The organism is Dyella nitratireducens, from assembly GCF_014642835.1.
GTDB lineage: Bacteria > Pseudomonadota > Gammaproteobacteria > Xanthomonadales > Rhodanobacteraceae > Dyella_B > Dyella_B nitratireducens.
On sequence record NZ_BMJA01000001.1, the window covers coordinates 1,765,953 to 1,822,367 of the forward strand.

Here is a 56,415-nt window from a genome sequence, read left to right on the forward strand (position 1 = left end):
TGTCGCAGGTAGACACCGATGGGGGAACCGTCACGATACATAACACCGTCTATAACAGAGACAATGATGTATCGCTTGATCAAATAGATTTCATGACCTACCCGGGTGGGTCAATCCCTTCGGGTGGGCCATAATGGTGGCATTCCTGTCCGGATGTGCAGGCATGGCATGAGGCAATGAGGAATACGGAGAGACCTGACATCCCTTCATGATATCGCTGCATTTCAAACGGGTTGCTTGCCGTTCGCAAGCAACCCGCTTTCGTTTCGATGCCAATGCACAACGTTCTCGCGCCGTATGAATTCGATGGACTTGCTTGAATCCTGCCAAGCCAATGTCATCGGAAAGCATCCGCGCCGCTCCAGAAACAAAATCTATTCAATGATTTTTCCGTCAGCGACGGCACAACGCAGATACATTGAGCAGACAGCAAGCTTCTGTAGGTTCGAATGTAAACCCTGATATCGCCAGTTACTAAGCGCCTCGTTTGTAGCTCGTAGGGTGGGGTGCAAACCCCAGCATCGTGCACCATCAAGCGTGGCAACGTTGGAGTTTGCACCCCAACCTACGTAAGCACGGCGAACGTGCAGATACGACATAAAGTTTCCCCTGAAACTTTTATCCCTTGACCTCATGCAATAGTTTCATTAGGCAACTGTTGACAGCCGCTGCAGCGCACAACTATCGTCGGTTCCATGTCGCCCGCCTACACACCAGCACGCATCGATATCGCACCGGTCAACACCGGTCGGATGGGTGTTGCAGCGACAACGATCATCGCCACGATTATTACCACTACTACCGGAACCGGAACGACCGGGTCTGGGGTGGTGTCTGTGCGCGAATAGTCTTCACACGCAAACGGTCCCGCCCTCGACGAGGCGGGCCGGCACTCCCGACCGCCAGCGAGCTAGGGGCCTCTACCGGAGGCCGTCATGGAAAGCTGTGCATCACTCATCGCTGAACATCCCCACCGTCTGCCTCCGCTGCAGGCTGCCGTGTCGCGACGACGAACGCTGGCCGTCGGCCTGGTCGGCCCCGGGCGCGTCGGCGGCGTATTGCTTGCCCAGTTGCGCGCGGCGCAAGAGCGCCTGCTGCGCGAAGCAGGACTGGAACTGAAACTGTGCGGCGTCGCCGCCAGCCGCCGCATGTGGCTGGATTGCGACGATCCGGAACTCAATGCACAGCACGATGCACAGACCTGGCGCCCCACCGATCTCGACCAATTCGCCGCGCACGTTCGCGGCGAAGATGGCCGCCACGCGATGCTGATCGACTGCAGCGCAAGCGACACGGTGGCTTCGCAATATCCCTACTGGCTCGCTTCGGGCATGCACGTGGTAACGCCGAACAAACTGGCCAGCAGCGGCCCGCTCTCGCGTTGGCAGGCAATCCGCGCTGCGAGCCAGCATGGTGGACGCTTCCGCTATGAGGCAACCGTATGCGCCGGCTTGCCGGTGGTGCAAACGCTGCGCGATCTGCTCGACACCGGCGATCAGTTGCTCTCCGTGGAAGGCATGTTCTCCGGCACGCTGGCATGGCTCTGCTGCCACTACGACGGTAAACGTCCGTTCTCCGCGCTGGTGCGCGAAGCGCATGCGCTGGGTTATACGGAGCCCGATCCGCGTGACGATCTGTCCGGCATGGACGTGGCGCGCAAGCTGGTGATCCTGGCGCGCGAAGCCGGCTGGCCGATGTCCCTGCATGACGTGGCGGTGGAAAGCCTGGTACCAGAGGAGCTGGCCGAGCTGCCGCTGGAAGAATTCATGGCACGCCTGGACGAACTCAACGCACCGATGGCCGTACGCCTGGCCGGAGCCCACGCTTGCCAGGGTGTGCTGCGCCATGTCGCCAGCCTCGACCGCAACGGCCGCGCCCAGGTCGGCCTGCAGGCACTGCCCTCCTCGCATCCGTTCGCGCACACGCGGCTTACGGATAACATCGTGCAATTCCGCACACAGCGTTACCGCGATAATCCGCTGCTGGTGCAAGGTCCCGGTGCCGGTCCCGAAGTGACGGCGGCCGGGATCTTCGCCGATCTGCTGCGCATCGCCGAATCGCTGGAGGTGCGCGCATGAACGCTCCTCTTGCCATGAAGCCCCCGATGTCCGCGCAACGCCTGCAAGCCGCCTCCGCTACCGCCTTTGCCAGCGTCGGCAACGTGGGCGTGGGTTTCGACATTCTTGGTCACTGCATCACGGGCGCAAGCGATCGTGTTGATGTGCGACGGATGGATGCACCCGCTGTGCGCGTGGCCGTTATTGATGGCTGCGTGGACGTGCTGCCGATGGATGCCGCGCAGAACACAGCCGGTGCCGCCCTGATGGCTTTGCGCAAAGCACTGGGCTTGCAGCACGGCTTCGAGATCTCGTTGCACAAAGGCATCGCGCTAGGTTCCGGCATGGGCGGCTCGGCCGCTTCGTGCGTAGCGGCGCTGGTGGCGGCGAATGCACTGCTGGAACGGCCGCTCTCGCGCGAATCGCTGTACGAGTTTGCGGTGGAGGGCGAGGCCGTAGCCAGTGGCGGACGCCATGGCGACAACGTCGGCCCAATGCTGCTGGGCGGCCTGGTGCTGGCCACGCGCGAACGCCTGGTACGCGTGCCCGTGCCGCCGAGCTGGCACTGCGCGCTGGTGCATCCGCATGCGGTGCTGGAAACACGCAAGGCTCGTGCCGCGCTGGCCGGCGACTACGCGCTGGGTGAATTCGTGGCGCAGTCGGCCAATCTTGCCTTGGTGCTTGCCGGTTGCTTCCGCAGCGATGCGGAACTGGTGCGTGAAGGTCTGAAAGATGTATTGGTGGAACCACGCCGCGCATCGCTGATCCCGAATTTCGCGCGCGTAAAGCAGGCGGCACTGGACCACAAAGCCCTGGGCGCCAGTATCTCCGGCGCCGGTCCCAGCGTGTTCGGCTGGTTCGAACATCGCGCGCAAGCCGAAGCCGCGGCCGAAGCCATGCGCAGCGCCTTTGCGGAGGTAGGGTTGGATAGTGACAGCTTCATCTCGCCGGTAGATGGCCCCGCCGCTACCCTTGTTCCTTCGGTTGACACAGGTGAGCATGCATGAGTGCAGCGTTGCGTTATCTCAGTACGCGCGGTGCGAGCCCGGCCGCAACGTTGAGCCAGGCGATTGCGGCGGGACTGGCGCCGGATGGCGGCTTGTATGTACCGGATCACTTGCCGACGCTGCGTGTCGAAGACTTCAAAGCCGACGGGAGTCTTGCCGAAACAGCCGCGACCTTGCTCGCGCCCTTTTTCGCCGGTGATGCACTGGCGGCCGAATTGCCAGCCATTTGCAACGAAGCACTGACATTCCCAACACCATTGCGGCCGCTGCCCCAGCATCCAAACACATCCGTGCTCGAGCTGTTCCATGGACCGACCGCCGCGTTCAAGGATGTCGGCGCCCGTTTTCTCGCCGCCTGCCTGCGTCGCGTGCGTGGCGATAGCACGACACCATTGACGATACTGGTGGCGACGTCCGGCGACACCGGTGCTGCGGTCGGTGCCGCATTTCATCGACAGCCGGGGATCGAAGTAGTGATTCTTTACCCCGATGGCCGCGTCTCGCCGCGCCAGGCGCATCAGCTCGGCTGTTTTGGCGACAACGTACAAGCACTGCGCGTGCAAGGGCGTTTCGACGATTGCCAGCGCATGGTGAAAGCCGCGTTGAACGATGCCGCGCTGCAGGCACAATCGCCGCTGTCTTCCGCCAACAGCATCAGCCTTGGCCGTCTGCTGCCGCAGATGAGCTACTACGCACATGCCGCATTGGCGTGGTGGCAGAAGCATCGCGAACCGCTGAATCTCGTCGTGCCCACCGGCAACCTGGGCAATGCACTGGCGGCCGTGTGGGTGCGTGCGATGGGTTTGCCGCTGGGGCAGATTCGCCTCGCTTGCAACGCCAACGAAACGCTGCCGGATTTCTTTGCCGGCCATGACTACACGCCACGCCAGGCCGTCGCGACGCTGGCCAATGCGATGGACGTGGGTGCACCCAGCAATTTCGAGCGTCTGCTCTGGACCTATCCGGACGCGAATGAACTGCGCCATGCATTTGAAGCGCAAAGCGTGGACGATCGCACCATCACCGCAACCATTTCCTTGCACGCACACGAGCATGGCGAAGTGTTCTGCCCACACACCGCTACGGCGATGCACGTGCTGGATCAACGGCGCGCTGCCGGTGACAACGCACCGTGGGCAGTCGTGGCGACCGCACACCCTGCGAAGTTCGAAAGCGTGGTTGAGCCCTTGGTCGGCAAGCCGGTGGAAGTGCCGCCTGCGTTGGCGGCGATGCTGCAGCGACCGGCGGCGGCGGAGCCTATGGTCGCGGGAGATGGCGTGTTGCGGGAGTGGTTGTTGAACAGGGTGGCTCAGTACGTGGCGTTGCCATCCTGAAGGCAAGCCTCAGTTTGTAGGTTGGGGTGCAAACCCCAACATTGCGATCCAGGAAGGCGTAGCCATGTTGGGGTTTGCACCCCAACCTACGTGCGATAGCGTTCCAAAGCATCGCCAAGCATTTCTTTCAGCGGCGCAAGGTGAGGCGCGTACTTCGTCCACTGATCGAGGCCATCGCGGAAGATCGGCTGGCGTACCTGCTCGGAACTGGCCGTGCGCACACTGCGCTCGGTCTTATGGAACGCCAGACAACCCATCTCGAATGGCAGACCGCAGAAATCGAGAATGCGGCGTACGCTGCCTTCCAAGTCATCGACCACGTCTTCGTGATGGATACGCAATACACGGCCCGGCAAAGCGTCATCCCAGTGTTGCATCAGGTCGAGATAAGTACGGTAGTAACGCGCGATATCCTCGACGCTGTAGGTGAACTCCTGACCGGCAGCAAAAAGCTGCTTGAGATTGCTGAAGCAGCAAGCCATGGGTTCGCGGCGCGCATCGATGATTTTCGCGTTCGGCAGCATCAAGTGGATCAGGCCAAGATGCCGGAAGTTGTTCGGCATCTTGTCGATGAAGTAAGGCTTGCCGCTGCGATAGATGCGGGTGTCATGCAGGTACTTCTCACCGAGTTTGCGGAAATCCTCGGGCTGCATCTCGGCAAGCACCCCTGGATAGCGCGGATCATCCAGATTCGGATCACGCCCCTGCAGATCGAGCACGATGCGGGGGATATCGGCCAGTTCCTGCGTACCCTCGACATGCGAGTGCGAGGCGAGAATCTGCTCGATCAGGGTCGAACCCGCACGCGGCAGGCCGACGATGAATATCGGATCGGAACTCGGATCACCCGCACTTGCGCGGCTTGCCAGAAACTCCCCGGTGCACACCTCGATCTGCCTGCGCGTATTGGTTTCGATGATCTCCGGGCGATAGCGGCTTTCGGAACGCTTGAGCGCGTTGCCTTGTTCGTAATGGCGCCACGATTCGGCGTAATCACCACGATCTTCCAGCGCCTTGCCTAGCGCGAAGCACAGATGGTAGCGGTCAGCCAGCGGCGTATCGCGCGAGGCTTCTTCGTCACGCATGCGCGCGATTTCATCGTCGGAGAAACGGTAGGTCTTGAGGTTCGCCAAACTCCAGTACGCGTCACCAAAGTTGGAACGCGCCGTGGTGGCCGCACGATACGCGTCGATCGCCTCGGCCTGCTTGCCTTGCGTCTTCAGCGAATGAGCCAACGACAGGTGCAGGTCAGCTGCACCAGGCATGTCGCGCAAAAGTTCCCGATAGAGCGTGATCGCGCGCTCGTGTTCACCCAGGCCGACGCTCGCACTGGCGTAAAGCGTGCGATAGTCGAGATGGTTGGGCTCGATAGCCAGCAGCTTTTCGATCTCTTCGCAGGCGCGCTGATACAAATGTCGTTCGAACAGTACGCATGCATAGTCATAGCGTGCCGTTCGGTAATCCGGAGCGATCTTCAATACCGCTTCGAGCAGAATCTCAGCGTCATCGAGCACATCGCGCGCCAGGCCGATGCGTGCAAGCAGGCGCATGGCTTCGACATCGTTGCCCACACGCAGCAGATAGGGACGAATGACGTTTTCCGCCGGTTCCAGATCACCATCCGAGAACAGGCCGGTGGCGTGGACAACGTCGGGCGCCAGCCGCTTGAGTGTGGCGACATGCGCCGCTGCCGTCGCGGCATGGGCCGTGTCGCCGACCATGCGATACAGGCCTTCGAGCATGTGCCAGCTCGCCGGCAAGGCGGGATTGATGTTGACGGCACGCAACAAGGCATCGATCGCGCGCGGCGCATCGCGCATCGCTACATAGCAGAGGCCCCGCTCTTCATGCAGGCGGCTGAAATGGGGATAGCCCTGTTCCAGTTGCGCCAATGTCGCCAGGGCAGCATCGATCTGGGCAAGGTAGCGCTGGTTCTTGGCGATCAGGTGGAGCACATCACGATGATCCGGCGCATCGGCGGCCAACGCCTGGGCAGCCTGCAGCGCCTGCGCATGCTGACCCTGCTGCTGCAGTTCGCGTATGCGTTGGATGCCCTGCTCCACCGATGTTTCGATCGCCGTGGCGTTCATGCGTAAACCTTAAAAAAAGAGGGTGGGCTTGCGCCCACCCAATTCTACTTGCAGTTGCGGAGTAAACAGATCAGAACTTGAAACCAACCTTCACGCCCAGTACGCGCGGGCGAATCGGCACTTCCGACTCGATGAACTGCGCCGAGGAGGTGAACACGCTGGCATGGTTGTTGGTCAGGTTGGTGCCGTAGAGCGACACGTTCCAGTTGTCCTTGGCCACACCGATCGATGCGTCGACGGTGGTGTAGCCGCCCTGCAGGTAACGCAGTTCCACGGTGGTGATGTCGGTCACGCCCGCGCCGTTCGGATAGGTCGCCGGCTGGTTGTACATCGAACCGGTGCGGTTGAAGCCGGCTTGCGCGAATGCCTTGAAACCGCCGCCGAACGTCCAGTCATAACGCAAGCGCATGTTGTACTGCGAACGGGGCGAGAAGGCCGGCACACTACCGACGTTGCCGAATGGATTGGCGAATGGCGTGTTGTCGCCAACGGCTCCGGTTTCGATGATGCACGAGTTGTACCCGGGTGATCCTGGAATATTGTTGACCAGGCACGGCGAGTTGGTCTGCTTGGCATGGTTGAGCGAACCGGAGCCCATGATGGTCAGGCCGTCGGTAATGCGACCCGTGAATTGCACTTCCAGGCCATCCACCTTGTAGTTCGGACCATTGACCGCGAAGGTGGTGTTACCCAGCACCAGCGGGTTGAAGAACTGCATCTGCACATTGTCCCAGCGCATGTCGTACGCGGAGGCGTTGAACAGCAAGCGGTCATCGAAGAATGTGGATTTGAAGCCGATTTCGTTGTTGGTCAGCGTGTCGGGCGCGTAGCTGATCGGCTTCTGGTACTGTGCCTCACCATCGAGCTTTGCCACTCCCGACGTCGTGCGGTTGAAGCCGCCCGGACGGAAGCCCTGCGAGAAGGTGTAGTACACCATCATATTCGGCGTGATGTTCCACTGCACGTTCGCGCGGCTCTTAAAGCCGTGATACGTCTTGTGGTAGTTCATCACCGTGTCGTTGCCCACGTAGGTGCCGTTGGGAACGTCGACCTGGGCGGCCGTGGTGTAGAACTCCGTACCGGTCTGCCATTCGGAATAATGGTAATAACGCGTGCCACCGGTGACGGTCAGCACATCCGGGATGATGTCATACGACATCGAGCCGAACGCCGCCTCCTGCTTGTAGCCGCGCTGCGCGTTTTCGCCGAAGGCCGTGCCAGCGGGAAGCGTGACACCCGGCGAAGACTCCGCGACGGCCACGCAGGGGTTGCCGCCGGCGAGGGCGGTGGCGAGGTTTTGCGGCGTACAGGAAGGAATGGTGAGGTAGTTGAACCGCATGTGGTCGTCGATGTTGAAGTCTTCATAGTACAGACCACCGATGACCCGGAAGCGACCGTCTTCGGGCGTGCTCAGCCGCAACTCGTGGCTCTGGTGCGAGCTGCTAACCGTGTCGTTCCAATAACCGTTTGGCGAATAGCAGATCGGCTTGCCGGCGCTGGACAGACCTGCCGAGGTGCCGGTGCATTGGTAATACATGCCGCCCGCGCTGCGCGAGTAGTTGGTGTAGTCCTGCTGCTCGCTGATGCGGCGATTGGTATAACCGCCGGTGTACACCAGCGAGAGGTCGCCGATCTGGCCGTTCAAGGTCCAGGCCGTGTTGGTGAAATGGTCATTATTCCAGGCGGGCACGAAGGTGGTGATCTGATCGGTGCCAAGTCTCTGGCCGTCCGCGCCGATCGGATAGGTCGAGGCCTGACCTTTGGCATCCTGGTTCTGGTAACTCTCGGCGATCAGGAAGTTCCAGTCGTCGTTGAACTTATACAGTGCGGACAGGCGTGCACCCTGGGTGTCGACCGGATTCCAGTTGTTCTGTGCCACGGAATAGTTGTTGGCCACCGAGGTGCCACCGGCGGCGATATAGGGAGCCATGGCACCGCCACCGTCGGTCGGCTGGCGCGTGAACGTGCTTGGCACGTTGTCAATGTAACCGCCCTGATGATCGTTGTAGATCACGCCGCGTACCGCGAACGTACCAGGAATGATCGGCAGGTTCAGCACCGCGTTGGCCGAATTGTTCGGAGCGCCGCCGTCGGTTACGCCGGTGCTGGCTTCGGCGCTACCGCCGAACCGGGTGAGATTCGGTTGATTGGTGATGTAACGCACGGCACCGGCTTCGGCGCCACCGCCGAACAGGGTGCCCTGCGGGCCTTCGAGCACTTCGACGCGGTCCATGTCGACCATGTAGATGTCGAGATTGCGCGCCGGGAATTGCATGGATTGGTCGTCCAGATAGACGGCCACGTTCGGGAACGGTGCGATGGTCGCGCTGGACTGGTTACCGAGGAAGCCGGTACTCAGGCCGCGCATGTAGATGTTGCCCTGGCCAGGGCCGTTCGCGGCAAAGGTTACATTGGGCAGATATTTGATCAGGTCGTCGAACGACGTGGCGTTCAGCTGCTGCAACGTATTGCCGCTGAATGCCTGAATCGTGATCGGCACGTCCTGCATGTCTTGAGCCATATGCTGCGCAGTGACGGTTACGACGCCGAGCATGGCTGCCTGGGCCGACGTTGTCTTGTTCGGCTGGCTGGTGGTGGCCGGCTGGGTGGCTGTAGCCGGTTGCTCGGTCGGAGCAGGCGGAGTCGTGCCGTCGGCATAGGACACACGACTCACCGCGAGCGCGGCCAGCACCGCGCAGGTGATTGGATTGATCTTCAAGGTGGTATCCCCCAAGGGTGTTATAGCCGGAAGGCGCCGGCACAAAGGCCTGATACTGCAGCTAAGCAAAGGCTAAAGAACGGCGATGAAACGCTTATGACGTGGTCTAGCCAAGTTCGCTGGCTGTCTATGTCTTTTGCTTACCCTAACGAGTAAAACGGACCGGCACGTGGCCATGTACGCAGGCATCATGCATTGCAGTGTGCGCATGAAATTGCGGTCGATGACACGTAGGTTGGGGTGCAAACCCCAACATTGGGATGCACGTGCGCAGGAAGATGTTGGGGTTTGCACCCCAACCTACGCACTACATCGAATAAAACGATTAGAACGCGCGCTCCCCGCGCACCCACACATGGCGCACGATGGGCAGATCATCCACGGCGCGCATGCGCACCACGTCTGCGCGCATGCCGGCTTTCAACGAGCCGCGATCACCAAAGCCAAGCGCTTTCGCAGGATTACGACTTACCGTCGCCATCGCCTTGTGCATCGACCAACCAGCCTTGGTGTGCAGCATGAACGCGCCGTGCAGCAAGCTGGCCGGCACATAATCGGATGACAGCATGTCCAGGCGATTGGTGCGCGCCAGGTCCAGTGCCGCGACATTGCCCGAGTGCGAACCGCCGCGAACGACATTCGGCGCGCCCATGACCGTGGTGAGCCCACGCGTATGCGCCGCATCGGCAGCTTCTTGCGTGGTGGGGAATTCCGAAATCGTCACACCGATACGATGCGCGTGCTCCACCTGTTGCGTGTCCGTATCGTCGTGGCTGGCCAGCACCATGTTGCGGCCCTGGATCATGTTCAACACGATGTTTTCGTGTTTTGCGCTGTAGTGCGCCTGCTGCTCGGTACGCCGCTTTACGACGTCGGCGAATTCGTCTTCCGTCCAGCTCATGTGATTCTTGCTGTAGTACTTGCGGTATTGCCCCAGATCGCGGTATTGGCGTTGGCCCGGCGTGTGATCCATCAGCGACACCAGGCGCACGCTGCCGTGATTCATCAACGGCTCCAGCGCTTCGATCAGGCGCGGGTAGGCCAGCTCGCAGCGCAAGTGAATCCAGTGGTCCGCGCGTAGGGCGCCGGTTGCCTGGCCTTCCAGAATCGCATCGTAGGTGCTGCGCAAGGTTTCGATGCGCACGCTTTCTTCTTCCAGATCGCCCACTGACAACGCATCGAACACCGTCGTAATGCCTGCCGCCGCCACCTGTGCATCATGCGTCAACACAGCGGGAATCGACGGCCAGATCACGCCAGCACGCGGCATGAGGTGCTTTTCAAGATTGTCGGTGTGCAGCTCGACCAGGCCGGGGATGATGTAATCGCCTTCGCAATCGATCGCACCTGGTGCCTGGGTCGAACCGTCTTCCACCAGGCGGATGATGCCATTGCGGGCGATAAGGGTGCCGTGAATCACGCTGTCGTCGAGCACGATGCGGGCATTGGTCAAAACGAGATCGTTCATGGTCATCTCAACGCAGATAGGCAGCAATAACGGATTGATGGGCGTTGTGCATCAGGCGGCTTCGAGCGCTTGCATCGGGAACAGGCGGGTAGCGACGCGATCGCGCATGTCCTCGTCGTGGAAGATGCCGAGCACGGCGGAACCGGCACTGCGCGCTTCGGCCAACAGTTCCGCGACGACGGCGCGGTTATCGGCATCGAGCGATGCGGTCGGCTCGTCCAGCAGCAGAATCGGGCGCGGCACGATCAAGCCACGTGCAATGTTCACGCGCTGCTGTTCGCCGCCGGAAAACGTGCTGGGCGGAAGCTGCCACAAGCGTTCGGGCACATTCAGGCGGTCCAGCAGATACGCAGCCCGGCGCCGCGCTTGCTGGATATCGACGCCAAGCGCCACCAGTGGCTCGGCAACGATATCCAATGCAGGCACGCGCGGAATCACGCGCAGAAACTGGCTTACGTAACCCAGCGTATGGCGGCGAACCTCCAGCACCTGATGCGGCGTGGCCTTGGCCAGATCGAGCCAGCGATCCTGGTGCCGTACATGCACGGCGCCGAGACTGGGGCGATAGTTGGCATAGATCACGCGCAGCAAGGTGCTCTTGCCCGCGCCCGACGGACCGGACAACACCACGCATTCGCCGGCATGCAACTGCAGGTCGAGCCCACGCAGCACATTCAGGCGCGCGCCCTGCTGCTGGTGCAATTCAAACGACTTGCTAAGGTCGCGCAGTTCTAGCATCAAGGCGGCAGTCATGTCGTCAGTACCGAAGAAACGAGCAATTGCGTGTACGGATGTTGTGGATCGTCGAGTATTTGGTCGGTAAGGCCCGTTTCGACGACACGGCCGCCCTGCATCACCATCGTGCGCGCAGCGAGCAAGCGTGCCACGGCCAAGTCATGCGTCACCATCACGGCCGCCAGCCCCAGCTCGTTCACCAGTCGCCGCAACAGATCGAGAATGCGCGCCTGCACCGACACGTCCAGGCCGGCCGTGGGCTCGTCCATGAACACAAGGCGCGGTTGCGTGACGAGCGTGCGCGCAATTTGCAGACGCTGCTGCATGCCGCCGGAGAAACTGGTGGGCGCATCGTCGATGCGTGACGGATCGATCTCCACGCGTTCGAGCCAACTGCTTGCCATGTTGCGCAGCTGACTGTAGTGGCGCATGCCAAGCGCCATCAGTCGCTCGGCGACGTTGGCACCTGCGCTGACATTCAAGCGCAGGCCGTCACGCGGATTCTGGGTGACGAAGCCCCATTCCTCGCGCGCCAGGCGGCGGCGATCTGCTTCGCTCAACGCACCAAGCTCGAGCCATTCGCCGTCACGCTGGCGGTAACGCACGCTGCCGGCAGTGGGGGTGAGCTGTGCGGCCACGGCGTTGAGCAGGGTCGATTTACCCGAGCCCGATTCGCCGACGATGCACAGCAGCTCGCCCGGATGCAGGTCGAAGCTCACCGCCTCGCAACCGATGCGTGGACCGTAGTGAAGACTCAAGTCGCGGACTTGCAACAGCGCACTCATGCTTGTGCCTCCACGCGACGACCGCTGCAGTAGTCGGTATCGGAGCAAACGAACATGCGCGTACCGCGATCGTCCACGACCACCTCGTCGAGATAGCTGTCGCCCGATCCACATAATTCACACTGGTGTTCCCAGCGCTGAATCTCGAACGGATGGTCGTCGAAAGCCAGGCTTTCCACACGCGTGTACGGCGGAATGGCATAAAGGCGTTTCTCGCGTCCCGCACCGAACAGCATCAGTGCGGGCGAGCGATCGAGCTTGGGGTTGTCGAACTTGGGGATCGGCGACGGCGACGTGAGAAAGCGCCCATCGACCAGTACCGGGTAGTCATAGCTGGTGGCAATGTGCCCGTACTGGGCGATGTCTTCGTACAACGTCACATGCATCAATCCGTAATCGGCCAGGGCGTGCAACGTGCGCGTCTCGGCTTCGCGGGGTTCCAGGGTGCGCAGCGGTTCGGGTTCGGGTACCTGAAAAATCAGGATCTGATCTTCGCGTAGCGATGTTTCAGGAATGCGGTGACGCGTCTGGATCAGTGTGGCGTCGGCGGTGTGTTCGGTGGTGGCGACGCCGGCCACGCGCGAGAAAAAGCGGCGGATATTGACGGCATTGGTGGTGTCGTCCGCACCTTGGTCGATCACTTTCAGAACGTCGTCAGGTCCGAGCAAGGCAGCCGTGACCTGAATGCCGCCGGTGCCCCAGCCATAGGGCAGCGGCATTTCACGGCTGCCGAACGGGACCTGGTAACCAGGAATCGCCACGGCTTTGAGCAGCGCACGGCGCAACATGCGCTTGGTGTCTTCATCGAGGAAGGCGAAGTTGTAGCGCGGTGTCATGCCTGTGCGCCTCCCGCGATGCTGCGCGGCGTCTCGTCGGTATCGGCCGTTTGCTGTGCGGCCAGCGTACGCAACAGCGACAGCTCCGCCTGGAAATCCACGTAGTGCGGCAATTTCAGATGCTGCACGAAACCGGAGGCTTCCACGCTGTCCGAATGCGACAGCACGAATTCCTGGTTCTGCGCGGGGGCATGGCTCGATTCAGCCAATTCATCACAGCGCAAGGCGCGATCGACCAGGGCCATGGACATCGCCTTGCGCTCGCCCTCGCCCATGCTCAAGCCATAGCCACGCGTAAATTGCGGTGGCGTGCCGTTGCCGCCATGGAATTGATTGATCATCTGGCACTCGGTCAGCGTGATCGAGCCGATTTCGATGGGGAAACCAAGCTCGTCGGGACATATCACGACATCCACCTCGCCCATGCGGATTTCACCCGCGAACGGATGGTTTTCCGCGTAGCCGCGCTGCGTGGAGTAGGCCATGCCGAGCAGGAAACCTTCGTCGCCGCGCGCAAGATTCTGCAAACGCGTGGCGCGATCGGCGGGAAAGGTCAGCGGTTCGCGCGTGAGATCGATTGGCTCCGGATCGCTGCCGGGCTCGATGCGTTCGATCAGCGCTTCCGCATCGAGCAGATCAAGCACGCGCGGCATGCAGGCAGGCAACGGTGCATCGGCAGGCGTCACCGGTGTCACGGATACGGCGTCGAATTCGAGCAGGCGCTGGGTGTAGTCGTAGGTGGGGCCTAATACTTGCCCGCCGGGAATATCCTTGAACGTGCCGGAGACGCGGCGCCGTACGCGCATGGCGGAGGTATCCAGCGGCCGCGTGTAGCCGAAGCGCGGCAACGTGGTGCGATACGCACGCAACAGAAAAATGGCTTCGAGCATGTCGCCCGCCGCCTGGCGAATGGCCAGCGCAGCCAGTTCTTCATCGTACAGCGAGCCTTCCTGCATCACGCGCGCCACGCCGAGGCGAAGCTGTTCGCGAATCTGCGCAAGTTCCAGTTCCGGCACCGCTGTATCGCCACGGCGGGCCTCGGCCAGCAATTCCAGCGAACGGGCGATGGCTTGCTCGCCCCCCTTTACGGCTACATACATTCAAGCCTCCAGCAGGCGAGTCGTGCGCGGCATGGCAACGACCTGTTGCGCGGCGACGAAATAGAGGTCCAAACCCAACGGAAACTGCGTGGAAAGCGCGGCCCGTTGCTGCCAGAAATCGCTCGGCAAGCCCTCGACGCTCAGTCTTTCGGCGTCACGAATGCCGGGACCGGCAAAGTGCGCGCCGCCGTCCGTGCGAAAGCCGTTGACCTGCACGATCAGGCTGGCAGAACGATCCGGATAGCGCGGGTCCCCGTGTGCAAAGCACGCCAGCGCGGGCATCGAGGCGGGATCGTCGATCAGCGCAAAGTCCGCCTGCTGCGGCTGGTCGGCCAAGCGCAAACCGGTATGGAAGCGCAGGTGGTCGACCGCTTCGGCGTCGGGGCGCTGCAACCAGATCGAGGTTGCGGCATCGCAAAGGGTCAACAGGATGGCCATCGCTTCCGGCGCAACGGCCGCGGGCGACGGCGGCACGACGGGCAAGCGGCGCGGCACCGCCGGGCGGGCCATCGCTTGCAGCAGCTCGCGGAACGTGCGCTGGCTGTCGAAGACGGGATCGGCAAAGGCGGTCAGCATCACTCGCCTCGCACCACGGTAAAGAATTCCACCTTGCTTGCCGCAGCCTTGCGGCTCGCCTCCTCGCGCCGTTCATCAAGCGAACGGCGCAACGGCTCGATCACCTGCTGGCGCAGTCGCGGCGCTTGTTCGGGGTCTTGCATCAGCGCATCCGCAAACGCAGCCAGTTCGGCATGGCGCGTCTGGCTGCCGCGCACCCAGGCATGGCCGATGCGCTCACCCACCTGCACGCTGCAGCGAGTCACCGTGACCTCGCCGAAATTGAATTGCGGACCGGTGCCGCCCATCCGGCCACGCAGCATGTACAGACCGGTCTGGGCCGGACGCAACCAGGCGGTATCGGCAGGCGGCGCAAAGGCATCCATCGCCGCGGCGAGCTCGGCCGGATCGGCCTGGGCCAGCAGCGACATCCATTGCGCGCGCGCCAAGTGGGGGGAGGTGTCCATGCGTATTCCTAGGCTTGTCACAAATATCTAGTTATCTAGACAGGTTGAGGCGCGACCAGACGCCTCTCACGAGACATTCCAGCAGGCCAGCGTGCCGTTGCCATGACGGTGATTAGACAGGTTGAGGACGTGGTATGAGCGAAATCGAACGGGGACGGGGCGTGGCGCTGTGGAGCCAGATCAGTGGCATCCTCGCGTCCGACATTCTCAAGGGCCAGCTTCGCCAGGGAGAACAGCTGCCCTCGGCGCAGGAGCTGGCGGCGCGCTTCAACGTCAACCGCCACACCGTGCGCCGCGCCATCGCCGCACTGGAGCAGCGCAACCTGGTGCGCACCGAGCAGGGCCGAGGCACCTTCGTGCAGGAGCAGACGCTGGATTACGTGATCAGCCGCCGCACGCGCTTTACCCAGAACATGCGCAACCTCAATGTCGAGGCCGACATGGAGTACCTGGAAGACGCACGCGAGTTGCCGCCGCCGCAGGTGGCGCAGGCGTTGGGCCTGGATCGCAACGAATACGTCTACCGCATCGAAACTCTGGACCGCGCTGACGGCCACATCGTCTGCCACAGCACGGCCTATTTTCCCGCCACGCGCTTTGCCGGACTGCCCGCGGTGTATCGCCGGCTGCATTCGGTCACACGTACGCTCGCGGAGTTTGGTGTGGCCGATTACGAGCGCAAGCACACGCGCGTTTCCGCACGCATGCCCGATGCGAACACCGCGCGTTTGATGAAGCAACCGGCGAGCCGTCCGGTGCTTTACGTGCAATCGATCAATGCCGACACGCGTGGCGTGCCGGTGCAATATGGCATCACGCGCTTCTCGGGTGATTGGGTGCAACTGGTGCTGATGGCAGACCATTGATGCGCTACGCCGTGTATTTCTGTCCGGCCGCAGGCAGCGAGCTGGAGGCCTTCGGGCGTGAGTGGCTGTCTACTGACGCGGTTCCAGGCGTTACATCGGAGCGTTTGCGTGTCCTGACGAGCAATGTGCGCCGCTATGGCTGGCACGCCACACTTTGCGCACCTTTTGCCTTGGCCGAACAGGCCCGTTACGACGATGTGCGCGAGAACGTGGCCGATATCGCCCAGCGCACACAGGCTTTCGAATTTGCATTGCATCTGGATCGACTAGCCGGCTTTCTGGCGTTGCGCCCGTCCGCCGGCGAAACCCCTGCCTGGATGTTGGCTGAGCGCTGCGTGCGACGTCTGAATGCGCTGCGTGCGCCGGTGACAGACGAGGCATGGCAGCGCAAGGCCGTGAAACTCGATGCGGTCGAACGTTCGCTGTTTCGCCAATTTGGCTATCCCTATGTGCTGGACCGCTATCGCTTCCACATGACCTTGTGCGCACCGGCCAGCGAGGAGGAGGAAAGCGCCTTGCAGGCTTGGTTGTCGCCCTGGGTGGCAAGTCTTCCGCCGGCACGTATCGATGCGATGACGATTTGCCGTGAAGCAGAACCTGGGCAACCGTTCGAACAGATCGAACGTTTTCCATTCGGCGTGGGACTTGCCGCATGAATACAGGGCATCTGTATTACGTGATGGGTCCCTCTGGCGCAGGCAAAGACAGCGTCTTGGCCTGGGTACGCGAGCACGGTGCCGCCTACGGCGTGGTGTGTGCGCATCGTTACATCACGCGGCCGGCGCATGCTGGTGGCGAAAACCATGTGGCGCTGAGTGACGCAGAGTTTCAATCGCGCGAGCAGCGCGGCTTGTTCGCGCTCACTTGGCAGGCGCACGGGCTTCGCTATGGCATCGGCAATGAAGTAGCGCATTGGCTGGCACGTGGCGCAGATGTGTTGGTGAATGGATCGCGTGGCGCGTTTGCCTTGGCGTGCGAGCGGTTTCCAGCACTGCGGCCCGTGTTGATTACGGCGAGTCCCGAGGCGATAGCGCAACGTCTTGCCGCGCGCGGACGAGAATCGGACGAGGACATCGCTGCACGGATCGCCCGCGTGAATGCCTACCCGGTACCACCGGGCAGCGTGGTGATCCGCAACGACGGCAATCTTGCCGATGCCGGTGCGAGCTTGTTACAGGCAATTCGCTCGTAGGTTGGGGTGCAAACCCCAACATCGGAATGCATGTGTCGACGGAATGTTGGGGTTTGCACCCCAACCTACGCTGCTGCTGGTACTGCAACCGTCACCTTCGAACGCCGTGCCTTTTCGTGAAAATACAGCGCGGACACCAGCGTGATCACCATGCCGATACTCGACAGCGTCATCAGCGTATCGGCATAGAACGATGCCCATGAAAGATGCATGCCGCCGAATTCCTTCACCAGAATCACCAGCACGCTGCCCATGTAGCCGCTGCTGTCGGCGATATACATCACGAAGCCCACGTTGGCGGTCACCCGGAACGTCGCCAGCATGCGCTCGAAGAACGTGGCGTTGTACGGCACGTAAGCGAGATAGAGGCCGAAGCCGCTGAAGCCAACCCAGGCCAGCGGATCGATCATGCCGTGGCGATGCAGCCAGGTGCTGAACACGGCGATGGCAAAACCGCTGAAAATCAGTACATGATTGAGCATCAACGCCTTGAGGTTGTCGCGCACGACCATCGTAAGCGCGGTAATGATCAGCACGGCAATGGCAATCGGTACTTCGGTCTCGGTGAACACGGAAGCATCGCCGCCACGACCAAGATCGCTCCAGATTTCCACGGCAAAGTTGTCGCGGAAATCGCGCGTTACCGTCAGTGCGACATAGGCCATCACGATCATCGCAATGCCGGCCAGGAAGCGGGAAAGAAACGCACGGCGTGTGGAGGCATCCATCGGCATGCGCACGCTGCGAGCGGCAATGTCCGCCGCATCGGGAGCAGGAAGGTGTTCGAGTATCCACGTACCCAGATACAACGGCGGTACGAATAAAAGCCCCGTGACAAACGGCATCCAGAATTCGGTGACGTGCCAACGTACCATCAGCCACACGCCCACCGTCTTCACCACGCCCGATCCGACGATAAAGCTGGCGCACATGCACGCGCCCATCAGCTCGGTGCCACGGCGCCCTTCCAGATACCCGAAGACGACACCCCACACCATGCCCAACGGCAGGCCGTTGAGGAAAAGAAACGGGATATTCCATGGTGCGGGAATCAGCGCGAAACCGAGCAGAGCAATCCACGAAAATCCAATCAATCCTGCCAGCGTGTGGGCGCGGCGATGGCGCTGGATTTCCGCAATCCAGGTGATGCCGCGCACTTTGCTCAGCATGTAGCCCATCACCTGCGCGATCACCAGCCACACTTTGTAGTCGATACCAGCCAGGTGCATGCCGTCGAACGAGGCCGCGGTGAAGGGTTTGCGAAAGGCATACATCGACGCATAAGCGATGAACGCAGCGCCGCCAGCCAGCAGATTGATCGCCATGGGATGGCGGATGCGCGATGGAAACGACACGAAATCTACCCGACTGGTGGCCACAACCATGCCGGGCAGGATGATGGGCAGAGGTTACAGTCGCGTGGCGGCCGCTAACCTGCGGAGCGAGCCTGGTCTAGCGTAGGTTGGGGTGCAAACCCCAACGTCGTGGTCTATGCACGCATGGCAGTGTTGGGGTTTGCACCCCAACCTACGCGAGCGCCTCGCCGTTGGTCTCGATCACCTTCGCATAAAATTTCGCCGATGCTTTCGGCGTGCGCTTCAGGCTCGCGTAATCCACGTGATACAAGCCGAAACGCTTGGCAAAGCCCAGCGACCACTCCAGGTTATCCAGCAACGACCAGGCGTAATAGCCTTTGAGGTTCACGCCGTTTTCGATGCACTGATGCAAGGCGCGCAGATGTTTGCGCAGATACGCGACGCGTAGCGGGTCCTCCACCACATCGCCCTCTGCTGCCGGCGGATCGTAGAAGGCTGCGCCGTTTTCGGTGACATACAGCGGCAGGCCGCCGTAGCGATCCTTGAACCACATCAGCGTATCCGTCAGCCCCTGCTCGTAGACCTCCCAGTCGGTTTCGGTATGCGTGATGTGAGGCTGGCGCACGCGGGAGGCCCGGCACGGATAACCATCATCGTCGTGCTTCACAACCGAGCGCGTGTAGTAGTTGATACCGACGAAGTCGACCGGCTGCCTGGTGAGCTGGAAATCCTCGGCGGGGAAATCAGGCCATGCGTCGCCAAAGACCTCTTTCAACTCGGGTGGATACGAACCCAGCAAAGCGGGATCGGCGAACTGCTCATTCATATAGGCGTGCGCGCGCCGCGTTGCCGCGATGTCCTCCGGCCGCTGCGAAGCCGGGTATTTCGGCTCAATATTGAACACCACACCGATTTCATGCCGCCCCACGGCACGATACGCCTGAATGCCTGCACCGCTGGCGCGCATCAGGTTATGCGCAGCGATGGGGGCTTCATATTTGCTGCGATGTCCCGGTGCAAGCGCACCATGCAGATAGCCGCCATCGGTCACAACCCACGGCTCGTTGATGGTGGACCAGCGCTTGACGCGATCATCCAGCACTTTGAACATCACGCTGGCGTACTCGGTGAACCAGTGTGCGCTGTCGCGGTTCAACCAGCCGCCGCGATCGTCGAGCGCGGCTGGCAAATCCCAATGAAACAGTGTGACGTTCGGATCGATGTCGTTTTCCAGTAGCTCGTCGACCAAGCGGGAGTAGAAATCCAGCCCTTGCTGATTCACGCGCCCGGTACCTTCGGGCAACACGCGCGCCCACGCCACGCTGAAGCGGTAGCCATGCAAACCCAATGCACGCATCAGCCGCACGTCATCCTTGTACCTGCGGTAGTGATCGCAAGCCACGTCGCCGTGATCGCCGTTAGCCATCATGCCTGGCGTGTGCGCGAAGCGCTGCCAGATGCTGGGGCCTGCGCCATCGGCCAAGGGCGAACCTTCGATCTGGTAGGCCGACGTGGCAGCGCCCCAAATGAAGCCGTCCGGGAAGCGATAGCTACGGGTCATGATGCGAAACTCTCCATGCCGCAGTGCGGCTTGATGTAATCGATTACGCAGGGAGAATAGCCCAACGCTGCATGCGCATGGGGCAATACATCTCGATGGCGACGGTCAGTCTTGAGCAGATCCGCAAGGTCTATCCCAACGGCCACGTCGGCGTCGACGATGCCAGCTTCGAGATCGCCAATGGCGAACTGCTGGTGCTGGTCGGCCCTTCCGGCTGCGGCAAGACCACGTTGCTGAGAATGATCGCCGGGCTGGAGTCGATCTCTTCCGGCACGCTGCGTATCGATGGACGCATCGTCAACGACGTTGCGCCGAAAGATCGCGACATCGCCATGGTGTTCCAGAACTACGCGCTCTATCCGCATATGACGGTGGCGCAGAATCTCGGCTTTGGCCTGCAGCTGCGCGGCAAGCCCAAGGACGACATCGAGCGCCGCGTGCGCGAGGCAGCGCATCTGCTTGAATTGGAGCATCGCCTGGATGCGAAGCCAGCCGCGCTTTCCGGCGGCCAGCGCCAGCGTGTGGCATTGGGGCGTGCGCTGGTGCGCGAGCCGAAGGTGTTTCTGCTCGACGAACCGCTGTCCAATCTCGATGCCAGGTTGCGCCTGACGATGCGCGTGGAAATTGCGCGGCTGCATCGCCGCCTGGGCACCACCACCATCTATGTCACGCATGATCAGGTGGAAGCGATGACGCTGGGTGAGCGCATTGTGGTGCTGGATGGCGGCAGGATTCAGCAGATTGATACGCCGATGCGCTTGTATGACAAACCCGTCAATCTGTTCGTGGCAGGTTTTCTTGGTTCGCCGGCGATGAATCTGCTGCGCGGCAAGCTGCATCGCGAGCATGGCTGGCAGTTGGTCATGCCGCATGCTGTTTTGCCGCTGGGGGAATTGCCTGCGCAGGCTACAGCGCTGGAGGCATGGTGCGACCGCGAGATCGTGCTTGGTGTACGTCCGGAAGATTTGCAGCCTGTCGTGGCGCAGGCGGGCGCGCTTGCAGCGACGCTTGAAGTGATCGAGCCGGTGGGCAACGAGGTGTTTCTCAACCTGCGCTTCGGCGACAAGGCGATCGTCTCGCGCGTACCGCCGCAGCAATTGCCGGCGCCGTGTAGTTCGCTGCATTTGGGTTTCAACGCAGCGCGGTTGCATTTCTTTGATGCGGACAGTGGACTGCGAATCACGTAGGTTGGGGTGCAAACCCCAACATGGCGCGATGACAGGCATGGCGATGTTGGGGTTTGCACCCCAACCTACGTGGGTATGGTACATGGTGGTACGCATTAGCCTTTCACGCTGCCCAACAGCAGCCCCTCCAGGTAATACCGTTGCATCGCCAGGAACAGCAGCAATACCGGCAGCACGGTAATCACCGAACCGGCCATCATCAGCTCCGTATCCGTCGCATGCTCGCGAGCCAGTGACGCCAAGCCCAGCGGCAAGGTGTAGTGGTTCTGCCCGGTAAGCACGATCAATGGCCACATGAAGTCGTTCCATGCGGTCAGAAAGGTATAAATCGCCAGCGTTACCATGATCGGCTTGAGCAGCGGCAGCACGATGCGCACGAAGATATGCAGCTCCCCTGCCCCATCCATGCGCGCCGCTTCGAGCAATTCGTCGGGAATGCCACGGGCATACTGGCGCACCAGGAAGATACCGAATGCACTCGCCATGGCCGGCACGATCACGCCGCCATAGTTGTTCACCAGGCCTAGCGGTTTCAGCATCAGGAATAGCGGCAACATCGCCACCTGCGCCGGAATCGCCAGCATGCCGACCACGCTTTTGAATAACGCGTCGCGTCCGGCAAAACGCAGCTTGGCAAACGCATAGCCGGCCATCACGTTCAAGGCGAGCGACAGCATGGTAATAGCGGTGGATACCAGCAAGCTATTGAGCAGGTAATGCCCCATACCTGCCCGCAGGAACAGTTCCTGGTAGTTGTGCAGCGTGGCATGTGCGGGGAGCAGTGGCGGTGGCAAGGCACTGGCTTCACCCGGCTGCATCAGGGAAACGGACAGCATCCACACGATGGGAAACAGCGCGACGACGGTGCCGCCGATCAGCAGACCGTTGATCAAGGCTTTGGCAATGCGCGGCGTCATGCTTGGACTTCCTTGCGTCCCGCACGCAGCATGAGTTCCGTCACGGCAAACATGATCACGAACAGCAGGAAGGCAATCGCCGAGGCGGAACCCAGGTTCCACCACTTGAAGCCTTCGTTGTACATCAGGTACAGCACGCTGACCGTGCTTTGCAGCGGGCCGCCTTCGGTGATCACGTAGGGTTCGGCAAACAACTGGAAATAGCCGGAAACAGTCAGAATGCCGACCATCAACAAGGTCGGTGCGAGCATCGGCAACGTGATGTGGCGACATTGCCGCCAAGTCGAAGCACCGTCGATACGTGCCGCTTCGTACAGCTCGGACGGAATGGCCTGCAGCCCGGCAAGCAGGATGATCATGTTGTAGCCGAAGTTTTTCCACACCGCGAACAGAATGATCGCCGGCATCGCCCAATGCGGATCGCCCAGCCAATCGACGGGATGGATGCCGATCCCACCCAGCACGTAGTTCAACAAGCCGTATTTGGTGTTGAACACATAGCGCCAAACCACCGCGACCGCGACCACCGTCGTCACCACTGGCGCAAACAGTGCCGTGCGGAAAAATGCTTTGCAGCGCGCCAGGGGCGAATGCAGCAGCAAGGCCGCGCACAAGGAAACCAGCATCGAGAGCGGAACACCCGCCACTACGAAATACACCGTATGTCCCAGTGCTGCCCAGAACAGCGGGCGATGCAGCAGCGCCCAGTAGTTGCTCAAGGCGACGAAGCGCAGATTATGCAGATCGGCGAGTGCATACAGATCGTAATCCGTCAGGCTCAAAGCGAAAGCGCCGATGACTGGCAACAAGAAGAACACGCCAAGCACGATGACGGCCGGAGCAAGAAACAACCATGCGGCGTGCTGACGGTTCATAAGGCCTCGCTCGCTGCATGATGTGCATGGTCGAGCATCCACCGCCGCTTTTCCAGGATGCGATCGGCACGGCGATCGATTTCGGCGGCAGCCTGGTCGACCGTCAGATCGCCCGCCACGGCTTGCGCCGCAACGAGCTGCATTTCATTGACGATCTGTTCCCATTCGGGCACGGGCGGCGTGGGTTTCAACCGTTCCAGTTGCTCGCGAAACGCCTGGACTTTCGGATCATCGCGCAGGCTGCTTTGATTCCACGAACTTCTACGCGGCGGCATATCACCCAGCAAATCGTAGAAGCGGCCCTGCACCTCCGGACGCGACAAATATTCGATCAGCTTCCAGGCAGCTTGCTTGTTCCTGGCTTTGCGGAAGATCACCAAGCTGGAACCGCCTGCCACCGATGCACCGGGACCAACCGGCCCCGGCAGTGGCGCTGCGTTCCAATCCGCTTCTTCCGTGGCAGGAAGACGCTTGCGGAATTCCCCAATGTTCCAGGGACCTGAAAAGTAAAAGCTATACACGCCGCGCCCGAACTCCTCCCACGGATTGCCGGCCTCGATGTTGGTGATGGGAGGCGCTTGATGAAGACGGAACGTATCGACGTAGAACGTCAGGGCACGTTTGAAGCCTTGGCTTTCGAAATTGCCGTAGCGGCCACCGGCGCGCAGCAGGGAATCCGGTTGCTGCAAGGCCAGCGACATCAGTTGTTCGTATTCGTTGGTTGGCAGCAGGATGCCGTATACACCACGCTCGGGATGGCTCAGTGCGGCCAGCATGCGTCGCCATTCATTCCAGTCGTGTGGGGGAGCGTCGAAACCGGCAGCTTTCAACAGATCGCTGCGATAGAACAGCAGGCGGGTATCGACATACCAAGGCACACCATAGAGCACGCCATCATAGACATTGGTGGACCAGATGCTGGGAAAATAGTCATCGGGACGAACGATCGACGAATGCGCCACTCGCGTTTGCAGTGGCTCCAATGCGCCCAACGCCGCCAGCTCCGGCAACCAGGTGTTGCCCAACTGGGTCATGTCCGGTGTGGAATCGCCGGCGAAGGCGGTGAGCAGTTTCTGGTGCGCGGCACTTAGCGGCAGTTGTTGTAAAACGACGTGGATGCCGGGGTTTTCGCGCTCGAATTCGGGTAGGAGCTGGGTGATGGCTTCGCCTTCGCGGCCGATGGTCCAGAAGGTGAGGGTGTGAGGGTCAGTGTGTTGAGAGCACGCTGTTAAAGACGCACAGATCAGCATCACCAACATGGCACGCCATGCCGCAATCCACAGCTTCCAATCTCCCCTTGGCGTGTGAAAAAACCTCAAGACCGTCATCCCGGCGAACACCGGGGCCCAGCGACTCTGTTCGCCGATCAAGACACTGGACCTCGGCCTTCGCCGGGGCGACGAGGGTAAGGCAAGTTTTTTCATAATCTCCCTGGTAAAGGGCGCCAGGTGGCGATGCTATTTGGTCGCCTGCTACAGCCACCCACCGATAAAGCCGGCACGCTGCAGTCCCTTACGGATATACGGATTCTTGCGCATCACCTTCCACACGAAGCCACTGCGCCAATTCTCGATCATCAGCACGATCGGCCCCTGGTCGATACCGATTTGCTTGGTTTCGAACCAGCCATTGACGAGATAGCGGCCAGATTCGGTCGTCACCGCACCGTCGAAACTTGGATTGAACGCATCGACAAAGCCGTACTTATCGTAGACATCGTCGCCATACCGCGCCTTCATTGCCTGCAGGGCAGGAACCACGATTTCCGGTGCAAACGCGATGGAGCCGGCAGCCGCCGCAGGCGCGATGGTGCCGTCGTCCGAGATGTAGTCGAGTCCGGCACCGCGCGCCGAATAGCTAAAGAATTGGCGTGTGGTGCCATCGCTCGTTTTCATTTTGAAATCACCGGGACCATCGCAAGCGGTCAAGCCCCAAATGTTTGCGCTGTAATCCTTCCAGTGCCCGGGATTGGCGATGGCATAGGCACGTTGCGCATAGGTGGCGCGACGCCCGTTTTCAAAATAATCCAGGCCGTGCGTACGGCTCCACGCATCACGGATGCCGCGAAAATCGACCCACGATTCACTGAATTGATGACCGAACAGCGGCGCGAAATTGAGAAAGGTTTGTCCATAGAACGTACCCCATTGCTTGGGATATGTACTGGCCCATGCCACCCAGGCCTGATCGGAAACTGGATGGGTCGGCGAGCCAAGCGCGAGGATATAAACCAGCTTGCCTTCGTCGTAGCCCTTCCAGTCCGAATCGATGAACTTGCCGCCGGGCGTCCAGCCCATACTGATCAGTGGTGCACGCGGTTGCATCCAGGTCCAGTCGACGCGACGGTAGATGTCATCCGCCAGCGCACGGATTTCTTTTTCCTTGGGTGTATCGCGATCGTAGTAGGACTGCGCAAACAACACACCACCCAGCAACAAGGTGGTATCCACGCTCGATAGTTCGATGGCACGCGTGAAACGCTTGCCGGTGTTCATGTCAAGGAAGTGATAGAAGAAGCCGTGATAGCCGGATGCATCGTCCTCGCTATCGTTCTGTGGCGCGTTCGCGAAGAAGTGCAAGGTGGTCAGCGTGCGATCCACCGCTTGCTCGCGCGTGATGTAGCCGCGCTCTGCACCGATACCGTAAGCGGTCAGGCCAAAACCCACGGATGCAATGCTGGAGAAGGAAGGACCGGGATAATGATCCGGTATCAGCCCGTTGGCAGGATTGGCGCTGTCCCAGAACCATTGGAAGGTGCGCTGCTCCAGCTCGGCTACCATCGCCTGTTGCGGCTTGGACAGGGCGTCGAAATCGTCGGTGGCCGTCCGCGCCGGCAAAGTACCGCTGCCGAACACCAGAGCGGCGAGTAGCACGTTCAACGCAGCGCAGCGGAAAAATCGAGATATCATGGGGAAAGCACTCTAATCAACGGATGAGCGCAAAAAAAGTGAGCGAATCCCGGCACGCAGAGGGGGTCCGTACCGGGATTCGCAGCGCACCCGTCCCAGGGGCGCAAGCGCTAGAACTTGATGCCAAGCGTCAGTTTTACTTCGCGTGGCGTGCCGTAGATGTTGCCGGTGGGGTCGTAGGTGACTGGAATCTTGTTCAACACGCCGTTCGAGCCGTAGTTGTAGATGTAATCGCTGTAGTTGTTCCAATTGAACGCATTAAGTAGGTCAAAACGCACGTAGGCGCTCAGGCTGTCGTAAATCTTGAAGTTTTTGGTGACCTGGAAATCAATCGAGCGATAGCCAAATATCGGACCACTTAGGAAACGCGAACCTGGCGGCGTAAACGAGTATGGAATGCAACCGTTGCCAAGACTGCCGTTACCCGGAGCTGGCGCGCCGTAGCAAGCCAGGTTGATGCCAGGAATAGGTGTGGCCAAGGTCAGTTTGTAGCCGAACAGCAAACCCCACGGCGCATCATTTGACCCGGAAACGACCAAGCGGTGTTTCGCTACCGCGGACGTTACGAATGGATAATCCTGGATGGTCGCTTCATCGAAGGCGTACTGGTCGGTGACGTCCTGGTTATCGTTATTTTGCTTCGCCTTCGTATACGTGTAGGCGATGTTGATGCCCCAGTGCGATTCAGGCGTGTAAGGCTTCTGCAACGAAACCAGCACCTGTTGCGTCTTCTGGGTCAGGCCGTTATTGGCGATGATCAGGCTGCCAAAACCTGGAATGCTCTGACCAAAAGGTTGATTGCCTCCCTGCCAGAACGCGCCGTTCGGCCAACGGTTGCCCAAGGTAAACACGACGCCATTGAAGCGGTTGACCTGCGCCAAGGTGACATCGGTGATCCAGTCGCCGAGCTGGTTGCGCATACCGATGCTGATCTGGTCGGAATACGGCGTCCTCAGATTGTTGTTCATCAGGTCCACTTCACGACCAGCCGTCGTGCCGGTTAGAAGGCCCTGCAGGATGCCGATACCGTTCAGATACGCCGGATTCCACGGAATACAGTTGGGGCTGGCGGTACAGGAGTGATATGGGTTAGGGAACGTGATGGTGGCTTCGGCTAGCGCCAGCTTGGTTTGCTCCAGCTGCAGGATCTCGTAAATGGTGCGGTCGTAGGAGCGACCGGCACCACCGTGGATCACGTGTTCCTGGTCACCGTTGATGTCGTAGGAGAAGCCGAAGCGTGGCTGGATTTCATTGGTTTGCGCGTGGCGATTGTGACCATTGCTGATGTAGTCGTTGACATTCACACCACCCAAGGCCAGCGATTGTGCGTAAGTCACACCTGGCGCCGCGTTCGGATTTTGCGAATACAACGCGCTGACCACCGATGCTGGCGTCACGAAATTCAGGTACGACGGCGTTTGCTCGTAATCCCAACGCACACCAAGGTTCAACGTAAGGTGTTCGTCCACGGTCCAGTCGTCCTGGATATACGTACCGAACTGTCTATCATTGGTTCTGACGACCGGACTGGTGCCAGGCAACGCGATCGGGAACAACACCTGATACGGCACCGACAAGGTGCCAGTGGGCGTCACGTCATAGGAGAATTGCGGATTGAATTCACCGGCGTCCTGCGCGGTGAGCTGTATCAATTTGTACTTGACGCCCATCTTGATGACATGGTCGCCATGCCATTCCAGATCGTTCAACGTGAAATCGTCCGAGATCGACGGCCCCTTCTGGCCTTTGTCCTGCGTGCCGCGTGGGTCCGCCGCACCTTCGGTCAAGATGCTCTGGTTCTGATTGTTGTAAACGGTGTAGGTCGAACCATTGCCGATATTGACGGCTGAAGGGTTAAAGAAGGCATTTTCGTAAGTAAATTGCAGGCGGTTGAACCAGGCGTCTGCGCTGTGATCCCACCGTATGTCGAAACGCCGGTCATAGTTGATCTGATTGAGCGCCGATGATGCCGCTACACCGGTACCTGTACCGGTAATCGCCGTCTCGTCACGATCTTTGCCGCTGACCTCAATGCGGTCGCGCGTGGTGGGCTCATAGTCGATCTTGAGGAAGTACAGGTTCTCCTTGAATGGCAAGCTTGACGGTCCAAGTTGCGCCAATGCGCTGGCCGGCAACTGCGATATGAGTTGCTGCGAAGCCGCCCCGGGCACCACCGCGATCGGTGTGTCGTATTCCTTGCCTTCGTACGCGAAGAAGAAATGCGCCTTGTCCTTGATGATCGGTCCGCCGAGCGAGAAGCCGTATTCCTTGTCATGCGACGGCTGCTTCTTGTTCTGTGCCGTTTCCGAGGGCGTCATCGAACGCATGCGCGTGTCGGTCCAATCGCCGAACACTTCGCCGTGGAATTCGTTGGTGCCAGACTTGGTTTCCGCAATCACCGCGGCGCTGGAAATCTGATCGTATTCGGCCTTGTAGTTGGAGGTGACAACCTTGTATTCGCCAATCGCCAGCTGCGGGAATGGATTACCCTGGCTGTTGTTTTGGCCGGTGATACCACCGCCTTCAACGTAGTTTTTCTGGCCCACGCCGTCGATGTAGACATTGATGCCGGCCGGCGCCTGGCCGCCGGATTGCAGGCTGGTGTTGCCGTTCTGCTGCACGGTGAACACCATGCCAGGCACCGTGTCGGCAAATTCAAGGAAGTTGCGCGTGATCTGCGGCACGGTGGCGATTTCACGCTGCGTAATGGTGGTGCCTACTTCCGAAGTAGTCATCTCCGGCAGCGTGGTGGCGGTAACAGTGACGCCGCCAAGGTTCTTGGCATTTGCAGCAGGTGCGGCGGCCGTCAGATTAAGCGTGGCGGTCGACGCCACGGTGAGCGTGACCGTGTGCTCGGTACCGGGGCCAGCATCCACCTGATAGGTGCCGGGCGGGAGGCTTACCAGCGCGTAGCTGCCATCCTTGCCCGAGTTTGTCGTTCGTGTGTAGCCGGTGGCGACGTTCCTGACCGTGACGGTCGCATTGGGTGCAGCCATTCCGCGCAGATTCGCATCCGAGCTTTGTGCGAAGGACACCATCGGCAACGCTGCCGCGGCGGCCATCGACGCGGTGATCAATCGCGCCAACATCAGCTTTCTGGATTTTGATACGGCTTGCATGGCTCTCCCCTCCCCGAATGTGTTGCGGGTTTCGTTATGTTGGTAATGGTCGTGGCGATTTGCGGGGCTTGCGCGGCGCGGCAGGGGCGTCGGCTTTTGCTCCGCAGGATTTGCGGATGACGATGTCGCATCCGAGCGTTTCAACCGATGCCGGCGTCTTGTCGGCCGGATTCAACATGGCCGCCAGACGCTCCAGCGCGATGCGGCCCAGATCGGCGATACGCACCTGCACCGTGCTCAGCGGCGGCGTGACATAGCGCGCAATCAGGATGTCGTCGAAGCCGGCCAGTGCGATGTCTCCCGGAACATCGATGCCGGCTTCCTTGAAAGCGTAGAGGCAGCCGATCGCCATCATGTCGTTGGCAGCAAAGACTGCTTGCGGACGCGGCTTCTTGCTTAGCAGTTCGCACCCGGCGCGGTAGCCCGAATCCTCGGTGAAATCGCCATCGACGACGATCAAGGTCGCAGCGGGCGCATGCTTGGCCATGGCGGCGCGATAACCCTTCTCGCGCTGCTGTGCATCGAAGTTGGTCTTGGGGCCGCTGATGAAGGCGATGTGCTGATGCCCTGCTTCGACCAGGTGCCGCACCATGGCGATCGCGCCATCGCGGTTGTCGATATTGAGTACCGGGTAGCGCGCACTTTTTACCGGGCTATCCAACAATACTGCCGGCAGTTTCTCGGGCAGGTTTTCCTCGAGGAAAGCGGCATCGACGTATTCGGAAAGAATCAGCATGCCATCCACGCGACCGCGCATGGCGCGAACGGCTACGGCCGCATCCTCCACGCCGTCGTGCGAACTGGATACCAGCAGATGCAAGCCGCGAGCACGCGCGGCCAGGTCGATGCCGCGAATCAATTCGGAGAAGAATTCACCATACAGATCCGGCAGCACGGCACCGATGGTGTGCGTGCGTCCGGTGATCAAGCTGCGCGCTGCGTTGTCCGGGATGTAATTCAGGCGTGCGGCGACTTCGCGCACGATCTTCTGCGTTGCCGGCGTGACGCCGCCCAGGCCGTTGAGCACACGCGATACCGAAGCGACCGAGACTTTCGCCTCGCGCGCCACGTCCTTGATGGTTGCGTTTTTGGTCGTCATCGAAGCGTCCCCTTGCATAGTGGATGTCCGTACATCCTAACGGCGGCGCAAACGTAAACGTTTTCATGGAAGCTTGTAAAGGTTTTCATGGCGGCTTGTAAAGGCGTGTTTGCAGGGCGTTGCGCTGCACTGCAAAAACCAGCCGCGTCAGTCAGGGGGCGGAAATAGCCATGTTTGGCGCCAGACGGCAGGCGCCAGAGCGCGGAGAGGAGCGCGGCGACGCAACATCAGACACCTGAGGTGCTGGCCGTTGGTGAACAGCCGGGCGTGAAGAGGCTGTGGCCTGCAGGTGGACAGGCGGTGTGGGCTTCATCGCGGCGCGCGATGGAAGGCCCGCTGCCTTCTGGCCATTCCGGCAAAAGCCGGAATGGCCTGCGCTTTGTTTAAAGCGGAAGAGCAGGCAGCCCCGGAAGGCTGACGATCAGCCAAGCATGTCCAGAACCTGCGCCGTCGAACGCACACGGCCGAGACGCGGAAAGATGTTCTTGACGGCGAAAGCATGATGTTCACCACTCGCCGCGCTCATCGTGTCCTCGGCGAACACGATGCCAAAGCCTAATTCCCACGCATTGCGTGCGGTGGATTCAACGCCGATGTTGGTGGAAATGCCGCCGAGCACGATGTGCTCGATGCCGCGACGGCGCAGCTGCAATTCCAATTCGGTGCCATAGAACGCACCCCACTGGCGCTTGGTCACGCGGATATCGCTGTCGATCGCGCCGAGTTCATCGGGGAACTCCCACCAGTCGGCCGGCAGGTCCCTGGCCGGCGATGGTTGATCGACCGGCAGGCGCAAGGCGTCACCACCATCAGCGGACCAGCCAACGCGCACCAGCACCACGGGCGACCCCAGGTCATGAAAACGACGAATCAGCGTGCCGGCTTTCTCCAGCACCTCTGCCCCAGTGTGAGGGCCGCCTGCGAACGGTACGATACCCTTCTGCAGATCGATAAGAACGAGCGCCGTATGGCGCGGGTCGAGCTTTTCCACGGGAATCTCCGGCATGATAAAAGTGAGGATATCCTCACTTTGGAGTTTATGAGGATGCCCTCACATAAATCAACCGAGCTTCGCCGCAGTCCTCAGCGCCAGCGCGGTCATGAACGCGTCGCCGCCCTGTTGGAAGCGGCAGGCGCGTGCTTCGTCGAAAAAGGTTACGAAGGCACCACGATGACGGAAGTAGCCGCGCGCGCTGGCGCGGCGATCGGCTCGCTGTATCAGTTCTTCCCTACCAAGGAAGCGCTGGCCAATGCGCTGCTTGAGCAATACGCGCAGGCTGCCTATGCGGAACTGGGGAAGTTCGCCGAGCCGTCCTTGAACTGGACTTCTGAAGCCTGGGCTGAGCACCTGTGCGCCTTCCTGATCGCCTTCCGCAGGCACCACCCTGCCTTCGTGCCGCTGGTGGAGTCCATGCCAAAACCCGCCGCCGATGGCTTGAGCATTCGCCGCCGTCTTCGCGCGGAACTACAAGCCTTGCTGGCGCGTCGCGCGCCCCATCGCTCCGATGAAGAGATCCATGCCGCCGCCGTCGTGGTGCAGCAGATGATGAAAGGTGCGGCGGCGATCCAGGCGGAGCCCGGCATGCCCGGGCGCCAGGCAGCGCAGGCGCAAATGCAACGCGCCATGCAGGTTTATCTGCATGGCGTGTTCGGGAAATAGTTCGGGCTGCTTACTTATTTGTAGCTGTCGATCAGGCGGCGCATGGCCTGGTCGAGGCGGAGCAAGGCGTCTTCACACGCGGAGAAGGTCTGCTTGCGCAGATCTTCTTCGAAGTGCTCGCATAGGGCTGCCGTATCCCCTTCCCCAAATACGATGAGCGCGCCCTTCAAGGCGTGAAGCCGCTTTAGCAGGTCGTCTTTCGCTTGCTCACGCCAAGCAAGCAGGATCGCCTGCAGGTCGGCTTCGCAGCTGCTGATAAAGATCTTGCGGACTTCTGCGGAGCATGCAAAAGAACCTGGATTGGCTTTGGCAGGGCACATGCTTTGGGTAACAACGACTCAACTTTGCGTAATTTCTGGCAGTGTTGCCGCCCCTAGACTGACAAGGGATAGAAATAGTTTGAAAAAATCTGCGGGGCGAGCGCTCACGGCAAGTATCAGCGCGCGCTATCGACAGGCCCAAAGTAGCTGGCAATGGCTTTCTTCAGCGTCTGCAACATGGCCTCCATTTGCGCGGGTTCGGGCGGCGCGGCGCTTCTTGCCCCCTGCTCAAGTCGATCGGCCGCATCGGCCGACTCTTGTGCGGCCAGCATGAGCGCCGCACCTTTGATCCGATGCGCGAAATGGGCCACCTCTTCGGCATTCTGATCCTTCATGGCTTGTTCGATCGCTTGGATGTCTTCGGCCATGGATGTCTGGTATAGGGCACGAATGTCCGTGGGCTCGACGTTCGTATCAGCAGGCTCGTCTGCCATGTGCGATGGCTGCTCCAGCCACACTTGCAACATGGATTGCAGCTCTTCGATACGTAGCGGCTTCTTCAGCACACCATCCATGCCGCTATCCATGCATCTCTTCAAATGTTGCGCGTCCGACGCTGCGGATATGGCAATGATCGGCACATGCGGCGCGCTCCGTTCGGCTTCGCGTTGCCGAATGCGCCGGGTGGTTTCATAGCCGTCCATGCCTGGCATGTGGCAATCCATCAGGATCAGGGCTGGCGATTGGCGCTCGATTTCCGTCAAGGCCTCGAAGCCATCATGGACGCCCACCGGCTCGACGCCGAGTGTCTTGAGCTGTTCGACCAGAACGAAGCGGTTCTGGGGATGATCTTCCACCACCAGGATGCGTGCGTGCGGGGCGGCTGCAGTTTCGCTGGCGGCATTCAATGCAATGGGCTCTTTCGCCGCCTCGACTTGCGTAGCCAGGCTCACCGGCATTGAGAAGCTGACCTTGGTGCCGACACCTTCCACGCTCTTCAGCACGATCGTTCCATCCATCAGCTCCACCAGCTCCTTGCAGATCGTGAGGCCCAGGCCGGTGCCGCCATATTTGCGCGTGGTGGCGCTGTCGGCCTGGGAGTAGGCACTGAACAGATGCTGCTGCTGGCTTTCCGGGATGCCGATGCCGGAGTCGGTGACGCTGCAAGACAGGATGCCTTTTTGCGTGCCCGCCCCCTCACTGAGTGCAACATCGACACCGATTTGGCCTTGCTCGGTGAACTTGACGGCATTGCCCAGCAGGTTCATCAGGATCTGCCGAAACCGCGTCGGATCAAGCATGAGCTGCTTGCCTTGCAGATGATCCAGCGTGACGTTGATGGGGATACCTTTGTCACGCGCCTTCACCTCCGCGACCCTCACGGCCTTTTCGACCAACGCGGCAACGTCGGTGGGGATCAGCTCCAGTTGCAGGCGGCGCGCGTCGAGCTTGGAAATATCCAGCACATCATCCAGCAGTTGGAGCAAGGCTTCTGCCGCGGTGGATGCGGTGTGTGCAAAACGCTGTTGATGCTCGCTGAGCGGGGTTCGCAACAACATGTCGATGGAACCGAGAATGGCATTGATGGGGGTGCGGATTTCATGGCTCATCACCGCCAGGAAGCGTGACTTCACCCTTTCACTCTGCATGGATGCCTTTCTGGCCGCCCAGGCGCGATAGGCAAAGAAGGCCAGCAAGGCCACGCCGAATGCAAACGAGGCGATTTCCAGTGCGTAGTACCGTAGAAGCGACCGGATTGTCGGCGCGCCGTAGTCCGCCTGCTCCATCGACTGTTCTTGCATGATGTCCGTTTCTTGCGCAGACAGGCTTTCCAAAGATTTTTTGACGATCGAGAAGAGGAGTGGCTCGTCTTGGCGCACCGCCATCTGCAGGCTCAACGGCGCGTCATGGATCGACCCGGAAATGCTGAGCAGGCCATGGTATTTCCGGCGCAACAGCGGTCCCAGGATCACCTCCGCACCGATAACCGCATAGGCCCGCTGGTCATCCACTGCATCCAGCGCGTCCACGACGGTGGGTGTAAAGAGCGGCGTGACTTTAGGAAACCGAACGAGCATCAGCTTTCTCGTCCCGATCGAATCGAACACACTCACCACTTTGCCGTTGAGTTCACTGGCATCGAGGATCACCGGCTCGTCGGCGCGCGTGACGACCAGGAGCGGCGAAGTGAAATAAGGCTCGGTATAGGAGAGTTTCTCGGAAAGCTCCTGCGGCATCCATTTCTGATCGGCGATCGGCAGCACGTCGATCTTGCCAGCCAGGAAAGCCGTTTCATTCTCGGCCCATGTATGGGCCGGATAGCGCTCGAAGCGCAGGCCGGATTTTCTGGCGATCGCCACAATGTATTGGGCCACAAGCCCCCTGTAGACACCGCCCTCCATATAGGAAAGCGGCGCTCGCCCATCATCGCCGGCGAAATAGACAACCGGATGCTCTTTGATCCATCGCTGTTCTTCAGGGCTAAAAATAGGTGCACTAGCCGCCGCCAGCGTGCACGAGAACATGAACGCAAGCAGGCCAATCCATCGGCCTACCATGGCCCTTCGCCAGTTCATGGCTTGTCCAGCAGATGCCTGATCTTGAACAACTCGTTGTTGGTGCGTATGCCCAGCTTGCGGAAGGCGGAATTCTTCTGCGCGCTGATGGTGGTAATGCCCCTGGAAAACTTGGCCGCGATTTCGGTGACGGACATGCCGTCGAGCACGCAGCGAAGCACTTCGCGCTCTCGCGGCGAGAGCTTGGAATAGCCCACCAGCTCGTCGCCAGCCGCCTCGCCGGACTCTGCCGTCGAGCCGATGGCTGCGGCCAGGTCGCGGCTGAGATAGGTGCGGCCGGAAGCTACCGCACGTATGGCCAACATCAAGTCGGCCTGGTCCTGGCCCTTGCCGACAAAACCATGTGCCCCGGCCCTGATGGCCAGCGCTACCGTGGCGGGGTTGTGATGGGAGGACATCACCAAGATCCGCTCACTGGGAAAGCGGATCTTCAAGGCGCGGATCAGGTTCAAGCCATCGACGTCCGATGGCCCCAGCGCGTAGTCGGCAATGACCACATCGGCCCGGGTGTCCTTCAGTGCGGCAAACAATTCCCGGCTCGTACGGAAGCTGCCTACTACATCAACCGAATATTCCTGCTTGAGCAGCAGTTCCAGGCCACGGCGTATCACTTCGTGGTCGTCGAGCAGCATCACGCGCAAGCGCGCTCCCATTGAGTCCGACATTCCCTACTCCTTGCGATACGAGCAGCTATTCAACGGTCTGAAAGTACACCGGCAATAGCGGCATGCCGCAAGCAAAAGCGCAACGCTGCGCATGCCGTTCCGCCTTCCGGGCGCGAACAACAACGTCCTTATCGTTTTGCTCCCCCGGCTGACTAGCCATACGGCGCGGATTCACTCTGGCGTATGCGGCGGACAAGATAGCAAAAACTCATGCGGACGGCGGTGTATTCGCCGAAGACATTTCGTACATCTACTAGGCACACGCGGACGGTGCGCACCGATACTTTTCAGGCTCGCCAGCAGCCTTTTGCACCCTCCTTTCCGCGGCCATGCCTATCATTCGCAGCCAAATTCGCTCGCTTTGCCTGGCATGCTGGTTGTCCGCGTGCTGGCTGCTGTCTGCCGTGGTTTTTGCGCAAGGAGCCGAGAACCACCACTACACCGAGCAGGAGAAGGCCTGGGTCCAGGCCAACCCGGTTGTCCGCTTTGCCGTTTACCCAGGCGGCCAGCCTTTCATACACCTGGATGGGGACCAGCCCTCCGGCGTGGCCATGGAGTATCTGCATGCCATGGCCAAGTCGACCGGCCTGGTGTTCGAGCCCGTCAACGTCGCCAATGGCGCGGAAGCCACGTTGGCATTGCAACGCAACGAGCTGGATCTGCTGCCGGTGCTGTCTTCACGTCAGGATGGCACCCTTTCGGCCGGGTCGATGTTGGCGACCCGGCCCTACTTCGTAGGAACCGCAGTCGTCATTACACGTGCCTCTACCGGCAGCATTTTCCAGTTGAATGAGCTGGAGGGCCTGCACGTCGCGGTCCGGCGCGACGGTTTTCTCCACCAATTGCTGCAAAACCAGTTTCCCGGCGTCGCACTGGTGCCTGTAGCAAGTGCGCAGGATGAGCTGACCGTGGTATCGAACGGCATGGCCGACGCTGCCATGGACGTGGACACGGCATTGCTCCCCCTCTGGCGGAAGATGTACTTCAGCAATCTGCATGTCTCCGGCGCGATCAGCGACGTGCTGTTGAACTTTCGCATGGGGGTTCGCAGCGACGATCCCATACTCGCCTCGATCATCGACAAATCCCTCGCATCGCTAACCGCCAAGCAGACGGACGACATGATGGCGAGGTGGATGGACGATTCCGACTACGGCGTCACCTCCTGGCGCGTGCACTTTCGCTTTCACGCACCGGAAATAACCGCAGCGGTGACCATGTTGATGGCGTTGGCTTATCTCTATCTGCGCGCACGCAAGGACCGCCGGCGCGCCGAGCAGAGCGAAGAGGAGAAAGCCATGTTTCTCGCGGTGATGAGCCATGAGATCCGCGTGCCTCTAAGCGCCGTGCTGTCCTCCGTCGAATTGCTCAAGCTCACCCGTGTCAACAAGAACCAGAGAGAGCTGTTGGTTACGGCAAGCTCTTCAGCGGATGCATTGCTGAGGCTGGTCGATGACGTGCTCGACCTTTCCAAGCTCGAAGCCGATGGCCTGATGCTGGACAGCACTCCCACCGACGTTGGCAAGCTGGTGCAGGACATGGTTCAGATCATCCGGCACAGGGTCGACGAGAAAGGGCTCCAGCTCAATCTCAATATCAACGTTCCCGAAGATGTCTGTGTGCTGCTGGACGTCACGCGCATCCAGCAAGTGATGATCAACCTGCTCACGAATGCGATCAAGTTCACCAACCAGGGCAGTGTGACGCTCGACGTCGCGCTGAATCGATCCAGCGGCGATGCGGCGTCGAGAAAATTGTCGGTCAGCGTTTGCGACACCGGCATTGGCATTCCGCCGGAGCAGCACACCCGCCTCTTCCATGCTTACGTCCAGGCAGATAGCACGATCGCGCGGCGCTATGGCGGCACTGGGCTGGGCCTGAGCATCAGCCGTCAGCTGATCGAGTTGATGGGCGGCACCATCACCCTGCGCAGCGAACTGAACGTAGGCACCATCATCTCATTCAGCATACCCGTGCGGCTTGCGCCTGCCGGGGATACCTCGGTGACGGAAGCATCGATCACCGCATCCGAAGAGCCCAGCAGGACCCAGGACGTTTCCGTCTTGCTGGTCGAGGACCATCCCGCCATCCGCTTCGTGTTCGAGCAGCAACTACGCAGCATCGGCTGCCTGGTCACCGCCTGCCCGGACGGTGCTTCGGCGCTGCGCATGTTCGAGAGCAAGCCCTTCGACCTGGTGCTGATGGATTGCGATCTGCCGGACATAAGCGGGTACGAAGCGACACGTACCATGCGCAAGCGCGAAAAGGACGGTCGCCACACGCCCATCCTGGCACTGTCCGCATCTACCGACGCCGAGCACAAGATGGCGTGCATCCAGTGCGGCATGGATGGCCTCTTGAAGAAGCCGCTTGAGCTGTCCTTGCTGCGCTCGGAAATCCAGGTCTGGTGCGACGTCGAACTGCCCGACCCTACCTCGCACGACGACAGTAGCGCCGAGATAACTAGCTGATCGAAGGCCGCCTGGTTAACAGGCAGCCTTCTGGAAGCCCAATCAACCGCCCTTGGCGGGATAGGTCTGAAATCCGCCGCCCTGCTGCGGCGGCGGTTGCGGCAATGGCTGATTGCCGGGGCTCTGGGCCGGTGTCGGTGAATTGGACGGGCCAACCTGATGATTGCCGCACACGTAGGCTTCCCACGGCTGTGAACCATCGACCGGATCGCCCAGCGGTTTGATGGTGTCCGCATGCATGCCCAATGCGCTATTGCGCGCTTGCACCTGCAATTCGTCGCGCACCTTGATGTCGTTGCGATCGATCGGTCCGACGCGGCTCATCACCGATACGGTGATCTTGCCGAGATCGCGGCAGCCGGTGACGTCGCCGCTCCATACAGTGCGAATGTTGCTCGAACCTGGATCAGGGTTGATGCCCCAGGTACAGCCGCCAAGCAGCACCAGCGGTGCGAGCAGCAGCAGAGTCTTGCGCATAGATAGCTCCATCAAGGCGAGTGAAAACTTGGCTTCCGCCAAGCATCGTAGCGCGTCACCCTTGCGTATCACCTAACGCCGGCTTAGCGCGGCGACGTTGGGCATTCGGCGGACACTGTCCGGTCCGGCGTGTCCGGTGTCCGCGGACAACGCATCGCGCTCATTCGAATTCAAATAATTTCTTTTTTATCAATGTGTTGCCAAAGCAAATAGGGCTGGCACAGGGATTGCTGATTCAAGGGCGAGGAACTTCACCCTGATGAGTCGGAGATACGGACATGAAATTCGAAACACTGATTCTGCGTGGCTTGTTCGTAGCATGCATGCTGGTCTGCGGCCTGATCCTGGCAGCCATGGTCACCAGCAAACCCACGCTAGCGCAGCTGGCTGATACCACCTCGATCACCTCCTTGCTGACCTCGCCCCCCTCCAGCTGCGCGCTACCTGTCATCGACGACATGATTTGCGTACGCGCATCGATCTGAAACCACCTAGGGATCTTTGGAGATACAGCCATGAACGTTGAAAACTTGCTTCTTCGCGGTTTGTTCGGCGCCAGCGTACTTATCTGTGGATGGATGCTGGCAGCGATGGTGACAACCAAGCCTGCCTCGACCGCGATCACCCACACCGGCCACACGATCGCCACTACGATGGCCGCGCCGGCAGCCAACACCCGGATGGCGGGCTGATTGCAGCACGCAACCGCCAGCCATCCGATAATGGCGGCATGCTACATGTCATTCTCTTCCGTCCCGAAATCCCGCCCAACACCGGCAACGTGATCCGGCTGTGCGCCAACACCGGCGCCACGCTGCACCTGATTCGTCCGCTGGGCTTCGAACTCGACGATGCACGCCTGCGGCGTGCGGGCCTCGATTATCACGAATACGCGCGCGTCACCGTGCACGACGATCTTGATACGTGCCTGGCAGCACTCGATCACCCACGCGTCTTCGCGTTTTCTACACGCGGCCGCACCTGGCACGTCGACGCACGCTATAACGAAGGCGATGCGCTGCTGTTCGGCTGCGAAACTGCCGGACTGCCCGAGGCCGTGCTGTCCGCATTGCCGGCCGAGCAGCGTTTACGGCTACCGATGCGGGTCGACAGCCGCAGCCTCAATCTTTCCAACAGTGTGGCGGTGGCCGTGTACGAGGCATGGCGCCAGCTCGGCTTTCCGGGTGCAGGAAATCCTTGAGGGTCACTGCGATCTGGGCGCGGGCGGCTACAATCCCGGCATGACTGCCGCCCCTTCCCCGAACCTGCTCCCCCGACCGTTGCGCCAGCTCGCCGGCCGCGCGTTGGAAACCGCGCTCAATCACACGCTTTCACTGGACTCGGATACGCAAGCCAAGCTCTCCGCGCTCGACGGGCGCAGCGTGCAGATGCATTTGCAGGGTGTCGACCTGGCTTTGGCTGTAACGGTGGAAGGTAGCCGCCTGAAGGTCGGTCCTGCGCCGGAACGTAGCGATCTGCGCGTGGCGGCCACGCCCGGCAGCCTGCTGTCGATGCTGTTTCGCCGTAACAACGAAACCCTGGCACCCGGCAAAGTCGAAATCGCTGGCGATGCAGAGCTGGCGCGCCGGCTGGAAAAACTCGCCAGCCATTTCTCGCCCGATTTCGAGGAAGCCTTCACTCGCACATTCGGTGACGTGATCGGCGTGCCGCTGGCAAAAGCCATGCGCGAAGGATTCACTCATGCACGCGAAACCGCCTCGCATCTCGCGCAGGACGGTGCAGCCTGGTTGCGTGACGAAACGCAGCTGGCGGTGGCGCCAGGCGAGGTCGAGAGCTTCCTCGATGACGTGGATACCCTGCGCGAACGCACCGAACGACTGGAAGCACGTCTCGCCCGCCTCGAACGCCTGCAGCGGGGAAGCCACTCGTGACGCCGCTGAAGGTAGTGCCCGGGCTGCTGCGTGTTGCCATCGTGCTGCTGCGCTATCGGCTCGACGAGCTGGTGGATGCCACGCACCTGTTCCGTCCGCTCAAGTTCGTGCGCCCGCTACTGGGCCGGCCGGTTGTCGGCGTGCGCCCGCTCTCGCGCGGCGCGCGCATTCGCCTGGCGTTGAATGAGCTGGGCCCGATCTTCGTCAAGGCTGGCCAGATCCTGTCGACACGGCGCGACCTCGTCCCCGGCGACATCGCCGATGAATTGGCGCTGCTGCAGGATCAAGTGCCACCATTCCCTGGCGACCAGGCACGCGCCATCATCGAGCGCGAACTGAAGCAGCCGGTGGAGAAGCTCTACGCCAGCTTCGATCCCGTGCCGCTGGCCTCCGCTTCGATCTCCCAGGTGCACGCCGCCACGTTGCACGACGGTCGTGCTGTGGTGGTGAAAGTGCTCCGCCCGCACATCAATGAACGCATCGCGCGCGACGTCAGCCTGTTGCATTCACTGGGCCAGCTCGCCCAGCGCTGGCATCCCAATTCGGACAAGATCCGCCCGCTCGACGTGGTGACCGAAGTCGAGAAGATGCTGGAAAACGAGCTGGATCTACAGCGTGAAGGCGCGAATGCCAGCCTGTTGCGTCGTAATTTCATTAGCGGCGTGGATCTCTATGTGCCCGAGGTGCACTGGGAGCTCACCACCGCAAGCGTACTGACGCTGGAACGCGTCAGCGGCGTCTCCTGCGATGACATCGTCGCGATCGATGCGGCAGGCATCGATCGCAAGCAGCTCGCCGCAAAAGGCGTGCGTCTGTTCTATGAGCAGGTGTTCCGCGACAATTTCTTTCACGCCGACGCACATCCCGGCAACATCTGGGTGGATCCTACGCGGTCGCAGGAACCACGCTTCATTGCGCTGGATTTCGGCATTATGGGATCGCTGCCGGAGGAAGATCAGTACTGGCTGGCGCAGAATTTCATCGCATTGTTCGAGCGTGACTACGCGCGCATCGCCAGACTGCACGTAGACGCGGGATGGATGCCGGCCAACGTGCGGTTGGATGAGCTGGAAGCAGCGGTACGCACCGTATGCGAACCTTACTTCACGCGTCCGCTGTCCCAGATTTCACTGGCGGAACTGGTGGTGAAGCTGTTCCAGACCGCGCGGCGCTTCGAGCTCACCTTGCAGCCACAACTGATCTTGTTGCAAAAGACCCTGCTGAATATCGAAGGTGTTGGCCGCATGCTCGATCCGGATATCGACATCTGGGCGGTGGCGCATCCGGTACTCAAGCGCATCATGCGCGAACGCTACAGCTTGAGGCGCACCCTGCGCGAAATCCGCAAGCGTGTTCCCGAGTGGTTCCACAACGCGCCGCAATGGCCGGATCTGGCGCGCGACGCGTTGCGCCAGATCGCCGCGGGCGAGCAGAAGCTTATGCACGACGCGAACCATCTCATGCATCAGCGCAAGATGGTGAGGCGCATGCTGGAAGCCATTGGCAGCGCGTTGCTAGGCACTACGTTGCTGGTTTGCGCCACCGTGATGTGGACGTTCCATCAGCCGCATACGCCGCTGTTGCCACTGGCGATGGGTGGCGCGGGGCTGCTTTCATTTTTGTTCGGTTGGATGCGGCGTTAGTACGCGTCATTCGCGGCAATCCGCTGCATTTCTATGCTCGACATCCTCTATCAAGACGACGCCCTGATTGCGGTCAACAAGCCTGCAGGTCTCGCCGTGCACCGCTCAAAGATGGTCAGCAACACCGATACCTTCCTGATCGATGTGCTACGGGAACAGATCGGCGGCACGCTTTATCTGGCGCATCGCCTCGACCGCGCCACCAGCGGGATGCTGTTAATTGCGCGCTCCTCTGATATGGCCGCGGCGTTGGGCGAGCAATTCATGAGCCGCGACGTACACAAGCAATACCTCACCGTGGTACGCGGCTGGCCGGAGCCGACCGAAGGCCTGGTCGACTACCCGCTCCCAGGCTCACGCGAAACCGGCCCACGACGCGAAGCACGCACCAGCTATCGCCGCCTAGCCACCGTGGAGGTGCCGATAGCGCTCGGCCGCTATCCACAGCAGCGCTACGCACTGGTGCTGACAGAACCGCAAACCGGCCGCTTCCGCCAAATCCGCAAGCATATGGCGCATATCCACCACCCTGTGATCGGCGATTGCCAGCACGGGCGTAGCGATCACAACCGGCTCTACAAGCAATATTTCAGCTGCCATCGCATGTTGCTGCATGCTTGGCGGCTCAGCTTCCGGCATCCAGTCGACGGCAAACCAATGGTGTTGGAAGCACCGCTCGACTCCGCCTTCAACACCATCCTTCGCCGCTTCGATTGGTCGCTACCGGCCGCCGCAATCATAAGCGTCATGCCGACCAGCTAGACTTACGGCATGTTGCCCGTAAGCCGATCCATCAACCTGCCGGAATCCGAGCTGGTCGTGCGTTTCATGCGCGCCGACGGCCCCGGTGGCCAGCACGTCAATCGCACCGAAAGCGCAGTGGAACTGCGCTTTGATGTGCTGCACTCGCCTTCCCTGCCGGAAGACGTGCGGGCACGCTTGCTGGCGCGCCGTGATCGGCGCATGACCGATGAGGGTGTGCTGGTGATCCAGGCGCGCCGCTTCCGCGACCAAGGCCGAAACCGAGAGGATGCACGCGAACGCCTGGTGGAAATTCTGCGCGCTGCGCTGGTGGCCCCCAAGAAACGCATTGCAACCAAACCCTCCCGCGCATCGCAAGAGCGTCGCCTGGAAGGCAAGCAGCAACGGGCGAAGATCAAACAAGGCCGGTCACGTTCCTGGAGCCACGAGTGAGCGACCCCACCCTGCCGGCGGTGCCGCCGCAAGCTCCCCGGCTCAACAGCCGCTTTTGGCCCTGGCTGATGCACAGCCTGTTGCGCCTCTCCGGCTGGCGCTTGCTCGGCCAGTTGCCGGACGAACCGAAAGTGATACTGATCGGTGCGCCGCATTCGTCCTACTGGGATGGCGTGTGGGGCCTGATGATGAAGATCGCGCTAGGCATCAACATCAACATCATGATCAAGCGCGAAGTGCTGGAGGGGCCGCTGGGGGTGATTCTGCGCCCGATCGGCATGATCCCGATCAATCGTAAGGCGGCGTTGAACGTGGTTGGCCAGATGGTCAAGCGCTTCAACGAGCAGGAGCGGATGTGGCTGGGTATTACGCCCGAAGGCACGCGCAAGCACGTCAAACAGTGGAAGTCCGGCTTCCTGCGCATCGCGCACGAGGCCAATGTGCCGATCCAGCCGGTGTTTATCGATTATCCCAGCAAGACTTTTACGCTTGGCCCATTAGTGCGTGCCAGTGATGATCCTGACGCGGATATGTTGGCGATACGAGCGCTGTTCCGGCCCTATCGCGGCAAGCATCGCAACACTGAAACATCGTAAAAGGGAGGAAGGGATGGAAACATTTGGCATCCAGCACTACCAAGCGTTCTTGCTTGCCAGTATGGCTCTCAATCTCACACCTGGGCTGGATACCTTTTATATCCTCACGCGCAGTGGTCGCGAAGGCCACGCCATAGGCATGGCGGCGGCGCTGGGTATCAACGCAGGCTGCATCGTGCATACGCTGGCCGCAGTGCTGGGCATTTCGGCCATTCTGATGACATCGGCACTCGCCTTCAGCGTATTAAAGTATCTTGGCGCGGCTTATCTGATTTGGATTGGCGCGCGCATGCTGCTGTCGCGCGCTACGGCACGGCAATCGACTGAAACGCGCGGAATGGGGTTTCGAGCAGCGTTCCGGCAAGGCATGTTCACGAATGTGCTCAACCCCAAAGTGGCATTGTTCTTTCTCGCGTTTCTGCCACAGTTCGTTTCCATGCACGCATTACACCCACAGCTCGGCCTGTTGCTCTTGGGGTTGAGCTTTATCGGTACCGGGCTGACATGGTCGACCGTACTGGCCTTGATGGGCGGCCGTATTCATCGGCTGCTAACCACTCGGCCGCAACTGGGGCAATGGATGGATCGTGTCTGCGGAACAGTGTTGCTGGCTTTTGGCATAAAGCTCGCGCTGCAGCAACGCAGCTGAGACAGGTCGGGCATCGCGGGACGCCTGCTTGCGTTGAGCTGCAGTCACTGACAATTTTCCTTTCTCTCGCTGTCGGATAAGCCGATGATGATCCAGCGATCATTGAGCTTGCCAAGCGTGATGACATCCGTGCCGCAATGATCCACATGGCCGCTGATCGTGAACGTGTAAGGCGCCCATACCACAGCGAGATCGTGATCGACTTGCACGATGGGATGATAGATGTGCTCGGCAATGGGTCCGCCACGGTGCGCCGCGATGGCATCCGTCAGCTTGTTGATGTCTAGGCGACGCAACTCACCTTGATGCACGCTCGTGATTTCCAGACCCTGCGTTACCACGGCCAGCATTCCAGCCTTATCTTGCCGGCCAAGAGCATCAAAAAACTGATGGACGGGCTCCATCACATGGGCATTTTGATCGGCGGCATAGCAGGGCGCCAACAAGCAAAGCATAGCGGCGGTTGCGAAGGCGGATTTGCAAAGGTTCATGACGGACGCCTCTTTATCGATGTGCTGGCAATCGTTGCCTCTGGTCAACTCCCTCGCCAAGTGCACGTAGTCAGTGGACATCAGCGCTCGGAATGGCCGGACTCATCGTAGTCCCGGTGCGTCAGCAGACCCGGCCGGATCAAGTCGATGAACGCCTGCGCTTCCTTGCTGAGAAATTTTCCCTTGCGCATCACCACACCGTAGCTGCGCTGCGGAAAGTACTGGCGCATGTTACGCACGGCCAGCCGCTGGCGATCCGCATCCGTGATGCAGATGCCGGTGACGATGGAAATGCCCATGCCCATCGCCACGTATTCCTTGATCACTTCCCAACCGCCAACCTCGATAGCGACGTGATAGGGCACTTGCCGCTGCTGAAACACCAGATCCACCAGCCGATATGTGGAAAGGCGCTGCGGGGGCAGGATCAGGCCATAGGGCGAGAGATCCTCCAGCCGCACGTCTTGCTGACTTGCCAGCGGGTGATCCAGCGGCGCGATCAGCATCGGGTCGTAGTGATAGATCGGCGCCCAGGCGATGTCATTGGGCACGTCGAGCATGGAACCCACAGCTAAATCCGCCTCATCCGCACGCAGCAAGGCCATGCCGTCTTTGCCGGTGACGTTGGCGAGCTGCAACTGCACGTCGGGAAAGCGCTCCCGGTATTGCCGCACCAGGCTCGGCAGCAAGTACTGGATGGTGGAACTGCCCGCGGCGATGGTCAGCTTTCCCGCCTGCCCGCCCTTGACCTTCGCCTGGAACTGGCGGTCCAGGTTTTCCCAGCCCTCCACCAGCGGACGCGCCAGTTCGTATAGGGCCTCACCGGCGTCCGTAAGATTGATGCGCCGACGGCTGCGACGCAGCAACTCAACGCCCAGCTCCCGCTCCAACGCCTGCAGTTGCAAGCTGATCGAGGGCTGGGAGAGGTATAGCGCCTCGGCGGCGCGACTGAGCGTGCCAAGCTTCACGATGGTGACGAAGGCACGCATCTGCTTGAGGCGGTTGCCCTTGTAGTAATACCGGCCGGCCTCCGCCTGGGTGGCGGCAGCCTTACGCTTTGGCGCGCGCTTCACACCGTTCGCAGGTAACCTTTTTGCCATATTTAGCCTCCAGACGAGCTTTTGGATGGCAATCAGCTCAATACTTTACAGTATGTATTGACATTTTAAATATCAAAAATTGAAACATTTGCTTTGTCAAATCTAGATTCGCTGGCTAACTTCCCTCCACGCCCCGTCACTCAAGGTGGAGAAGCAGCCCATGGCAGTACCTAGCGAAAAGCTCGTCAGCCGTCCCGTTGAGATCCATGCAGATACCGCCGGCTACGAGCACATCCTTACCCCTGATGCCCTGGCCTTCTTGGCCCGCCTGCATCGTTTCGCCGAACCGCGGCGCAGGCAGTTGCTGGAGGAGCGGCGCCAGCACCAGGCACGTTATGACGCAGGCGTGTTGCTGGATTTCCGGGCCGACACCCGGGATATCCGCGAAAGCGACTGGACCGTCGCCCCCATTCCCGCCGCCCTGCAGGACCGGCGCGTGGAGATCACCGGCCCGGTCGAGCGCAAGATGATCATTAACGCCCTGAACTCCGGCGCAAAGGTGTTCATGGCCGACTTCGAGGACTCTTCCGCGCCCAGCTTCGCCAACCAACTGGACGGCCAGGCTAACCTGCGTGATGCGGTGAATGGCACGCTGGAGCACCACTCTCCCGAGGGCAAGCACTATCGCGTCGATGCCAACCCAGCGGTGTTGGTGATACGCCCACGCGGCTGGCATCTGCCGGAACGGCACATCACCGTATACGGCGAGCCGATTGCCGGCGCACTGGTTGACTTCGGCCTGTTCGCCTACCACAACGCCCGCGCGCTACATGCGCGCGATCGCGGCCCGTACTTCTACCTGCCCAAGCTTGAGGCGATGGAAGAAGCCGCCCTGTGGAACGAAGTGATGGCATTGGCAGAGGACGAACTCGACCTGCCGCACGGCACCATGAAAGCCACCGTGCTGATTGAGACGCTGCCTGCCGTGTTCCAGATGGACGAGATCCTGCACGCACTGCGTGAGCGTGTGGTCGGCCTCAACTGCGGCCGTTGGGACTACATCTTTTCCTACCTCAAAACCTTCCGCCGCCATCGCGATCGCTTGCTGCCGGATCGCAGCCAAGTACTGATGACGGTGCCGTTCCTCAAAGCGTATTCGGAGCTGCTGATCCAAACCTGCCATCGTCGTGGTGCGTTTGCGATGGGTGGCATGGCCGCACAAATTCCAATCAAGAACGACGAGGAAGCCAACGAACAGGCGATGGCGAAAGTGCGTGCCGACAAGCTGCGCGAAGTGCAAGCCGGACACGACGGCACCTGGGTAGCGCATCCCGCACTGGTGCCGATCGCCATGGAGATTTTCGATCGCCATATGCCGACGCCGAATCAACTGCATGTCAAACGCGACGACGTGAAGGCGGATCGCGACACACTGATCGTCCCCTGCGCCGGCACGATCACCCGCGCCGGTTTCGACAATAACGTGGAGGTGGCGCTGCGCTATACGGCTGCGTGGCTGGAAGGCATGGGTTGCGTACCCATCCACAACCTGATGGAGGACGCGGCCACCGCCGAAATCGCTCGCGCGCAGCTGTGGCAATGGCTGCATCACGGCAGCCTGGAATTCACCGATCACGCACCGATCGATGCCGCCTTGTTCGATCGAGTGCTGGCCGCACACACGCATCGCCTACAGGAAAGCACCTTGCCTGGCGCACGACGTGCCGTCGACGCCGCGAAACTGCTTTCCGAACTCACGCATGCCGACGAGCTCGGCAATTTCCTCACGCTTCCTGCTTACGAACAGCTCGCCTGATCGCGCGTAAAAACGACTACGGAGTACGTGACATGAAAACCAACTTGCCGACCGCCGAACAGATTGCGCTGGACTGGAAAAACAACTCGCGTTGGGCCGGCATCCAGCGCACTTACAGTGCCGAAGATGTCGTGCGTCTACGCGGCACGGTACCAGTTGAACATTCACTGGCGCGCCATGGTGCGGAGCGTTTGTGGAAATCGCTACACAAGGAACCGTTCGTCAATGCGCTGGGCGCGCTCACCGGCAACCAAGCCATGCAGCAAGTGAAGGCTGGATTGCAGGCCATCTATCTGAGTGGCTGGCAGGTCGCTGCCGATGCCAACGTGGCTGGCGAGATGTATCCCGATCAATCGCTGTACCCGGCCAACTCGGTACCACTGGTGGTCAAGCGCATCAACAACACGCTGTTGCGCGCTGATCAGCTGCATCACGCCGAAGGCAAGGACGACGTCGACTGGATGGTACCGATCGTTGCGGACGCTGAAGCCGGCTTTGGCGGGGTGCTTAATGCGTTCGAGTTGATGAAGGCGATGATCGAGGCCGGCGCTGCCGGCGTGCATTTCGAGGATCAACTCGCGTCGGTAAAGAAGTGCGGTCACATGGGCGGCAAGGTACTGGTGCCCACGCGCGAAGCCGTGGAGAAATTGAATGCTGCACGCCTCGCCGCAGATGTGCTCGGTGTGCCGACGATCCTGGTGGCGCGTACCGATGCGGATGCGGCTGACCTGCTCACTTCCGACATTGACGAGAACGACACACCCTTTACCACCGGCGAGCGCACTGTTGAAGGTTTCTTTCGCGTGCGCCCCGGGCTGGATCAGGCCATCAGCCGTGGTCTTGCGTATGCACCCCATGCCGACCTGGTCTGGTGCGAAACCAGCAAGCCGAACCTGGAGCAAGCGCGTCAGTTCGCCGAGGCGATCCACGCGAAATTCCCCGGCAAATTGCTCGCCTACAACTGCTCGCCCAGCTTCAACTGGAGGCGCAACCTGGACGACGCGACTATCGCCAAGTTCCAGAAAGAACTCGGTGCGATGGGTTACAAGTTCCAGTTCATCACGCTCGCCGGCTTCCACAGCTTGAACTACAGCATGTTCGAACTGGCGCACGGCTATGCGCGTCGGCAGATGAGTGCGTTCGTGGATTTGCAAGAGAAGGAGTTCGCCGCAGCCGAACAGGGCTTCACAGCGGTGAAGCATCAGCGCGAAGTAGGTACAGGTTACTTCGACGCGGTGACGCAGGCGATTCAGCAGGGCAGGTCGTCGACGGTCGCGTTGAAAGGATCCACCGAGGAGGCACAGTTCCATCGAGCTTCAGCGGCCTGAGCTTGATTAGAACTCGGCCCCTTCTTTTCTTTGGGAGAAGGGGCCGTTTCTCGCGCTCATTAATCGGACAACAAGGAAATTCGCCGATACTGCAGTGCCTCGGCCAAGTGATGCCGATCCAGCGCTGCCGCGCCGTTGTCCAGATCGGCAATCGTTCGCGCCACGCGCAGTGTCCGATGGTAAGCACGCGCAGAAAGTCCAAGTCTTTCCAGCGCAGCATCGAACCATTTGCGCTCCACTGGCCCTAATGCGCAATCACGCTCGAGTTCTCGATTACTGATCTCCGAGTTCGGCCGGCCGGCACGCGCCAAGGCATGATTGCGTGCACGAATGACACGCTTGCGCACGGTGGCCGAATCCTCGTCGTGTGTGCTGCGCTGCGTGCTCAAGTCACTCAACGGCACTGAAGGAACCTCCACGCAAAGATCGATGCGATCGAGCAGTGGGCCGGAAATACGCGAGCGATAGCGCTGCACCTGGTCCGGCGAGCAGCGGCAGCGCTTGCGCATATCGCCGGCATAGCCGCACGGGCAAGGGTTCATCGCCGCCACCAGTTGGAACAGTGCGGGAAAGGTCAGCTGCCGCGCCGCGCGCGAGATCAGGATCTGGCCTGACTCCAGTGGTTCGCGCAGCACTTCCAGCACGTGCCGGCTGAATTCGGGCAATTCATCGAGAAACAGCACGCCATTGTGCGCGAGCGAAATTTCCCCCGGCCGAGGCTGCGAACCGCCACCAACCAGTGCCACAGCCGATGCGGTGTGATGTGGCGACCGGAACGGGCGGTGGCGCCAATGTGCCGGGTCCACCTGCTGACCAGCCACCGATAACACGGCGCAGGTTTCCAGTGCCTCGGATTCGCTCATCGGCGGCAAGATGCCCGGTAGGCGTTCGGCCAGCATGGTCTTGCCTGTGCCAGGCGGTCCCATCAGTAGCAGGTGGTGACCACCGACCGCTGCAATCTCCAGGGCACGGCGCGCCTGTAACTGGCCGCGGACGTCAATAAGGTCCGGGCCGGCATCGCTGTCCGAGGTCAGGACCAGCGCGGAGACAGGCGGCATCAGCTCGTGGCAACCACGCAGCCAGCTGCAGACGTCGGCCAAAGTATCGGCTACCAATACGTCAGCCTCGGGAATCAGTGCCGCCTCTTCCGCGTTGGCACTTGGCACCACGACCCGACGACCGCGTGCCCGTGCCCGTAGCAGAGCCGGGAGCACACCGGAAACTGGGCGCAACTGGCCTGAAAGCGCCAACTCGCCCAGGAATTCGCAGTCATCGAGCTTTTCACGAGGGACCTGGTTACCTGCCGCCAAGATACCCAGCGCGATAGCCAAGTCGAAGCGCCCGCCGTCCTTGGGCAACTCCGCGGGAGCTAGATTCACCGTAACTTTGCGGTTTGGGTATTCGAAAGCAGCGCTTTGGATCGCCACGCGCACACGGTCACGCGCCTCACGTACAGCCGCCTCGGGCAAACCAACGATATGGGTACTAGGTAGGCCGCCGGAAAGGTGAACTTCCACCATCACCTGTGGTGCGGCGACCCCGTCCTGTGCACGGCTCAAGGTGACGGCCAGACTCATGGGATACGGCCACCACCCATACGAGCGGAGTCGCTGGTTGATCGGTCCATCGAGCGACTCCGTGGAATCTCGGCGGGATGAAAAACGGCCGCCCCCGATTCCTTGGGGTGATGGTGACGAATCGGGGACGGCTACCGGAACTGATCAGGCTCCGCGAGATGACATAGCGGCCTCCAGCTCCGCCACGCGCTGTTCGAGTTCCTCGACCCGGGAGCGCGTGCGCGCCAGCACCTGGGTCTGAACATCGAATTCCTCACGGGTAACCAGCTCGAGATGGCGCAGTCCCTGCGCCAGGATATCGTGAAAATTGGCGCGCAAATCCTTGTGCGCGTCTACCATCCCTGGCGGAACCAACGAGACAAGCCGTAGGGCAATTTGGTCGATATCCTGCCTCCCCATCATGGTAGGCACCTCGAACTCGTCGGGAGACAGTCTATGAAGAAGGTGAAAAGCGGCGCCATCGGTGTGCTCCATCAAAACTTGTAGGCATTTTCCTACAAGACGGGGACGGGCTGCCTTCGGGCGGGCAGAATGGCTATGCTCCGCACCGCATAACTGGGCTCGTCGGGCCTGCTGAGGAAAAAATTCATGAAATTGGTTGTGGCTGTCATCAAGCCGTTCAAGCTGGACGATGTCCGTGAGGCGCTCGCCGAGGCCGGCGTACAAGGGATCACCGTGACCGAGGTCAAAGGCTTCGGCCGTCAGAAAGGCCACACCGAACTTTACCGCGGAGCCGAGTACGTGGTCGATTTCCTACCCAAGATCAAGGTGGAAGTGGCGGTGGACGATGATCAGCTCGACCGCGTCGTGGAGGCCATCTCGCAGTCCGCCCGCACCGGCAAGATCGGCGATGGCAAAATCTTCGTCAGCAACCTTGAGCAGGTGATCCGCATCCGCACCGGCGAGTTGGACCACGACGCCCTGTAATCAGGCTGGCTCGCGCAGCTCCGGCCGGCTACGCAAGATGCGCTGGTGATGGATCAGCAGCCCTGCGTAGTAGCAGACGTAATAGCCCACGACCAGGCCAAACGTGAGCATGGTTAGCGGGCTCTGCCCAATGTCGGGGCCATGAATGGGTGGCGTAGCGCCGGTCGGGTCCTGCATCTGTGGGGAGAGCATGGCGAAACGCCATACCAGCCGCCCTAGCAACAAGGCAGTGACAATCGCACCGATATAGGGATTGGGCACATAGCAGTCGCCCTTCACCGGATGCACTTCGAAACGGCTCAGGTGAAGCCCAATCAAGCCGAGTACACCCCCAGCAATCAGCCCGCCAACCAATCCGCCAAGCAATCGCACGTCGTGCATTGCCGCAACGCTAATAAGCCCCGCGATAATCGCAAAGATCACAATACGCGCGATCATCCGCTTGCGCCGGATCGGCTGTGGACCAAACTGCCGACGCACTCGCCGCCACACGGCGAACACGATCACCGGTATTAAAACCAACGGCATGCTGAAATGAGGTGCCATGGTGTCCGCCCGCCCTAGGAAGTCACCAGCACATTAGCAGCGCGCCTCATGACAGGCGATTGACACCCGTCATGCGTTTTTCCGGGAGCGGTACTTACTTGGCCTTGCCCTGGTTGGCCACGGCGGCCAGCTTGGCAGCGATGGCGTCCGCATCGCCCAGGTAGTAGTGGCGCATCGGCTTAAGCTGTTCGTCGAACTCATAAACCAGCGGCACGCCATTGGGGATATTCAACTCGACGATGTCCTCGTCGGAAATGTTGTCCAGATACTTCACCAGCGCGCGGATCGAATTGCCATGGGCGACCAGCAGCACGCGCTGGCCGCTGCGGATGGCCGGCGCAAGCACTTCGTTCCAATACGGCAATACGCGGGCAACAGTGTCCTTGAGACACTCAGTGTCCGGAATCAGCTTGGGATCGAGTCCGGCGTAGCGCGGATCTTTCAACGAGGGATTTTCCGCACGGGGCAGTGGCGGAGGCGGGATGTCGTAGCTGCGGCGCCAGACTTTCACTTGGTCCTCGCCGTACTTGGCCGCGGTTTCCGCCTTGTTGAGACCGGTAAGGCCACCGTAGTGGCGTTCGTTGAGGCGCCAGTCGGTAAGCACCGGAATCCACATCAGGTCCATGGCATCCTGCACATGCCACAGGGTGCGCACAGCACGCTTGAGCACAGAGGTGTGAGCCACGTCGAAGTGGTAACCGGCCTGTACCAGCAGTTCGCCCGACTCACGCGCCTCAGCGGCGCCTTGCTCGGTAATGTCCACATCGGCCCAGCCGCTGAAGCGGTTTTCGAGGTTCCATTGGGATTGGCCGTGGCGGATCAGAACGAGCTTGTACATAGTTTGGATTCGATCGGAGCGGGACAAGTAAGGAATGGTGAAGGCCATGCGTAGCCGCGTCAATTCCCGACCGTGTCAGAAGTCACGCTAAACCTTCGGGCAAACACGCGCATCCTATGCCTGTCTCATACCAAGGAGTTTCGATCATGCGCTTTACTACGCTGGCTCTAGCTATGGCCCTGCTCCCGCCCCTGGCTGTGGCGGCCCAAGACATCAGCAAGGTCAATGGCTCGGTTTCGGTCGATGCCGGACAGCACGCCGGTAACGTGCATAGCGTAAATGGCTCGGTCAATGTTGGTGAGGCTGCAACCGTGCAAGACGCCAGCACCGTGAATGGTTCGGTGCATTTGGGCGCCAAAGCACAAGCCAGCAGCCTGCATACCGTCAACGGTGGCGAGGCTCTTGCGCAGGACGCCCAAGTGCGTGGCGAGGTGAGCAGCACAAACGGGGGTATTTCGCTGGACTCAGGGGCCGACGTGACCGGCGATGTGTCCAACGTCAACGGTGCGATCCGGCTTGATCATGCGCACGTTGGCGGCAACATCGCGACTACCACCGGCGACATCACCATTGGCGAAGCATCGCACGTGGATGGCGGCATCACCGTCAATGAGCAGCACGGCTTCAACTTTTCCAGTCGTCCGCCACGCATTGTCATTGGTCCGCATGCCATCGTACGCGGCACGCTGGATTTCCGCCGAGAGGTGGTCCTGCAGGTCAGCGACAGCGCGCAAATCGGCCCGGTGAAGGGTGCCACGGCCATGCGCTTCAGCGGCGCCCAGCCATTGAATTAGGCCTCAAATCCACTCGCGCGGCTTGAGGTATTCCACAAGCCGCGCTTCGGCAGAGCCTTCCTCTGGCTGATAGGCATACTCGAAGCGCACGCGTGGCGGCAGACTCATCAGGATCGATTCCGTGCGTCCTCCGGATTGCAGTCCGAACAGCGTGCCGCGATCGTAGACAAGATTGAATTCAACGTAGCGGCCACGCCGATAGAGCTGGAACTCGCGCTCGCGTTCACCATACGGCGTGTCCTTGCGGCGTTCGACGATCGGCTGATAGGCATCCAGGAATCCCTGCCCTATTGCCTGCATAAACGCAAAGCAGCGCTCGAAACCGCCCTCGTTGAGATCGTCGTAAAACAAACCACCGACACCACGCGTTTCAGCGCGGTGCTTGAGATAGAAATACTCATCGCACCATTTCTTGTAGCGCGAATACACGTCCACACCGAACGGCGCGCATAGATCACGTGCCACGGTATGCCAATGCTGCACATCTTCATCAAACGGATAGAACGGGGTGAGATCAAAACCACCGCCGAACCACCACACCGGCTCCACGCCTTCCTTTTGCGCCTCGAAATAACGCACGTTGGCATGCGTGGTCGGTATGTAGGGATTGCGTGGGTGCAATACCAGCGACACGCCCGTAGCGATAAAACCGCCACCTGACAACTCCGGACGATGAGCCGTCGCGCTGGGTGGCAGCTTGTCCCCATGGACCAGGGAGAAGTTCACTCCGGCCTGCTCAAACACGGCCCCGTCGCGCAGCACACGTGTACGGCCACCACCACCGGCTGGACGGCTCCATGCATCCTCAATAAAGCGGGCCTGACCATCAACCTGCTCAACGGCCTTGCAGATGCGATCCTGCAGTTCGCGCAGGAAATGCTCAACGCGCTCGACTTGCTCGCTTTTCATCCATCCATCCGGCTTTGCTGGTCAGGATCACAAGCTTAGCAAGAGCTTGTCGGCGTGAAACTGAGCTATGTCAATGAACCCCAGCTGCCGCGCCACGGGCAGGCATCTAGGCAAGCCCCAATCCCGTGGCTAGGCTCATGACATGCGCGTGACAACCCTTCCGCTCGCAGTTTCGGCTTATACCGCCACCTCCGCGCTGGGCCACGGCCTGGATGCGCACCTCAGTGCGCTCTACGAGCAACGCAGCGGCCTAAGCATGAACGACTTCAGCAGCACACCACTGTCTTGCTGGATTGGGCGTGTCAAAGGTGTTGAAGATACCGTGCTACCAGTCATTTATGCTCAGCAGGATTGCCGCAACAACCGCCTCGCTTGGCTGGGTTTAAACCAAGACAATTTCCTGCCGCAGGTACACACTGCCCGAGAGCGTTATGGCGCAACGCGCCTAGCATTACTACTCGGGACATCAACCGCGAGCATCGGCGCTACCGAAGAAGGCTATCGGCGTCTCGAAGACGAGCGGCTACCCGCCGACCTGCATCACACAAGCATTCACACGCCACATTCGCTGACCGCCTTCGTTGCCGCTGCATTGAATATCAAAGGCCCGTGCCTCACCATTTCCACCGCGTGTTCTTCCAGTGCGAAAGTGTTTGCCAGCGCAGAGCGGCTGATTCGCCTGGGGCTGGTCGATGCAGCAATCGTAGGCGGCGTCGATTCGTTATGCGAGAGCACACTGTTCGGTTTCAATGCACTGGAGCTCGTATCGCCCGAACCGTGCCGCCCTTTCGATGCCACAAGATGCGGCATCTCGATCGGCGAAGCTGCCGGCTTCGCCTTGCTGGAACGCATCGCGTCTCAGCCAGATGCGCCTCTGCATTTATTGGGCTGTGGTGAATCGAGCGACGCCCACCACATGTCCACACCAGATCCGTCTGGCGCTGGTGCGGAACTCGCCTTGCGCGACATCTTCGATCGTGCGGGACTCGATGCAGCACAAATGGACTATATCAACCTGCACGGCACGGCCAGCCAGAAGAATGATGCGATGGAAGCCAGGCTCGTCGCGCGAATGTTTCCCAATACCACCCGCGTCAGCTCCACCAAGGGCCTGACCGGTCATACCTTGGGCGCCGCCGGCATCGTGGAAGCGATCATTACGCTGCTGGCATTGCGCGATGGCTTCGTACCTGGCAACGCAGGTGTTGGCGAACCCGATCCGGCTTGTTCCTCGCACTTTGCATGGCATAACGAAACACGCCCCTTACAAATGGCACTGAGCCATTCATTCGGCTTTGGTGGCAGCAATGCATGCCTTGCCTTTGCGCGTGCGGATCGTGACGCATGAATGCACTACATGTCCAAGTGGAAGGAATCGGCCTGTGGTCGCCACAACTTATCGACTTCGATGCCTTACGTCGCTTGCTTGCCGGTGAAACACCCGCTGCGTCCGCCGTACGCCCCCACGCACTGACTTTGTCGCCGAATGAGCGACGACGCGCAACGGAAAGCGTACTCATCGCCGTCGAAGTCGCTTCTCAGGCAGCTGCTATGAGCCGATGCGGCACTGGCAATCTGGCTTGCGTATTTGCCTCTGCCTACGGCGACCAGGCCACGACCGACTACATGTGCCGTGTGCTGGCGCGTGCGCCCGTCGAACTTTCACCCACACGCTTCCACAATTCCGTGCATAACGCGTCAGCCGGCTACTGGACGATCGCCACGAACTGTCGAGCACCCTCCAGCGCCATCTGCGCAGGAAGCGCAAGTTTCGGCGCCGGCCTGCTGGAAGCCGCCGTGCTTGCTTGCGCCGACAATCGTCCCGTCTTGCTGGTCTGCAGCGACACTACCGGTGTTGGCCCACTTGGCGAG

At 60.6% G+C, this 56,415-nt stretch carries 54 protein-coding genes (2 of these 54 running past the window's edge); 25 read left to right on the plus strand and 29 right to left on the minus strand.

Annotated features, from left to right (window positions below; genetic code table 11):
* From IEX75_RS08020 to thrC, 4 genes are all read left to right on the plus strand, one after another.
* Positions 1–134, plus strand: partial view of a hypothetical protein gene (locus IEX75_RS08020; protein WP_188793698.1) — the 3' portion only. The gene continues 112 nt to the left of window position 1, outside the view; only the last 134 of its 246 coding nucleotides appear in the window; its start codon lies beyond the left edge, outside the window; the stop codon is at positions 132–134.
* An 801-nt stretch (positions 135–935) separates the two neighbouring features.
* The gene (locus IEX75_RS08025) at positions 936–2,078 is read left to right on the plus strand and encodes a homoserine dehydrogenase family protein (protein WP_188793699.1); all 1,143 of its coding nucleotides are present in this window, start codon (positions 936–938) and stop codon (positions 2,076–2,078) included.
* A complete protein-coding gene (locus tag IEX75_RS08030) occupies positions 2,075–3,064 on the plus strand; it encodes a homoserine kinase (protein WP_188793700.1) in 990 nt (329 codons plus the stop codon). Before IEX75_RS08025 ends, IEX75_RS08030 begins: the two co-directional genes overlap by 4 nt.
* Positions 3,061–4,398: a threonine synthase gene (gene thrC / locus IEX75_RS08035; RefSeq protein WP_188793701.1), complete on the plus strand. Its 1,338-nt coding sequence runs from the start codon at positions 3,061–3,063 to the stop codon at positions 4,396–4,398. Before IEX75_RS08030 ends, thrC begins: the two co-directional genes overlap by 4 nt.
* Positions 4,399–4,484: 86 nt before the next feature.
* Here the strand turns inward: thrC and IEX75_RS08040 are convergent, their stop codons facing one another.
* From IEX75_RS08040 to phnG, 9 genes are all read right to left on the minus strand, one after another.
* Positions 4,485–6,488, minus strand: a complete 2,004-nt coding sequence (locus IEX75_RS08040; protein ID WP_188793702.1) for a tetratricopeptide repeat-containing sulfotransferase family protein — start codon at positions 6,486–6,488, stop codon at positions 4,485–4,487.
* A 70-nt stretch (positions 6,489–6,558) separates the two neighbouring features.
* The gene (locus tag IEX75_RS08045; protein ID WP_188793703.1) at positions 6,559–9,207 is read right to left on the minus strand and encodes a TonB-dependent receptor; all 2,649 of its coding nucleotides are present in this window, start codon (positions 9,205–9,207) and stop codon (positions 6,559–6,561) included.
* Between the two features lie 325 nt (positions 9,208–9,532).
* Positions 9,533–10,675 (minus strand): alpha-D-ribose 1-methylphosphonate 5-triphosphate diphosphatase, encoded by a 1,143-nt coding sequence (locus IEX75_RS08050; protein ID WP_188793704.1) that lies wholly within the window; start codon positions 10,673–10,675, stop codon positions 9,533–9,535.
* 51 nt (positions 10,676–10,726) lie between these two features.
* On the minus strand, positions 10,727–11,428 hold the full coding sequence (phnL, locus tag IEX75_RS08055; RefSeq protein ID WP_229720695.1) for a phosphonate C-P lyase system protein PhnL: 702 nt from the start codon (positions 11,426–11,428) through the stop codon (positions 10,727–10,729).
* Positions 11,425–12,195, minus strand: coding sequence for a phosphonate C-P lyase system protein PhnK (gene phnK, locus IEX75_RS08060; protein ID WP_188793705.1), 771 nt, complete (start codon positions 12,193–12,195; stop codon positions 11,425–11,427). Before phnK ends, phnL begins: the two co-directional genes overlap by 4 nt.
* On the minus strand, positions 12,192–13,031 hold the full coding sequence (locus IEX75_RS08065) for an alpha-D-ribose 1-methylphosphonate 5-phosphate C-P-lyase PhnJ (RefSeq protein ID WP_188793706.1): 840 nt from the start codon (positions 13,029–13,031) through the stop codon (positions 12,192–12,194). The genes phnK and IEX75_RS08065 overlap by 4 nt, the downstream gene beginning before the upstream one ends.
* Positions 13,028–14,131: a carbon-phosphorus lyase complex subunit gene (locus tag IEX75_RS08070; RefSeq protein WP_188793707.1), complete on the minus strand. Its 1,104-nt coding sequence runs from the start codon at positions 14,129–14,131 to the stop codon at positions 13,028–13,030. The genes IEX75_RS08065 and IEX75_RS08070 overlap by 4 nt, the downstream gene beginning before the upstream one ends.
* Positions 14,132–14,707, minus strand: a complete 576-nt coding sequence (gene phnH / locus IEX75_RS08075) for a phosphonate C-P lyase system protein PhnH (protein WP_188793708.1) — start codon at positions 14,705–14,707, stop codon at positions 14,132–14,134. It abuts the gene before it with no gap.
* The gene (phnG, locus tag IEX75_RS08080; RefSeq protein ID WP_188793709.1) at positions 14,707–15,153 is read right to left on the minus strand and encodes a phosphonate C-P lyase system protein PhnG; all 447 of its coding nucleotides are present in this window, start codon (positions 15,151–15,153) and stop codon (positions 14,707–14,709) included. Before phnG ends, phnH begins: the two co-directional genes overlap by 1 nt.
* A 134-nt stretch (positions 15,154–15,287) precedes the next feature.
* On the opposite strand from phnG, the gene phnF reads away from it, so the two are divergent.
* From phnF to phnN, 3 genes are read left to right on the plus strand one after another with little or no spacing between them, the layout of a single operon-like run.
* Complete coding sequence (phnF, locus tag IEX75_RS08085; protein WP_188793710.1) at positions 15,288–16,019, plus strand: phosphonate metabolism transcriptional regulator PhnF; 732 nt, start codon at positions 15,288–15,290, stop codon at positions 16,017–16,019.
* A complete protein-coding gene (locus IEX75_RS08090; RefSeq protein WP_188793711.1) occupies positions 16,019–16,675 on the plus strand; it encodes a DUF1045 domain-containing protein in 657 nt (218 codons plus the stop codon). The genes phnF and IEX75_RS08090 overlap by 1 nt, the downstream gene beginning before the upstream one ends.
* Positions 16,672–17,211 (plus strand): phosphonate metabolism protein/1,5-bisphosphokinase (PRPP-forming) PhnN, encoded by a 540-nt coding sequence (gene phnN / locus IEX75_RS08095; RefSeq protein WP_188793712.1) that lies wholly within the window; start codon positions 16,672–16,674, stop codon positions 17,209–17,211. Before IEX75_RS08090 ends, phnN begins: the two co-directional genes overlap by 4 nt.
* Before the next feature lie 65 nt (positions 17,212–17,276).
* Here phnN and IEX75_RS08100 read toward each other — a convergent pair whose 3' ends face one another.
* Both IEX75_RS08100 and IEX75_RS08105 read right to left on the minus strand, forming a co-directional pair.
* Positions 17,277–18,566 (minus strand): DUF5690 family protein, encoded by a 1,290-nt coding sequence (locus IEX75_RS08100; RefSeq protein ID WP_188793713.1) that lies wholly within the window; start codon positions 18,564–18,566, stop codon positions 17,277–17,279.
* 172 nt (positions 18,567–18,738) lie between these two features.
* A complete protein-coding gene (locus IEX75_RS08105; RefSeq protein ID WP_188793714.1) occupies positions 18,739–20,088 on the minus strand; it encodes a GH1 family beta-glucosidase in 1,350 nt (449 codons plus the stop codon).
* A gap of 95 nt (positions 20,089–20,183) precedes the next feature.
* Here IEX75_RS08105 and IEX75_RS08110 point away from each other — a divergent pair, with 95 nt between their 5' ends.
* The gene (locus tag IEX75_RS08110) at positions 20,184–21,275 is read left to right on the plus strand and encodes an ABC transporter ATP-binding protein (protein WP_188794381.1); all 1,092 of its coding nucleotides are present in this window, start codon (positions 20,184–20,186) and stop codon (positions 21,273–21,275) included.
* Between the two features lie 95 nt (positions 21,276–21,370).
* Here the strand turns inward: IEX75_RS08110 and IEX75_RS08115 are convergent, their stop codons facing one another.
* The 7 genes from IEX75_RS08115 to IEX75_RS08145 all read right to left on the minus strand — a co-directional run bounded on the left by IEX75_RS08115 (position 21,371) and on the right by IEX75_RS08145 (position 31,185).
* Positions 21,371–22,192, minus strand: a complete 822-nt coding sequence (locus IEX75_RS08115) for a carbohydrate ABC transporter permease (protein WP_188793715.1) — start codon at positions 22,190–22,192, stop codon at positions 21,371–21,373.
* Entirely contained in the window at positions 22,189–23,067 is an 879-nt protein-coding gene (locus IEX75_RS08120; protein ID WP_188793716.1) for a carbohydrate ABC transporter permease, read from the minus strand. Before IEX75_RS08120 ends, IEX75_RS08115 begins: the two co-directional genes overlap by 4 nt.
* On the minus strand, positions 23,064–24,326 hold the full coding sequence (locus tag IEX75_RS08125) for a sugar ABC transporter substrate-binding protein (RefSeq protein WP_188794382.1): 1,263 nt from the start codon (positions 24,324–24,326) through the stop codon (positions 23,064–23,066). Before IEX75_RS08125 ends, IEX75_RS08120 begins: the two co-directional genes overlap by 4 nt.
* Before the next feature lie 213 nt (positions 24,327–24,539).
* The gene (locus IEX75_RS08130; RefSeq protein WP_188793717.1) at positions 24,540–25,976 is read right to left on the minus strand and encodes a glucoamylase family protein; all 1,437 of its coding nucleotides are present in this window, start codon (positions 25,974–25,976) and stop codon (positions 24,540–24,542) included.
* 110 nt (positions 25,977–26,086) lie between these two features.
* Positions 26,087–29,095: a TonB-dependent receptor gene (locus tag IEX75_RS08135; protein WP_188793718.1), complete on the minus strand. Its 3,009-nt coding sequence runs from the start codon at positions 29,093–29,095 to the stop codon at positions 26,087–26,089.
* A gap of 34 nt (positions 29,096–29,129) precedes the next feature.
* Complete coding sequence (locus tag IEX75_RS08140) at positions 29,130–30,194, minus strand: LacI family DNA-binding transcriptional regulator (RefSeq protein ID WP_188793719.1); 1,065 nt, start codon at positions 30,192–30,194, stop codon at positions 29,130–29,132.
* A gap of 421 nt (positions 30,195–30,615) precedes the next feature.
* Positions 30,616–31,185, minus strand: coding sequence for a hydrolase (locus IEX75_RS08145; RefSeq protein WP_188793720.1), 570 nt, complete (start codon positions 31,183–31,185; stop codon positions 30,616–30,618).
* 54 nt (positions 31,186–31,239) lie between these two features.
* Between IEX75_RS08145 and IEX75_RS08150 the strand changes: the two genes are divergently transcribed.
* Positions 31,240–31,854, plus strand: coding sequence for a TetR/AcrR family transcriptional regulator (locus tag IEX75_RS08150; protein ID WP_188793721.1), 615 nt, complete (start codon positions 31,240–31,242; stop codon positions 31,852–31,854).
* Positions 31,855–31,868: 14 nt separating this feature from the next.
* Here the strand turns inward: IEX75_RS08150 and IEX75_RS08155 are convergent, their stop codons facing one another.
* From IEX75_RS08155 to IEX75_RS08165, 3 genes are all read right to left on the minus strand, one after another.
* Positions 31,869–32,174 carry an Hpt domain-containing protein gene (locus IEX75_RS08155; RefSeq protein ID WP_188793722.1) on the minus strand — a complete coding sequence of 102 codons (306 nt, stop codon included), beginning with the start codon at positions 32,172–32,174 and terminating at the stop codon, positions 31,869–31,871.
* Positions 32,175–32,290: 116 nt separating this feature from the next.
* Complete coding sequence (locus tag IEX75_RS08160) at positions 32,291–34,690, minus strand: ATP-binding protein (RefSeq protein WP_188793723.1); 2,400 nt, start codon at positions 34,688–34,690, stop codon at positions 32,291–32,293.
* Positions 34,687–35,355 (minus strand): response regulator, encoded by a 669-nt coding sequence (locus tag IEX75_RS08165; RefSeq protein WP_188793724.1) that lies wholly within the window; start codon positions 35,353–35,355, stop codon positions 34,687–34,689. Before IEX75_RS08165 ends, IEX75_RS08160 begins: the two co-directional genes overlap by 4 nt.
* A 329-nt stretch (positions 35,356–35,684) precedes the next feature.
* Here IEX75_RS08165 and IEX75_RS08170 point away from each other — a divergent pair, with 329 nt between their 5' ends.
* Positions 35,685–37,826 carry a hybrid sensor histidine kinase/response regulator gene (locus tag IEX75_RS08170; RefSeq protein WP_188793725.1) on the plus strand — a complete coding sequence of 714 codons (2,142 nt, stop codon included), beginning with the start codon at positions 35,685–35,687 and terminating at the stop codon, positions 37,824–37,826.
* 42 nt (positions 37,827–37,868) lie between these two features.
* Here IEX75_RS08170 and IEX75_RS08175 read toward each other — a convergent pair whose 3' ends face one another.
* Positions 37,869–38,303: a DUF4156 domain-containing protein gene (locus IEX75_RS08175; protein ID WP_229720697.1), complete on the minus strand. Its 435-nt coding sequence runs from the start codon at positions 38,301–38,303 to the stop codon at positions 37,869–37,871.
* Positions 38,304–38,581: 278 nt separating this feature from the next.
* On the opposite strand from IEX75_RS08175, the gene IEX75_RS08180 reads away from it, so the two are divergent.
* Genes IEX75_RS08180 through IEX75_RS08220 form a run of 9 tightly spaced genes read left to right on the plus strand, consistent with a single transcriptional unit; the run spans position 38,582 to position 44,277 of the window.
* On the plus strand, positions 38,582–38,788 hold the full coding sequence (locus IEX75_RS08180; RefSeq protein ID WP_188793726.1) for a hypothetical protein: 207 nt from the start codon (positions 38,582–38,584) through the stop codon (positions 38,786–38,788).
* Between the two features lie 30 nt (positions 38,789–38,818).
* The gene (locus IEX75_RS08185; RefSeq protein ID WP_188793727.1) at positions 38,819–38,995 is read left to right on the plus strand and encodes a hypothetical protein; all 177 of its coding nucleotides are present in this window, start codon (positions 38,819–38,821) and stop codon (positions 38,993–38,995) included.
* A gap of 38 nt (positions 38,996–39,033) precedes the next feature.
* Positions 39,034–39,504 (plus strand): tRNA (uridine(34)/cytosine(34)/5-carboxymethylaminomethyluridine(34)-2'-O)-methyltransferase TrmL, encoded by a 471-nt coding sequence (trmL, locus tag IEX75_RS08190; RefSeq protein WP_188793728.1) that lies wholly within the window; start codon positions 39,034–39,036, stop codon positions 39,502–39,504.
* Positions 39,505–39,544: 40 nt separating this feature from the next.
* The gene (locus IEX75_RS08195; RefSeq protein WP_188793729.1) at positions 39,545–40,195 is read left to right on the plus strand and encodes a ubiquinone biosynthesis accessory factor UbiJ; all 651 of its coding nucleotides are present in this window, start codon (positions 39,545–39,547) and stop codon (positions 40,193–40,195) included.
* A gap of 5 nt (positions 40,196–40,200) precedes the next feature.
* Complete coding sequence (gene ubiB / locus IEX75_RS08200) at positions 40,201–41,838, plus strand: ubiquinone biosynthesis regulatory protein kinase UbiB (protein WP_423373308.1); 1,638 nt, start codon at positions 40,201–40,203, stop codon at positions 41,836–41,838.
* Between the two features lie 33 nt (positions 41,839–41,871).
* Positions 41,872–42,600 carry a pseudouridine synthase gene (locus IEX75_RS08205; protein ID WP_188793731.1) on the plus strand — a complete coding sequence of 243 codons (729 nt, stop codon included), beginning with the start codon at positions 41,872–41,874 and terminating at the stop codon, positions 42,598–42,600.
* A 9-nt stretch (positions 42,601–42,609) separates the two neighbouring features.
* A complete protein-coding gene (gene arfB / locus IEX75_RS08210) occupies positions 42,610–43,032 on the plus strand; it encodes an alternative ribosome rescue aminoacyl-tRNA hydrolase ArfB (protein WP_188793732.1) in 423 nt (140 codons plus the stop codon).
* Positions 43,029–43,628 (plus strand): 1-acyl-sn-glycerol-3-phosphate acyltransferase, encoded by a 600-nt coding sequence (locus tag IEX75_RS08215; RefSeq protein WP_188793733.1) that lies wholly within the window; start codon positions 43,029–43,031, stop codon positions 43,626–43,628. Before arfB ends, IEX75_RS08215 begins: the two co-directional genes overlap by 4 nt.
* 13 nt (positions 43,629–43,641) lie before the next feature.
* On the plus strand, positions 43,642–44,277 hold the full coding sequence (locus tag IEX75_RS08220; protein ID WP_188793734.1) for a LysE family translocator: 636 nt from the start codon (positions 43,642–43,644) through the stop codon (positions 44,275–44,277).
* A gap of 44 nt (positions 44,278–44,321) precedes the next feature.
* Here IEX75_RS08220 and IEX75_RS08225 read toward each other — a convergent pair whose 3' ends face one another.
* Both IEX75_RS08225 and IEX75_RS08230 read right to left on the minus strand, forming a co-directional pair.
* Entirely contained in the window at positions 44,322–44,849 is a 528-nt protein-coding gene (locus IEX75_RS08225) for a nuclear transport factor 2 family protein (RefSeq protein ID WP_188793735.1), read from the minus strand.
* Positions 44,849–45,757 carry a LysR family transcriptional regulator gene (locus IEX75_RS08230; RefSeq protein ID WP_229720772.1) on the minus strand — a complete coding sequence of 303 codons (909 nt, stop codon included), beginning with the start codon at positions 45,755–45,757 and terminating at the stop codon, positions 44,849–44,851. Before IEX75_RS08230 ends, IEX75_RS08225 begins: the two co-directional genes overlap by 1 nt.
* A gap of 271 nt (positions 45,758–46,028) precedes the next feature.
* On the opposite strand from IEX75_RS08230, the gene aceB reads away from it, so the two are divergent.
* Complete coding sequence (gene aceB, locus IEX75_RS08235; protein WP_188793737.1) at positions 46,029–47,624, plus strand: malate synthase A; 1,596 nt, start codon at positions 46,029–46,031, stop codon at positions 47,622–47,624.
* 32 nt (positions 47,625–47,656) lie between these two features.
* A complete protein-coding gene (gene aceA, locus IEX75_RS08240) occupies positions 47,657–48,952 on the plus strand; it encodes an isocitrate lyase (RefSeq protein ID WP_188793738.1) in 1,296 nt (431 codons plus the stop codon).
* Between the two features lie 59 nt (positions 48,953–49,011).
* Here the strand turns inward: aceA and IEX75_RS08245 are convergent, their stop codons facing one another.
* Complete coding sequence (locus tag IEX75_RS08245; protein WP_188793739.1) at positions 49,012–50,529, minus strand: YifB family Mg chelatase-like AAA ATPase; 1,518 nt, start codon at positions 50,527–50,529, stop codon at positions 49,012–49,014.
* A 144-nt stretch (positions 50,530–50,673) separates the two neighbouring features.
* Complete coding sequence (locus tag IEX75_RS08250) at positions 50,674–51,003, minus strand: accessory factor UbiK family protein (RefSeq protein WP_308422112.1); 330 nt, start codon at positions 51,001–51,003, stop codon at positions 50,674–50,676.
* Between the two features lie 114 nt (positions 51,004–51,117).
* Here IEX75_RS08250 and glnK point away from each other — a divergent pair, with 114 nt between their 5' ends.
* Positions 51,118–51,456, plus strand: a complete 339-nt coding sequence (gene glnK, locus IEX75_RS08255; RefSeq protein WP_188793740.1) for a P-II family nitrogen regulator — start codon at positions 51,118–51,120, stop codon at positions 51,454–51,456.
* Here the strand turns inward: glnK and IEX75_RS08260 are convergent, their stop codons facing one another.
* Positions 51,457–52,002 (minus strand): CcdC protein domain-containing protein, encoded by a 546-nt coding sequence (locus IEX75_RS08260; protein WP_188793741.1) that lies wholly within the window; start codon positions 52,000–52,002, stop codon positions 51,457–51,459. It lies immediately after the preceding gene.
* Between the two features lie 94 nt (positions 52,003–52,096).
* Positions 52,097–52,840, minus strand: a complete 744-nt coding sequence (gpmA, locus tag IEX75_RS08265; protein ID WP_188793742.1) for a 2,3-diphosphoglycerate-dependent phosphoglycerate mutase — start codon at positions 52,838–52,840, stop codon at positions 52,097–52,099.
* 146 nt (positions 52,841–52,986) lie between these two features.
* On the opposite strand from gpmA, the gene IEX75_RS08270 reads away from it, so the two are divergent.
* Complete coding sequence (locus IEX75_RS08270) at positions 52,987–53,634, plus strand: DUF4097 family beta strand repeat-containing protein (RefSeq protein WP_188793743.1); 648 nt, start codon at positions 52,987–52,989, stop codon at positions 53,632–53,634.
* Positions 53,635–53,637: 3 nt separating this feature from the next.
* Here IEX75_RS08270 and hemF read toward each other — a convergent pair whose 3' ends face one another.
* Positions 53,638–54,543 carry an oxygen-dependent coproporphyrinogen oxidase gene (gene hemF / locus IEX75_RS08275; RefSeq protein WP_188793744.1) on the minus strand — a complete coding sequence of 302 codons (906 nt, stop codon included), beginning with the start codon at positions 54,541–54,543 and terminating at the stop codon, positions 53,638–53,640.
* Positions 54,544–54,685: 142 nt separating this feature from the next.
* Here hemF and IEX75_RS08280 point away from each other — a divergent pair, with 142 nt between their 5' ends.
* Positions 54,686–55,891: a beta-ketoacyl-[acyl-carrier-protein] synthase family protein gene (locus tag IEX75_RS08280; protein WP_188793745.1), complete on the plus strand. Its 1,206-nt coding sequence runs from the start codon at positions 54,686–54,688 to the stop codon at positions 55,889–55,891.
* Positions 55,888–56,415: the 5' portion of a beta-ketoacyl synthase chain length factor gene (locus tag IEX75_RS08285; RefSeq protein WP_188793746.1), read on the plus strand. 261 nt of this gene lie beyond the right edge of the window; the window shows 528 of its 789 coding nt (coding positions 1–528); its start codon is at positions 55,888–55,890; the stop codon falls past the right edge of the window. Before IEX75_RS08280 ends, IEX75_RS08285 begins: the two co-directional genes overlap by 4 nt.

What these genes read in the sequence shown, in the direction of transcription:
- IEX75_RS08135 (WP_188793718.1), bottom strand. Translation starts at nt 29,095, where the DNA reads ATGCAAGCCGTATCAAAATCCAGAAAGCTGATGTTGGCGCGATTGATC.
- phnG (WP_188793709.1), bottom strand. Translation starts at nt 15,153, where the DNA reads ATGGACACCTCCCCCCACTTGGCGCGCGCGCAATGGATGTCGCTGCTG.
- IEX75_RS08120 (WP_188793716.1), bottom strand. Translation starts at nt 23,067, where the DNA reads ATGAACCGTCAGCACGCCGCATGGTTGTTTCTTGCTCCGGCCGTCATC.
- IEX75_RS08140 (WP_188793719.1), bottom strand. Translation starts at nt 30,194, where the DNA reads ATGACGACCAAAAACGCAACCATCAAGGACGTGGCGCGCGAGGCGAAA.
- IEX75_RS08170 (WP_188793725.1), top strand. Translation starts at nt 35,685, where the DNA reads ATGCCTATCATTCGCAGCCAAATTCGCTCGCTTTGCCTGGCATGCTGG.
- arfB (WP_188793732.1), top strand. Translation starts at nt 42,610, where the DNA reads ATGTTGCCCGTAAGCCGATCCATCAACCTGCCGGAATCCGAGCTGGTC.
- IEX75_RS08195 (WP_188793729.1), top strand. Translation starts at nt 39,545, where the DNA reads ATGACTGCCGCCCCTTCCCCGAACCTGCTCCCCCGACCGTTGCGCCAG.
- IEX75_RS08225 (WP_188793735.1), bottom strand. Translation starts at nt 44,849, where the DNA reads ATGTCCACTGACTACGTGCACTTGGCGAGGGAGTTGACCAGAGGCAAC.
- IEX75_RS08115 (WP_188793715.1), bottom strand. Translation starts at nt 22,192, where the DNA reads ATGACGCCGCGCATTGCCAAAGCCTTGATCAACGGTCTGCTGATCGGC.
- IEX75_RS08260 (WP_188793741.1), bottom strand. Translation starts at nt 52,002, where the DNA reads ATGGCACCTCATTTCAGCATGCCGTTGGTTTTAATACCGGTGATCGTG.
- phnN (WP_188793712.1), top strand. Translation starts at nt 16,672, where the DNA reads ATGAATACAGGGCATCTGTATTACGTGATGGGTCCCTCTGGCGCAGGC.
- IEX75_RS08040 (WP_188793702.1), bottom strand. Translation starts at nt 6,488, where the DNA reads ATGAACGCCACGGCGATCGAAACATCGGTGGAGCAGGGCATCCAACGC.
- IEX75_RS08125 (WP_188794382.1), bottom strand. Translation starts at nt 24,326, where the DNA reads ATGTTGGTGATGCTGATCTGTGCGTCTTTAACAGCGTGCTCTCAACAC.
- hemF (WP_188793744.1), bottom strand. Translation starts at nt 54,543, where the DNA reads ATGAAAAGCGAGCAAGTCGAGCGCGTTGAGCATTTCCTGCGCGAACTG.
- aceA (WP_188793738.1), top strand. Translation starts at nt 47,657, where the DNA reads ATGAAAACCAACTTGCCGACCGCCGAACAGATTGCGCTGGACTGGAAA.
- IEX75_RS08205 (WP_188793731.1), top strand. Translation starts at nt 41,872, where the DNA reads ATGCTCGACATCCTCTATCAAGACGACGCCCTGATTGCGGTCAACAAG.
- IEX75_RS08160 (WP_188793723.1), bottom strand. Translation starts at nt 34,690, where the DNA reads ATGAACTGGCGAAGGGCCATGGTAGGCCGATGGATTGGCCTGCTTGCG.
- phnF (WP_188793710.1), top strand. Translation starts at nt 15,288, where the DNA reads ATGAGCGAAATCGAACGGGGACGGGGCGTGGCGCTGTGGAGCCAGATC.
- IEX75_RS08150 (WP_188793721.1), top strand. Translation starts at nt 31,240, where the DNA reads ATGCCCTCACATAAATCAACCGAGCTTCGCCGCAGTCCTCAGCGCCAG.
- IEX75_RS08185 (WP_188793727.1), top strand. Translation starts at nt 38,819, where the DNA reads ATGAACGTTGAAAACTTGCTTCTTCGCGGTTTGTTCGGCGCCAGCGTA.
- IEX75_RS08050 (WP_188793704.1), bottom strand. Translation starts at nt 10,675, where the DNA reads ATGAACGATCTCGTTTTGACCAATGCCCGCATCGTGCTCGACGACAGC.
- IEX75_RS08220 (WP_188793734.1), top strand. Translation starts at nt 43,642, where the DNA reads ATGGAAACATTTGGCATCCAGCACTACCAAGCGTTCTTGCTTGCCAGT.
- IEX75_RS08070 (WP_188793707.1), bottom strand. Translation starts at nt 14,131, where the DNA reads ATGTATGTAGCCGTAAAGGGGGGCGAGCAAGCCATCGCCCGTTCGCTG.
- IEX75_RS08065 (WP_188793706.1), bottom strand. Translation starts at nt 13,031, where the DNA reads ATGACACCGCGCTACAACTTCGCCTTCCTCGATGAAGACACCAAGCGC.
- thrC (WP_188793701.1), top strand. Translation starts at nt 3,061, where the DNA reads ATGAGTGCAGCGTTGCGTTATCTCAGTACGCGCGGTGCGAGCCCGGCC.
- trmL (WP_188793728.1), top strand. Translation starts at nt 39,034, where the DNA reads ATGCTACATGTCATTCTCTTCCGTCCCGAAATCCCGCCCAACACCGGC.
- IEX75_RS08270 (WP_188793743.1), top strand. Translation starts at nt 52,987, where the DNA reads ATGCGCTTTACTACGCTGGCTCTAGCTATGGCCCTGCTCCCGCCCCTG.
- phnH (WP_188793708.1), bottom strand. Translation starts at nt 14,707, where the DNA reads ATGCTGACCGCCTTTGCCGATCCCGTCTTCGACAGCCAGCGCACGTTC.
- gpmA (WP_188793742.1), bottom strand. Translation starts at nt 52,840, where the DNA reads ATGTACAAGCTCGTTCTGATCCGCCACGGCCAATCCCAATGGAACCTC.
- phnK (WP_188793705.1), bottom strand. Translation starts at nt 12,195, where the DNA reads ATGAGTGCGCTGTTGCAAGTCCGCGACTTGAGTCTTCACTACGGTCCA.
- IEX75_RS08165 (WP_188793724.1), bottom strand. Translation starts at nt 35,355, where the DNA reads ATGTCGGACTCAATGGGAGCGCGCTTGCGCGTGATGCTGCTCGACGAC.
- IEX75_RS08025 (WP_188793699.1), top strand. Translation starts at nt 936, where the DNA reads ATGGAAAGCTGTGCATCACTCATCGCTGAACATCCCCACCGTCTGCCT.
- aceB (WP_188793737.1), top strand. Translation starts at nt 46,029, where the DNA reads ATGGCAGTACCTAGCGAAAAGCTCGTCAGCCGTCCCGTTGAGATCCAT.
- IEX75_RS08155 (WP_188793722.1), bottom strand. Translation starts at nt 32,174, where the DNA reads ATGTGCCCTGCCAAAGCCAATCCAGGTTCTTTTGCATGCTCCGCAGAA.
- IEX75_RS08030 (WP_188793700.1), top strand. Translation starts at nt 2,075, where the DNA reads ATGAACGCTCCTCTTGCCATGAAGCCCCCGATGTCCGCGCAACGCCTG.
- IEX75_RS08245 (WP_188793739.1), bottom strand. Translation starts at nt 50,529, where the DNA reads ATGAGTCTGGCCGTCACCTTGAGCCGTGCACAGGACGGGGTCGCCGCA.
- IEX75_RS08175 (WP_229720697.1), bottom strand. Translation starts at nt 38,303, where the DNA reads ATGCGCAAGACTCTGCTGCTGCTCGCACCGCTGGTGCTGCTTGGCGGC.
- IEX75_RS08250 (WP_308422112.1), bottom strand. Translation starts at nt 51,003, where the DNA reads ATGGAGCACACCGATGGCGCCGCTTTTCACCTTCTTCATAGACTGTCT.
- IEX75_RS08110 (WP_188794381.1), top strand. Translation starts at nt 20,184, where the DNA reads ATGGCGACGGTCAGTCTTGAGCAGATCCGCAAGGTCTATCCCAACGGC.
- glnK (WP_188793740.1), top strand. Translation starts at nt 51,118, where the DNA reads ATGAAATTGGTTGTGGCTGTCATCAAGCCGTTCAAGCTGGACGATGTC.
- IEX75_RS08180 (WP_188793726.1), top strand. Translation starts at nt 38,582, where the DNA reads ATGAAATTCGAAACACTGATTCTGCGTGGCTTGTTCGTAGCATGCATG.
- IEX75_RS08230 (WP_229720772.1), bottom strand. Translation starts at nt 45,757, where the DNA reads ATGCGTGCCTTCGTCACCATCGTGAAGCTTGGCACGCTCAGTCGCGCC.
- IEX75_RS08130 (WP_188793717.1), bottom strand. Translation starts at nt 25,976, where the DNA reads ATGATATCTCGATTTTTCCGCTGCGCTGCGTTGAACGTGCTACTCGCC.
- phnL (WP_229720695.1), bottom strand. Translation starts at nt 11,428, where the DNA reads ATGACTGCCGCCTTGATGCTAGAACTGCGCGACCTTAGCAAGTCGTTT.
- IEX75_RS08105 (WP_188793714.1), bottom strand. Translation starts at nt 20,088, where the DNA reads ATGACCCGTAGCTATCGCTTCCCGGACGGCTTCATTTGGGGCGCTGCC.
- IEX75_RS08280 (WP_188793745.1), top strand. Translation starts at nt 54,686, where the DNA reads ATGCGCGTGACAACCCTTCCGCTCGCAGTTTCGGCTTATACCGCCACC.
- IEX75_RS08090 (WP_188793711.1), top strand. Translation starts at nt 16,019, where the DNA reads ATGCGCTACGCCGTGTATTTCTGTCCGGCCGCAGGCAGCGAGCTGGAG.